Below are 57,671 nucleotides of genomic sequence, written 5' to 3'. Positions count from 1 at the left end.
TTAGTTTAGTAACACTTATTGGTTATGACGTCGAAGATGGTGATGTGACGGCAACCTCAGTTGTTCGTCAAATTAATCCAGAATTTGAAAGTAGTATCGAAATACATTCGGAAACAGCCGAAACTAGTAAAGGAACAAGGGTTAAGACTGATTTAAAATCAGCAAAAAAGCTAATGGCAGGACAACTGCGGGTTACTTTGTTTGGTGATGATTTAGCAAAGGAAGGCATTGAGGAAGCGATTCATACCTTTGCCATGAATTCCGAAATCACTACAAGTATTTATTTAGCGGTTGTAGATGGTAAATCAAAAACTTTATTGGAAGGACAATATCCAAACATTGCAGATGTAGGGCAACATATATTTAATTTAATTGATCATAATATTAATCAACAACAAATGATTTCTTCCACTTTACACGAAGTAGTACGAGATATATATGCTTCATTTCGTGACTTTGCCTTACCAAAAGTAAAAAAATCTGGTGAATATATTGATATTAGTGGAATTGCTTTATTTAAAGATGGGAAGATGGTAGGTTCACTCCCAGCTTCCGATTCCTTTTATGTATTATTAATTCGAGAAAATATTAATGACGGGACCCTTCAACTCGTTTTACCTGGAGAATTAGCAGAAAGTTCTAAAAACCCACCAAATTATCAACCGGAAGAACTCCCAATAGCTATCGATGCAATTAAAACAAAAAGGGACTTAAAAATAATTAATGAAAATGAAATCGATTTAAGTATTTCGTTAGATTGCCGACTATTGGAAATTCACTCCAGTTTGGCGATCAGTGATAAAAAAATTACAGAAAAAATTGAAAAGGAAATTAATAAAAAAATCGAATCAGAAATAGAAAGAATTATTAAATATAGCCAAGAAGTAAATTCAGACATTTTTGGTTTTGGTGAACATTTCTATGCCTTTACAAGAAACTCCAAACTTACAGAAGAAAAATGGAGGGAAATATATCCGAATTTAAAAGTAAATGTAAAAATAGATACAGAAATTATCCGAAGCGGTGTATTTGAGTAATAAAACATCTGATAAATGGCATTATCCATTTATCGGGTGTTTTTTCATTTCATATTCAAAGTTATTTTGGGAACGATAAATAAAGATACATATTTTAAATAATGGTGAGGTTGGGTTTTATCATATGAAAAAACAAAACGTTTGTTTAATCATTCTATTTACACTTTTGTTTTGCTTTAGTGACATGAAAGTATTAAAGGCAAATGAATTCGATTTATTTCAAGATGAATTAACAGATGGAAAGACAATAACGGTTATTGATCCAGATACGAAAATCGAAGTAAAAAAATTTACACCAGATATTTATCAAATCGTAACCAATTTAGAATCCTACCGTAAAGAAATTGAAAGGTGGGTTCATGAATTTGCCCATGGAACTCAAAGTCAAATCGGTTATAATAAGCCGATGATATTAGATCGAATCGATGAAAAAGGGAACATTATAAAAGGCAGACCGCTAACAACCGTTAATGAAAAGGAACTTATTGAAAAAATTTTACACCTTTCATTTTCTGGAGGTATTGTAGAAGTCCCTATCATTTATACAGAGAGTGATTATAGTGAATCGGACGTTCCCCATTTAAATGAGGTAGTACTCGCTTCTTATACGACCTATTTTAAAGCTTATAATTCCGGTCGAAGTAAAAATATCGAGCTCTCTTCAATGGCAATTAATAATGTTATTTTAGGACACGGTGATATTTTTTCTTTTAACTCTGTCGTCGGTCCAAGAGATGTCGCATCAGGCTATCAAATGGCACCAGAAATTATAAGAGGGAAAATGGTCATGGGAATTGGTGGAGGGATATGTCAAACATCTTCTACTTTATTTAATGCCATCGACCAATTGGAAATGAAAATCCTTGAACGCCACCACCATTCTAGAGATGTTGGTTATGTACCGAAGGGAAGGGACGCTACCGTCTCTTTTGGGGGACTGGATTTTCAATTTCAAAATACTACAGGGATTCCACTTATCATTAAAAGTTATTATCAAAAAGGAGCAATTACCGTTCAAATTAAAACTTCAAAGGAATATGAACAAATTTTAAAAAACGAATTTAGCTAAATGAATTTTTATTAATACCATTTATAACTGTGGGCTTCCATCGATGTCATGGAAGAACCCACAGTTTTTTAATTATTCATTATTATTTTTATATTAAAACGAAAATCCTATTGTAAAATAGTAGTTTTTCGTAATAGAATGAATTCAAATAAATAGAGAGAAGGATTAACATGTGGATTGTTGCAGCATTTATTACGATGATCTGTTTTGGTACGAATAACATGATTTTTAAATGGAGTACGACGAACGGCTTATCTAAAGTACATATTCAATTTATTTTTTATTTAATAGCTTTTATCATAACCGCTTCCTATGCGTTCATTACCGGAATCCATCAAATGAATATAATTACAGTTGTATTAGGAGTAATCATTGGAATTTTAAATGCAAATGGTAATATTCAAATGTCGAAAGCATTCGAAAAGGGACCTGCAAGTCTTACTTCTCCTTTAGTTAGTGTTAATACGATTATCCCAATATTAAGCGCGGCCATCATTTTTAACGAACATATTACGATTTTACAATGGGTTGGCATTATCATCATGCTTGGATCCGCAGTATTAATCCAATATTCGCCCCAATCGAATGGAAACAATAGTATACAGTACATGCCGTGGTTATCTCGAATTTTATTAGCCATTTTCTCATTTGGAATTTTAGGAATTTTAATGAAAACCTCTTCTTATTTACATATCGATTCATTAAATACGTTAATTTGCATGTATGGCGGAGGCGCCCTCTATTTGTGCATCAATAGCTTATTCGCGAAGGAAAATTGGCAAAAAGCAGAATTTAAATTCGGAACAATAGTCGGCTTACTTAGTATATTCGGTTATAGTTGTTATTTTTTTGCATTAAATACTGGAACGGCAAGTATTGTTTTTCCGATTGTTAGTTTAAGTTGTTTAGTCGTAGTATTAGGAGGTTGTTGGCTCTTTAAGGAACGATTGCGCTCCTACCAAGTAATCGGCGTATTATCAGCTGTGTTAGGTATCATTTTGACAAAAATTTAAATAATCCCTCTCATAAGTAACATCTTCATATTTTTGAAGGTGTTTTTTTATTGAAATCAAACAGAATAAAATCGAAATTAACTTGAGCATTCCCACATTCAATTGCATAATAAAATTAGAAAGAAAAGGAAAAAACAATAAATGGTTAGAATAGGAGGTCGTGATAAAAATGAAAAAGCTTTGGTATGGTGGTACTATCTATACGATGGAAAGAGAAGGGGAAACCGTTGAAGCAGTACTTGTAGAAGATGACAAAATCGTTGCCGTTGGAACAATGGATGAACTAAAAAATCAGGCAGACGAACAGATTGATTTGCAAGGTGCTGCTATGTATCCGGGATTTGTCGATAGTCACTTACATATTTTATTTCAAGGAGAAAAGCTCCTTCGTTTAGATTTGTCAAAGGCAACATCTGCAGAGGAAATGCTGGAATTAGTGAAAGCGGCTGCACAAACTACCCCTCCTGACAAATGGTTATTTGGGGAAGGTTGGAATGAAAATAATTTCGTAGATAAGCGAATTCCTACGATAGAAGAATTAGATGAAATTCGAAAAGAACCGATTCTTTTAACCCGTGTATGCCACCATGTAGCATTAGGAAATACTGCCGCACTTAGAGCTGGAGGAATCGATCAAACAACACCTTCCCCATCTGGTGGTGAAATTGGTCGAGATGAAAATGGCAATTTGAACGGCCTCCTTTATGATCAAGCAACGAACCTTGTTTCAAATGCTATTCCAAAAGAAGGAGATAGCTATATTCAATATTTAGTCGATGCGTTAAATTTATCCATTGATGATATGTTATCGAAAGGGTTAACGGGTGGTCATAGTGAAGATATGAGCTACTTTGGAAAATTTACGAACCCTTTAACTGCTTATGAAAAAGTAGTGGGTGAGAAACATCATTTTCGTGTAAACCTATTACGACATCATGCGGTTTTTGAAGAAATGATGGAGTCAAATGTACAATTTGATGATCCATTTATTGAACCCGGGGCAATGAAAATTTTTGTAGACGGAGCGTTAGGTGGTTCAACAGCTGCATTAATCGAACCTTATGCAGATAATCCGAATAATAAAGGACTATTTATTCATACCGATGACCAATTAGAAAGTTTAGTGAAACTTGCACGAAAATATAATGAAGCCATTGCGGTTCATATTATAGGAGATGCTGCTGCTCAACAGGTATTGAATGTAATCGAAAAATACCCTGCTCCAAAAGGAAAACGGGACCGATTAATTCATTGTTGTATTTTAAACGAACAATTAATTCATCGTATGACCAAATTGCCTGTAATTTTAGATTTACAGCCCGCATTTGTACCTTCTGATTTCCCATGGGCAATCGACCGACTCGGTGGAGAAAGATTAAAATATGCTTACGCATGGAAGACATTAATGAACCGAGGTTTAATGTGTGCAGCAGGGACAGATGCACCGGTTGAAGATATCGATCCAATCGCTACAATTTATGCTGCGGTCGAACGAAAAAAACCAACTGATGACCATGATGGATACCTTCCTCATGAAAAATTAACACGATTTGAAGCAATACGGGCTTATACAGTTGGCAGCGCACAAGCAATCGGTAAAGAAGAAGTGCGCGGGTTAATTAAAGCAGGATTTGATGCAGACTTTTCTATATTTGACCGGGATTTATTGAAAGGAACTTCGGAAGAGATGTTAAAAGCAAAAGCAGTCCAAACGGTTGTTGCTGGTCGAATTGTATTTAAACTTCCTCTATAACAGGTAAAATCTCCTCTGTGTTTCGCGGCAGAGGAGATTTTTTATGTTTAAAATAAATATTTCACTCCTGTTAAACTTTCAGAAAGTAACCATAAATTTGATGATACATTTTCATCAAATAACTCATCTAATATATTTAGTTCCGTCGGATAACCTTTTATTCCTTTTTTACCATCTGGTCCAATATATTCTCCGCCCCTTACAGAAGGTTCAGTAGCTGCATATAAAATAGGGTAAGCCCCAGCTTCCGCGCTCTGTCCAATTAATTTCAAAGAAGCTCGTGTTAATCTTCTCGTTAATTTACGTGATCCTTTACCAAATAAATACGTTTGGGCAATACCTGGATGACAAGCTATACTTTTTGAGTCTATATTTCGGGATCGGAAACGATATTGAAGTTCTTTTGCAAAAAACATACAAGCAAGTTTACTTTGTCCATAACTTTTAAATTTTTTATATTTCGTTTTCGTTCCGGTAAACTCTTTAAACTCTGGTTTTTGTTTATGGGCTGCTAAACTACCTAATGAAATGACCCTCGAATCCGGAGTAGCGATGATTCGATCTAATAGCAACCCTGTTAAGGCAAAATGACCGAGGTAATTTACCCCAAATTGGGATTCGAATCCATCCTTCGTCACACGATAAGGAGGAACCATAATTCCTGCATTATTAATTAACATAGATAAAGAACGAAATTTTTGTTTAAATTGTTGTGAAAATTCTCGTATACTAGCTAAATCATTTAAATCGAGTTGTAAAACATGTACATCAGCATTAGGGAATTCTCTTTTAATTTTATCGACCGCCTCAAAGCCTTTGTTTACGTTACGAACAGCGAGAACTACCGTGGCATAATTTTCAGCCAAAGCTAAACACGTTTCATAACCAATCCCACTGTTAGCTCCAGTGACAATTGCTACTTTTCCTGATAAGTCACGAATATTTGATTTTGTCCATTCCCTAGTCATTTATCACACACTCCTTACCTGTTTCATATAATTAGATGGAGATAAAATTACTGGTCAAATGTCTAGTAAATTATGTTCTATTATATGTTCTAAATAAAAAAACAGAAGAAATCTCGGCATTGTTTTGTAGGGAAGGTAAGTTTTATGGAAAATTATTAGAAAAGAGGTACGCAAATGGTTAATTATCATTGGGGTGTAGACTCTTCTCAACCAGTTACGAATGAGTTATATAATTCCGTTCTATCAACATTTGGAAAACCGGAATTCTGGGGAAGATACTTAACGAGGGTAGAGGGTTCAGTAGAAGGTTTAACTGAGGAAGAAATTGAACTCCTTCACAATAATGGTACAAAATTGCTTCCGATATATAACGATTTCCGTCAGGCAGTTGGGGAAAGTCATGCGAAAGTTGTAGGGATGAACGTTGCATACCAAGCGAAACGGTTAGGACTTAAAAAAGGAACGATGATATTTGCTAGTATGGAAAATGTTGAAGTAGATAGTCGTTGGATTAAAGGATATATCGACTATTTATATAATACGGATTATAAACCAGGTTTTTATTACAACCCTACAGAAGGAAAATTTGAAGAGGCATATTGTGAAGCTGTTGATCAAGACCCTCGCGTTGCTAATCAAGCAGTATTATGGAGTTCAGAGCCACATATTGGTGTAACAAATGAAAAAGATGCTCCGAAATTTGAGCCAACAACACCAAATTGTGATGCTAATGTTTGGGCTTGGCAATATGGTAGGGATACAGAAGAATTAGCAATAAATACGAATTTAATAGATAGCAGATTATTACCGATGCTTTACTAAAATAAGGGCGACACTCATTCTACATGTGTCGCCCTTACTATTTAACTTTCTAGAAAACCAGGTTGCAAGTAACTTGGATCAGGATATGAGTAAAAACCTTGTTTTGTTTCAGCTCCGAGTTTTCCTTTTTCGATATACTCAGATTTCAAATAATTTGCCAGCTTTTTAAATTCTTCATTTCCAGCCTCACCTTTAGCATTAGCAATATTATATGCTGTATTAATGCCTACTATATCTAAAATAGCAAAGGGACCTTTAGGGGCGCCCGTAGCAATCATCCAAGTTTTATCTATCGTTTCAACATCAGCAATTTTCTTTACTAATAACATTTGGGCTGCCTCTAAAAAAGGTACTAATAATGAATTCAAAATATAACCTGGCTGCTCTCGTTGTAATGGGAGTGCCACCATGCCAATTGCCTTTGCGAAGTCAATAACAAGTTCAAACACCGATTTTTCCGTATTCGGATGTTTCATTATTTCTGCAGTGTTGTTTAACCAAATTTCATTTGCAAAGTGAAGGGCTAAAAATTTGTGAGGTCTGCCCGTAGCTTCTGCGAATTGACTTGGCAACATGGTCGATGAATTGGTTGCGAAAATAGTTTTGTCCGGTGCTACTTGACTCAATTGTTCATAAAATTTCATTTTCACATCGACAATTTCAGGTACAGCTTCAATGACAAGATCAGCATCCTTTACTGCTTCTGCTAAATCCGTATGGAAGGACATACGGTTGTAAGCCAAGTTTACTTCTTCTTCTGTTGCCTTTAAATCTTCTTGATAGCGCACTTTTAAGTTCATCATACGATTTTTCGCCCGATCAATCGCTTCTTCATTTATATCGTATACGGCAACTTGAAATCCTTTAAAAGCTGTCTGAAAGGCAATTTGACTTCCTAAAACGCCACTTCCTGCTACAGTTATATGTTCAAAATTCATACCTTGACCCCCAACTTAATTATTTTTCGAAAACTTTAGTTCATTTTCATGATTGACATGTTACTATTTTTTAAACAGAATTCGAATTGTCTTTTCAAACTATTCCGTTCTATAAAGATTCGAAATTTGAAGTTCTTTCGTTCAGTTTATGGGAATATGATTCTACTAAAGGAGAGAGTGAATGTATGTCTATTGCGGTTATATACGGAAGTACTAGGGAAAAGGGAAATACAGAATGGTTAACGGAGTATGTGATCAGTGGCCTTCCTGTTGAGAAAATTTATTTGAGGGATTATAACATCCTACCAATTAAAGATGAACGACATACAGAAGCGGGATTTCAACCAGTGTTGGATGATTATCAAGTCGTCATTGAACAGGTTTTAAAGCATGAAATTCTTATATTCGCTACCCCAATTTATTGGTACAGTATGAGTGGAACGATGAAGTTATTTATTGATCGTTGGTCTCAATCATTACGGGATAAACATTTACCCAATTTTAGAGAAGGCTTATCGAAAAAGAAAGCGTATGTTATTGCAGTTGGAGGAGATAATCCTTCCATTAAAGCACTTCCTTTACTTCAACAATTTCAATACATTTTTGACTTCTTTGGCACGGCCTTCGAAGGTTATGTAATTGGTAAAGCAAGTAAACCAGGGGATATTCAAAAAGATAATAAAGCAATTGCTAATGCCATCCTTATGCAAAAGGTATTAGCAGAACAATTAAAGTCTTTAGAAAAAGAAAAGAGTTGAGCATTGATTCAACTCTTTTTAATATCACTTTTATCAATGTCTCCATACAACATCAGTTTCCTATTTATCTAATTCGAAAAAATTTTAAGTGTTAATTAAGTTCCTTCAACACTTCACTTTAAGCCATTTGCTTTGAACGATTTCCTAAATTCATTTATCCACTTCTAATTCCATCTCCAAATCTGTTTTTCCTTTGTTTAATGAAAATGAGAAAGCCAAAACTAGCTACTCTTGATAATTAGCTGGCCATGTAACAGATCATTTTTCAGCTCACTTATTAGTATTCAAATCCAATTTTTTCAGCCATGCTTTGCTTTTATATTTTATGGGTAAAGTAATAGTAAAACTTATAAAGAGGTGATCCGATGCCAACAAATAAGAAAGCAAATCGATTAATTCATGAAAAATCACCTTATTTGCTTCAACATGCATATAACCCTGTAGACTGGTTTCCATGGGGTGAGGAAGCATTTGAAAAAGCAAAACGTGAGGATAAACCTATCTTTTTAAGTATTGGCTATAGTACTTGTCATTGGTGTCACGTTATGGAGAAAGAAAGTTTTGAAGACATGGAAGTGGCAGAGTTAATCAACGAACGCTTTATTGCGATTAAAGTTGATCGTGAAGAGCGACCGGATATTGATTCTGTTTATATGACGGTTTGTCAGTTAATGAACGGTCATGGAGGTTGGCCACTAAATTTATTTTTAACTCCTGACAAAGTTCCATTTTATGCAGGTACTTATTTCCCAAAAAAAAGTAGACCGAGAATGCCTGGTATTAAGGAGATAATAACCAAGTTATATACTATTTATAAAAAGGATAAGAAACAAATTCAAGATGTCACCAAACAGGTGCAAACAGCTCTTCAACAGACCATTCAACTAAATACCGATGAAACAGTTTCCGAAATAGCAGTGGAGAATGGTTTTCGTTCATTTTTAAGTACTTTTGATGAAACGTTCGGAGGCTTCGGAACTGCTCCGAAGTTTCCAACACCCCATCAACATATGTTTTTACTTCGTTATTATTACTATACAAAAGATGAAAGAGCATTGAACATGGTTGTGAAAACATTAGATGGGTTAGAACGAGGGGGTATCTATGACCATATCGGTTTTGGTTTCGCAAGATATTCTACCGACGAAGAATTTTTAGTCCCCCATTTTGAGAAAATGTTATATGATAATGCCCTGCTAACAATCGCTTATACTGAATGTTATCAAGTGACTAAATCGGAGGACGCTAAAAAAGTTGCGAAAGATACGATTCGATATGTGCTAAGGGATTTAACCTCTCCAGAAGGTGGCTTTTATTCTGCTGAAGATGCAGATTCAGAAGGAGAAGAAGGTAAATATTATGTGTGGAGTTATGAAGAAATCTTAACTCTATTAGGGGGTCAGCTTGGTACATTATATTGTGCAGCCTATGGTATTACCGAAGATGGCAACTTTGAAGGTAAAAACATTCCAAATTTAATTGAAGTGTCTTTACCCCAGTTAGCTGAACAAAATGGTATGAATATAGAAGAATTGTTAGCACGTTTAGAAAAAGCGCGGACAATCCTATTTGAACATCGAAAAAAACGAATTCCTCCACATAAGGATGATAAAATCATTACTTCTTGGAACGGGCTAATGATCGCTGCATTAGCGAAGGCTTCTCGTGTTTTTCAAGAAAAGGAATATTTAACGAAAGCTATAAAAGCTATTGATTTTATTGAATCAAATTTATTCCTTTCTGGCCGATTAATGATTCGGTACCGGGATGGAGAAGTGAAAGAACTTGGTGTTATTGATGACTATGCTTATTTATTGTGGGCTTATATTGAACTTTACGAGGCAACATTCGATGTAAATTATTTATTGAAAGCTCAAAGGGTAACTAATCAAATGATTGAACTATTTTGGGATGATGAAAAGGGCGGCTTTTTCTTTTATGGAAAGGATGCAGAAGATTTATTAATTCGTCAAAAAGAAGTATATGACTCGGCATTACCTTCCGGAAACAGTGTAGCTGCTTTGCAAATGTTAAAACTTGCGCGGTTTACAGGAAATGCCCATTTGGAAGACAGAGTAAATAAAATATTTTCTGCCTTTTCTTATTCGATTCAGAATTATCCGATGGGTCATACCTATATGTTAATGGCTTTTTTAACAACGCTAATGAAAAGGAAGGAAATCGTTATTTTAGGGGAGATATCCGATGATCAACTACTATTTGTCGACGAATTATTGCAGGAGTTTTATCCGGAAATTACTTATTTAGTAAATAAGAAAACCGATGAATTGGCGTCGATTGCTCCCTTTATTAACAATTATAAAAGGGGAGAGGACAAGGCTTGGATCTATATTTGTGAAAACTATTCTTGTCATAAACCCGTTAAAGACATACAAGAAGCAAGAAACATGTTGCATGAATAATATTTTTTAACCCTTACGAACAATCCGTAAGGGTTTATTTTTTTGAGGACTCTAACGTATCTTTTAGAAAAGATGATAAAATGGAAGGGAAATAGTCAGTAAAATCTTAAAACTAAATTACTTTTTCCGTGAACAAATCGATTTAGAAAGTTTCGAAGGAAGGTGGGCTTATGGAAATCAAATTTCGTATGATTTTTTTGTCGTTTTTTGTTTGATTTCTATTAATTAGCTGTGACAATTCCCGTAGTCCGGAATCGGGGATTAATAGTGAAGAGATTGTACTAAATAGTACTAGTGAAGAAGGAATCATTCTATTTGAAAAAAATTCAGGAAAAAACTTATTAATTCAAGATTCAAATTTTCAATACGAAGATAAAGAATTATCTTTAAATGAATTATTAAATAAATATGATGAAGTATTATTTTTAAGTTTTAAAAATAAATCGATTGTTAAACAGGTTCAGTCCAGCCAAAAAGTAAAAATTTGGTATAGTGAAATTTTAGAATCGAACCCTCCTATCTACAAAGTAGAACAACTAGAAGTTTCTGAAGGGCAATAAAAGACCATGAGTGATTTTTTACCCATGGTCCAAAATTTGTGTACTTATAATCGAATGGCAATTTTCACTTCAAATAACTATATTGTAATTCTTCCAATTCTTTATTGACTTCAACAAATAGGTCATGTTCATTAAAGAACCATAGATCATCCTTTTCGATATAGAAATGAATGCCTTGTACAATCACTTCTGCTCCAATATCATGAGGCTCCTCACGATTCATTCCAATGGAAAAACCTTCGTGGAATGGGGAAGAACCTCCATATCTTGAATAAAAACGAATATAGTCCCCCTCTTTTGCTTCCATTTCTTCTTGAAACCACTGTAATGCATCTTCAGAAATTTTAATATTCATCTTCTTTATCCTTTCAGATAAGGTAAAAAGCTAATTAAATCCATTTTACTTTTGGCTCAGTACCTTCTTTAATCCGTTTAATATTGGCACGATGACGGTAGAAAATAAATGCTGTTAAAATGATGACTAAAATCAGTAAGGATACATCTCCTGTAACAATCACATAAATAATGCTATAAATAAGCGCAATGATTGATACGAGCATTGAAGAGAGGCTAACAATCTTTGTAATTTTTAATGCAATTAAAAAACCTAACACTAAAATGATAAACAACGGCCAAGCATAGCCTAATAAAACACCACCAGATGTTGCAACCGCTTTTCCTCCACGGAATCCTGCAAAGAGTGGGAACATATGTCCTACAACTGCAATAGCTCCTAAAATTAAAGGATGAATCGTCGAATCATTAAAGTAAGGGATAAGTGGAAGTAATGTTGCCGCAGTACCTTTTAATATATCAAGGATTGTTACAACGGTTCCTGCTTTCTTACCTAATACTCGAAAAGAGTTGGTTGCTCCTAAATTTCCACTACCATGTTCTCTTATATCTGTTTTATAAAAAATTTTGCCAATCCATAGGCCAGAAGGAATTGACCCGATTACATAAGCACAAATTAAAATAATTGCATTAATCATAGCTTGTTCCTTTCAAAATTAATAGTTGGTACTAATAGTTGTAATCATAATATTACACCTTTTTTATTATATGCGGAAGATATATTTCCAAGTTATATAAAAGGGATTATACTTAATCATAACAAAATATTTTGAAAGAAAATGGATTTATAAGAAGGAAAAAGAAAATTTATCATGAATAGTTTTACTCTATAGATTTTTCTTTACTCATTTGTCAAAATATCGTTAAAATAATTTCAATTGAAGTTTGTTTGTATAGATTGATAGTAGTTTGATACAATAAATAAGCTTATGACATTTGACATAATTTGCTTTTGTCAGTACGATTGAAAAAAGATAGAGAACGGATGTTTGTATTTTGGAGGGGATTTGATTTGGCAATAAATCAGCCAGGGATCGCATATGATGACGATGCCATTCAAGTATTAGAAGGATTAGAAGCGGTTCGTAAAAGACCAGGGATGTATATTGGATCCACAGATGGTCGAGGCCTTCATCACTTAGTATATGAAATAGTCGATAACGCAGTGGATGAAGCACTCGCTGGATTTGGATCACATATCATCGTAAAAATCCATGAAGATGGATCTATAAGTGTTCGAGATTTCGGTCGAGGAATGCCTACAGGTATGCACAAGATGGGCAAACCTACGCCTGAAGTTATTTTTACGATACTACACGCTGGAGGTAAGTTTGGACAAGGTGGTTACAAAACAAGTGGTGGTTTACACGGAGTAGGTTCTTCCGTTGTAAATGCTCTATCTGCCTATTTAGAAGTAACAATCTACCGTGATGGTCAAATTTATCGTCAACGATTCGAAAATGGAGGGAAACCGGTTACAACCCTTGAAGTAATTGGGAAGACAAAAGAAACAGGAACGAATGTTCATTTCTTACCGGATAAAGAGATTTTCTCTGTTACGAAATATAATTACGATACGTTAGCAGAACGTCTACGTGAGTCAGCCTTTTTATTAAAAGGATTAAAAATTGAACTGATTGACGAACGTGGTGAAGGGAAATCGGACGTTTATTTTTACGAAAACGGGATTGAAGCCTTTGTTTCTTATTTAAATGAAGAAAAGGATGTGCTACATCCTGTTAAATACGTAGAAGGTACACAGGATGATATAGAAGTCGAATTTGCGTTTCAGTTCAATGATGGCTATACAGAAACGATTTTATCCTTTGTAAACAACGTGCGAACTCGTGATGGCGGTACCCATGAAACAGGGGCAAAATCTGCAATGACACGTGTATTTAATGAATACGCACGAAAAGTAGGATTACTAAAGGAAAAGGAAAAAAATCTTGAAGGTACGGATATCCGAGAAGGTCTTTCTGCGGTTGTTTCAGTTCGTATTCCAGAACATCTATTACAATTTGAAGGTCAAACGAAAAGTAAACTCGGTACGATGGAAGCACGTTCCGCTGTTGAAAGTGTTGTATCTGAAAAAATGCTCTACGTGTTAGAAGAAAATGCAGAATTATCCGCTTCCCTTGTTCGTAAAGCTATCCGCGCTCAACAAGCACGCGAAGCTGCTCGTAAAGCTAGAGAAGATGCACGTACAGGTAAAAAGAAAAAGTCCAGTACAATCTTATCTGGAAAGTTAACACCTGCCCAATCACGTAATGCTAAAAGAAATGAATTATACCTTGTGGAAGGTGACTCTGCAGGAGGTTCTGCGAAACAAGGACGTGACCGCTCATTTCAAGCGATATTACCTTTACGAGGAAAAGTTATTAACACTGAAAAAGCAAAACTATCCGATATTATGAAAAACGAAGAAATTTCAACAATAATCCATACAATAGGCGCTGGTGTTGGGGCAGATTTTAATGTAGAAGATGCTGCTTACGACAAAATTATTATTATGACCGATGCCGATACGGATGGAGCACATATCCAAGTACTGCTTTTAACTTTCTTTTATAAATATATGAGACCGTTAATCGATGCTGGAAAAGTGTATATTGCTTTACCACCACTTTATAAAGTATCAAAAGGAACTGGCAAAAAAGAAGTCATTGAATATGCATGGACAGAAAAAGAGTTACAATCTGCCATTGATAAAGTAGGAAAAGGGTACATGCTACAACGATATAAAGGACTAGGGGAAATGAATGCAGACCAATTATGGGATACAACAATGAACCCTGAAACAAGAACATTAATCCGAGTAACAATTGACGATGCAGCAAGGGCTGAACGTCGTGTGACTACATTAATGGGAGATAAAGTTGAACCACGTCGTAAGTGGATTGAAACAAATGTAGATTTTGGTATGGAGGATGATTTGAATATTTTAGATAGTGAATTCATCCAACATGAGGAGGAACTAGAAGTATGACGGCAACCGAACGATTTCAAGAATTACCGCTAGAGGAAGTGATGGGCGATCGGTTCGGTCGTTATAGTAAATATATTATCCAAGACCGCGCATTACCTGATGCTCGGGACGGACTGAAACCGGTACAGCGCCGTATTTTATTTGCGATGTTTAATGAAGGAAATACGAATGATAAACCGTTTAGAAAATCAGCAAAAACGGTCGGTCATGTTATTGGTAATTTCCATCCCCACGGTGATTCTTCCGTATATGATGCCATGGTGCGTTTAAGTCAAGATTGGAAAATGCGCCATATGTTAATTGAAATGCATGGGAATAACGGTTCCGTTGATGGTGACCCACCTGCTGCCATGCGTTATACTGAAGCTCGTTTATCAGCAATAGCTGCAGAAATGCTTCGAGATATTAATAAACAAACGGTTGAATTTATTCCAAATTTTGATGATCAAGATATGGAACCGACCGTTTTACCTGCAAGATTTCCAAACCTTCTTGTAAACGGCTCAACTGGGATTTCCGCCGGTTATGCAACGGATATCCCGCCCCATAACTTAACAGAATCCTTAGATGCTGTTTTGATGCGACTTGATAAGCCTAACTGTACTGTAGATGATCTAATGACTGTTATTAAAGGTCCTGATTTCCCTACAGGAGGTATCATCCAAGGGGTTGAAGGTATTAAAAAGGCCTATGAAACAGGAAAGGGCAAAATTATTGTTCGTGCTAAAGCAACTGTTGAACCTATTAAAGGCGGTAAAGAACAAATCGTCATTACAGAACTGCCTTATGAAGTAAATAAAGCGAATTTAGTGAAAAAAATAGATGAGCAGCGAATCGATAAACGTTTAGAAGGTATTGCAGATATTCGAGATGAGTCTGATCGTACTGGACTTCGTATTGTCATTGAACTGAAAAAGGATGTACAAGGTCAAGGTATATTAAACTATTTATATAAATCGACTGAACTGCAAATAAATTATAATTTTAATATGATTGCAATTCATAATCGTCGTCCAACGATGATGACTTTACCTTTAATGTTAGATTCTTATATCGCGCACCAAAAGGATGTAGTGATCAAGCGTTCCAAATTCGACCTTCAAAAAGCAAAAGATCGTTTACATATTGTTGAAGGTTTAATTAAAGCGATTTCTATTTTGGATGAAGTCATTGCGACAATCCGTTCTTCGAAAGATAAACGGGATGCGAAAACGAATTTAGAAAAACAATTCGGATTTACAGAAGTACAATCAGAGGCTATCGTTAGTTTGCAGCTTTATCGCTTAACAAATACTGACATTACAGACCTTCGTGCCGAACAAGAAACACTGCAAAAATCAATTACAGAATTGAATGATATTTTGAATAACGATAAACAATTAATCAAAGTCATCAAATCGGAGTTAACCGAAATTCGTAAAAAATTTAAGGAACCTCGTCGTTCTAGTATTCAAGCTGAAATCGAAGAAATTAAGCTTACATTGGATGTGTTAGTTCCAAGTGAAGAAGTAGTTGTTACGGTAACGAAAGACGGTTATGTGAAACGTACAAGTACCCGTTCCCACGCCGCTTCCAACGGTCAAGATTTTGCAATGAAAGACTCTGACTACTTATTGTTTGAACAAACTTTAAATACTCAGCATCATCTATTGTTATTCACAAACAAAGGGAATTACATTTATCAGCCTGTTCATGAATTACCAGACATTCGTTGGAAGGATCTAGGACAACATATTTCAAGTATTGTTCCTATTGATAAAGACGAAGAAATTATTGAAGCAATTGGTATTGAGAAGTTTGAACAAGAAAACGCCTTTATTCTTACTGCCACTAAAGAAGGCCAAATTAAACGCTCTGCTTTAGCTGATTATTCCGTTACACGTTATTCTAAACCGATAAAAACGATGAACATTAAAGATAACGATGAAATGATTTTTGCTAGTCTAGTGACAACTGAAACTGAGCTATTACTTACAAGTTATTTAAGTTATAGCTTACGATTTGATATTGAGGAAATCCCAGTTACCGGTGTCAAAACGGGTGGTGTAAAAGGTATTAACTTAAAAGATGAAGATATCCTTATTTCGGTAAATCCATTAGAATCAGAAGATAAACAAGACGTTATCATCGTCACACATCGCGGAGCAGTCAAACGTATGAGCGTTTCAGAAGTAGAGAAAAGTTCAAGAGCAAAACGGGGAGTTGTCGTTTTAAAAGAATTAAAAGCAAATCCTCATCGTATTTATACTGTTAAAGTCGTGAAAAACGACGATTCAATATTATTGGAAACTAACAATAATGTTCAAGAAACGATTGAAGTTAAATCATTAACAAGAGCCGATCGCTATTCAAACGGCTCCTTGAAGATCGACGTTTCAAATGATGGTGAATTAACGCTTGTAAAAGTCATTCCCCATGAAACGAAAGAAAATAATTAATCACTCAAAAGGATATGTGAAAGTTCAATGCTTTCACATATCTTTTTTATTAATAAATAGGAAGATTTCTAAATAAAAAACATAAAAGACATTTCCATTTGCTGACCTTGCTCTTCACGGAAATGCCTTTTATGTTTTTTAAATCCTTTTTCTAACGTTTCTAGTTTTGTTTTAGTCTTTCGTTCATGGGTACTAAAGTACGATTGTCCTCTTAACATCGTCACATCTTTACCATGTTGACGCATCATTTTCAATCGTTTTTTCTTTGCCTTTGATATAGCCAATTAATTCACCTCATATTCATTTTGTTAACTATTATTTTATCTAAAAGAACAATGAAAGGAAAGGGGAGGAAAAGAAAAACCTCGAGTCTTGAAAACTCGAGGTTTAGATTATTAGTGTGATACATCATGAACGGAAATACCAGTTTGAGCTTTTACCTCTACTTCACGGTATTTCGCTTCATCTGTCTCTTTCGATAATAGAGTTCCAATCCATCCACCTAAGAAACCTAGAGGAACAGATACAATCGCTGGGTTCGTTAAGAATATTAATGGATCTCCAACGAAAATTGCTTTTCCTGCTTCAGGACTCCAAACGTTTGGAGATACCGCTACTAGAACTAAGGCTGAAATTAAACCCGTTAACATTGCCGTTACTGCACCAGTTGTATTGAAACGTTTCCAATAAATTGTATAAATAATTACTGGTAAGTTTGCAGATGCGGCAATACAGAACGCTAAAGATACTAAGAATGCTACGTTTAACGTTTGTGCTCCTAGTGCTAAAACAATAGAAACAACAGAAATAATAATAGATCCTACACGAGCAGCAATAACTTGCTCTTTTTCCGTAACTTTACCTTTTTTAATAATTTGACCGTAAATATCATGGGATAGGGCAGAGGCACCTGATAATACTAATCCCGCTACTACGGCTAAAATTGTCGCAAAGGCAACCGCACATACAAAGGAGAATAAAATATCTCCACCTAATGCTTGAGCAAGAAGTGGGGCCGCCATGTTGCCAGCAGCATTTGCTTCTACAATTGTTTCTTTCCCAACGAATGCAGCAGCACCAAATCCTAAGAAAATTGTTAACACATAGAAAATACCTACAATCCAAGTAGCCCAAATAACAGATGAACGGGCAGTTTGAGCATCTTTTACAGTGAAGAAACGCATTAAAATATGCGGTAATCCAGCTGTACCTAATACTAAAGCGACTAACATGGAAATTGTATCAATCCCGTTAGTATATTTTAAACCTGGATTTAAATAAGCTTGTCCAGCATCCGTCGCCGTCGTCATTTCTGAGAACATCGTTAAGATGTTGAAATCAAATTTTGCTAATACTAAGAATGAAATAATAACTGTACCTAACATTAATAAACATGCTTTAATAATCTGTACCCAAGAAGTTGCAGTCATTCCACCAAATAGAACGTAGATTGTCATCATAAATCCTACAAGTAGTACCGCCATCCAATAATCAATACCTAATAATAATTGAATAAGTGCACCTGCACCAACAAGTTGTGCGATCATATAAAATAATACGATAACAATTGAACTTAAAGCAGCAGTTCCACGAACCTTTTTAGCGTCAAAACGAGCAGAAATCATATCTGCCAAAGTAAATTTACCAAGGTTACGTAATGGTTCTGCTACGATGTATAAAACAACTAAGTAAGCTACTAAATAACCTAATGAGAAGAAGAAACCATCAAAACCTGTTAAAGCAATCGATCCAGCAATACCAAGGAAAGAGGCAGCAGATAAATAGTCTCCTGAAATAGCTAGCCCGTTTTGCCATCCTTTTAAGCCTCCACCAGCAGTATAGAAATCGCTAGCAGTACTCGTTCTTCTTGATGCCCACCAAGTAATAGCTAATGTTAACCCGACAATCGCTAAGAACATGATTACAGCAGTTGCACTCATTTATTGACACCTCTTTCGTACTCCTCAATAATTGCTTTCGCTTCTTTATCGTAAGAGTTTGCTTTCGATACATACAAGTGTGCTAGTGCCCACGTCATAACAAATAGACCTGCAGAGTAAATCCATACCCAAGTAATTTCACCAATGGCTTTTTGATGTAAAATTTCAGTGAATGATGTCAAAATTGGCAATAGCAAGTAAATAATTAGGAAAATAGCTGTAAGAGTCCATAAAAATTTATTTTTCCTCTTTGATAATTGCTTAAAAGATTGCAATTCCGCAATTTTGTCATAATCAATTGGTGTCTGATTTTGATTTCCTGCCATACACATCCTCCTTTTTGTCCTTTTTTACTACATCATGTTCGTAAAATTCTATTTTAATAGTTTTTACAAGTTTCATTGTATTTACTCGTTCACAAAATTGCAATACTTTTTGCTCAAAAAAATTTTATATTTTCAAAAAGATTTGAGAATAATAGAGAAATTATAGTGCAAAACGATAAAATTAAGCTACAAAATGCCTAACAAATAGGTTTCCATCGATATGAATTAAAGTAGAATTTTTTTAAATTATTAAGTATTGACAAATGATTAAGAAGTAAAATAACGAGTCAGATATAAGAATATATATAAAATTTAATATTTTAAGATAAATATTAATGTATATATTAAACACCGAACAATAGGAGAAACGTGTCAAAAGGGTGGTAGGAAATTTCTAAATTGATAGCGACATAATTAATTAAAATATACTAATTTTATTGACTACATGAAGATAAAGAATTCCTACGAAATATACGGAAACAATCGATTAGGTTTTGGATTAAATAATACAATTCGAATAATAAATATAATACATGGAAAAACTTATTTATCTAAGAAGATGGTATAAAATTGCATTTTGCAGTACTTTGAATGATTTATTCAACTAATAGCAAACTAATATATTAACCATACTTACGTTTCATTATTTCCAACCATTTGTTAGACCCAAAATAGGAATTACTATAAAAACAATTGAATCTTACGAACAACCAATGGGAAAAATAATTTTGGGAAATTACTATAGGAGTGAACAAATATGGCCAAAAAACAATATGCTGTAATTGGATTAGGGAGATTTGGAACGAGTATTGCTAGAAGGTTATATGAAGCTGGCCAAGAAGTTTTAGGTATTGATCTAAATGAAGAGAGAGTTGAAGATGCTGAAAAATACATTACACATGGTATCATTGCAGATTCTACTGAAGAAAAAGCCCTTAATTCCGTTGGCATATCTAATTTTGATTGTGTGATTGTCGCCATTGGTGATGATATTCAAGCTAGCATATTAACAGCTATGCTTCTTAAAAATCTTGGTGTCAAAAAGGTGATTGCTAAAGCTATAAGTAAACGACACGGTCAAGTTTTAGAGGCGATAGGCACAAACTGGATCATCTATCCTGAACGGGATATGGGTGAGCGCGTAGCAAACCAACTTCTTTCCCCAAATATGCTGAATTATATTGAATTATCAAAGGAATATAATATAGAAGAATTAATGATCCCTAATAAAATGGCTGGTAAAAGTTTGAAGGAGCTTGATTTACGTGCCAAGTTCAATATAAGTGTCATTGCAATTTTACGAAATGGAGAAATCATTATAACACCTTCACCAGAAGAATCGATTCATAGAGGAGATATCCTGGTATCGATAGGGAACCGAAATGATCTAGCAAGATTTTCTAATATCGAGTGAGTTGCACAATAATACGCTTACAATAAAAATTTTGCCCTGTAAATAAAATATAAACGTGCAGGGGCAAAATTAAACCGTATAGAAAAGGATAAATATATTGCGATTTTGATATGAAAATACTGCAGCAGAATTTAAGTAGAGATTTTGTAAAAGAAATAGTAAAATTTTGTACATTTAAGGAATAGTAAATGTTAAAAATGAAAATAGTAATACAAAAATAAAAAGTAAAAAGTAATATTTTAATAGTAAGCTTTAAATTTAGCGATTTATAAATTCATAAAAGTGTTATAAATCGGATATAAAATCTTCTAAGTCAGTTTAAACCGAACTAAGATAAATTTTATTAAAAGCAGCTTAGATAATTTAAAAACTTGAGTTTTGAACAAAATTTTTGATTCAGTCTCACTATTATAAGTATACTTTTGAAATGAAACACAACTTCATATAATTCATATTATGTAAACTAAAATTATTTAAAATAAAAAGAATCCACTTAAGGATCCTCCTCTTACTTGATTTTTTAAGTAATTCAACATACTTTGTTCAACAATATCACTAATGGTCATATTGTTCATTTTAGCCCACTGTTTTATTTGATTGATAAGATCCTCGTTAAATGTTGTTCTAAATTCAACGCGTTCCTTTTTTTGTTTTTATTATCGTATTGACTTTATTCTTCAGGATTTTAATAATTTCAGGTTCTATTAAATCATTTATAAATATTTGTTTTTCTTTAGCTAGCTTTTTAATTTACTTAATATATCCCTATTAATTCTAATTTTAATGCTACGCTTGCTTGAATTGTTAATATGTACAATTTGAGTGCCTGCAATTTCCCAAGCTTTCTTCTGTCTATTATCTTCAATAATAAACGGATTTTTAGAATGTTGTGATAAATATACTCTTTTATAAAAAAATAAAATCATCATGCTGACAAACAAAAGATGTTAATTTAATTATACGAACTTTTGTTCCTGTATTCAATTGTTAACAAAGATAGAAATGTATAAACATTAACTAATCAGCCTATCACATTAGTTTTCCTGTCATGCTGTTTGATGCCGCGCAGCTTGTCAACACCGAATAAAAATCAAATAATTTACTGGATTTTAAAGTTTGTTTGGCCCATACTTATTACCTTACCATAATCTAGGTTTTACTGGCGTGGTGCGAATAACATGACTGAAACACCAACTAAGCATATACCTGCACCAATAAAATCATATAAATCAGGTGTTTTTTTATCGATGCCCCAACCCCATAAAACAGATAATACGATAAATACTCCTCCATAAGCTGCATAAACTCGACCGAACGACGAAAAAGCTTGAAATGTAGCGATAACACCATAAATAACCAAAGCTAATCCTCCAAAGATCCCCCAATAAAATGCTCGACCTTCTCTTAACCATAGCCAGATTAAATATCCACCACCGATTTCTGCTAACCCTGCTAGTACAAACAAAACAATTGAATACATCATTATAAATTAACTCCTTAGATTCTATTAACATAATTTTAATTATCCCTATTTTACAATTTACCTATATTCGTATACTGTAAAAACTCTTTCTAAATTTTATAAAACCAATAACAAGCATCCACCGTTAGGATAATGGCAAAATAAATTAGAAAAGAAGCTTTCCTTATTGAAAAGCCTCGGATATGTGAAGGACATTAATTTTTCGATTTTACAAACGTCATAAGTTACTTCAATCATAAAGTTCCATAAAGATAGGCGCTACCTTGCAAGGCTTTATCTCTATTTTCTGCCACACATTCGCCACAACGTAAGGCTCGACCCTCAACCAATTTTCCAACTCCTCTCTTGATGGAAAATCGACTACCATCATCGATCCTCTCATTTTTCCATTATCATCAAGAATTGCGGCACCATATAAATGCTGACCTTCTTTTACTCTTTCTTCAACTGATTTTAAATGTGCTTCTCTAGCCATTAATCTTCTTTCGATTGCTTTCTCATCCGCGCCATCATAAGCTGTTATTATATACTGCATTTCTTCCCTATCTCCTTTTCTAATTTCCATTTACTACTATACTAAATGAAAACAACAAAATATTAAATCATTGGGAAAAGATCAGTTAAAGAACCCATTCATTCCTTTTGTACATATACTATCTAAGAAAATAACGATTTGGGATGTATTACATGGAAGTAACCAACTCTTAAAAGAACAAACATTCCCCCGCCTTTCATATTAAAAGCAGTAACCTATTCCATCTAGTTGGCTAAAACCAGAATTACTCCCACAATTTTGGAGGTATAAAATGACAAATTTTTATTCATTTCATGGAACGGTTACGGCCATTAGTGATTTTTTTACAGGGCAAAATGGAGAAAATGAAGGTTGTACTAAATTATTTACTGTTCAAAATGAGATGGGTGCAGTAGTAAACTTTGTTGTTACTCCCTCAACTTATTTCGTAGAGCATGAAATGATTGTTGAAGGTGACCGCGTAACAGGCTATTATGATGGAGACTTACCTACTATCCTTATTTATCCTCCCCAATATCACGCACTTGTAATGGTAAAGGATAACCCAAATCAAAATGTGAAAGTAGATTATTTTAATAACCAATTGATCAGTAGCAATGGACAATTACAATTAAATTTATCCAGCTTTACGCAAATGTTATTAACAAATGGACAATTCTTTTCGAAATATCCAGCAAACCGCGATTTAATTGTTATCTATGGACCTTCCACAAGAAGTATCCCAGCTCAAACAACACCTTATCAAATAATCATTTTATGCTAAGTGTATTCGTTTTTTATTTTTCCCAATTGAATGCATCGGAGATTCAATTAGCTTTGTAAGTTCCTATCACTAACATATAAAATCCGGGAGTTCTTGTCCTAAAACTTAGACAAAACTACCGGATAAAATTACGTCCCCAGTTTATTCATTTATTATAAAATATCCACCCATAATTTAATTGCTGTCCCTAAAACTAAAACTGCTAACATTCCTTGTAATGTCTTTGTATTCACCTTTTTGCTGATTTTCGCCCCAAGAGGAGCTGCTAAATTCCAGCGATAATCACTATAGAAGCAATTAAATATTATACTTGTCCTGTTGATATTTTTCCAATGGATCCTGCTATATAAGATATAAAGGTAATGGCTAAGCAGATGCAATTGTCATTCGTGTAGGAATTTTAAGAATTAATAACATAATCGGAACCAACAAAAATCCTCCACCCGCTCCTACTACACCAGAACCAATTCCAACAATAAATGCTAAACTAGCTGCTAACGGCTTACTAAAGCTCACTTCATCTAATGGTATATCATCAATTTGTTTTTTAGGAATAAAAAGTAATGCTAATATCCCGTAAACAATGTTTATTTGAACTTCGCTTAATTGTAATGACCCAAAACTACCAATCAATGTACCAATCGTGACTGATATAGCCATCCTTACACATTTTCTTAATCCATGCAGGAATATGCTAATGCTCATCGATTAACTAACATGAACTTCTATAATGTCAATCGAACATAAAGTATCCACTGCTTTTTTGCAAGGAAAATGGACATTGGAAAAACATAACTTTATTGATAGATTTCATTTTAAACTTTCTTTTTTAACTTCACTTTAATATTTTGTAAAGGAAAAGAAAAACTGTCCTACTTAACGTACTGCATCTCTCCATATAAAAATACCCCTTTAGGTATATGTGATGTTAAAAATAAAAAGTCAATAGTATTTATTGACTTATAACAATTCAATCCACAGCTTTTTCATTACCTTCTGCTTCTTGTAAAAAATCAAACAGTAGAAACTTGAGTGATGACAGATTTGCGTTCTTTACCTTCAACTATCATTTCATTTTCATTATGCCTCTGAGTGATCTTCTAATGGTTTATCTCGATTCCTCAGTTTAGCCTCATAAGATTCAAATGCTACAATTTCATATTTAATGCAGAAAATGTGAAAAAAGTTCGTTTTCCAAGTTTCTCATTTTAATACTAATTCCCCAATATTATGTCAAAACTAAGAGTTAATACTATCGTTTTTAAGGGGATTTATATGGGAAAAATTAGTTTGCTACATGTCGTATTTTTAGTAATGACCTTCATCGGATTAAAAAATCACGTAACAATTTTGCCACCTATTTTAGAAACAGCAAAAAGAGACGGATGGGCTTCCGTAATTTTAGCCGCTTTCATCATTTTCCCATTGTTATTTTTAATTATTTACATTCAAAATAAATCAAATCAGCAACCGATGAAACAATGGTTGAGAGAAAAAATCGGTCCTACTGGATCTACAATACTATTGTATAGCATCGTTATTTTTTTATTAATTTCAGCTGCCTTTACGATGCGTGAAACCATTCTTTGGATATCGGCCACCTTTTTACCACAAACCCCTCCAATCTTTTTATTAACGATTTATATCATCCTTTGTTTTTTACTCGTTTCTAAAAATATTTTAACGATTGTTATTGTGAATGGGTTTGTATTATTTTTTGTTGTCATTTTTGGTTTTTTTGTGGCCATTACGAATTTACAAGTTAAAGACTATAGTTATCTACTTCCTTTATTTGAAAATGGGTTTACACCAATAGCAAAAAGCATTTTTTTCCCTGCATCCGGTTTTATTGAGTTATTTTTACTACTTTTTCTTCATCATTATTTTAAACAAAAAATGAAATGGTATCATCTTGCGATTATGCTATTTATTTTGATGGGTTTAACTTTGGGACCGCTTATGGGGGCGATTACTCTATTTGGACCAGAAGAAGCAGCAAAACAGCGTTATCCGGCCTTTGAAGAATGGGGTCTAGTTTCAATTGGTGCATTCATTACTCACATGGATTTTTTATCGATTTATCAATGGCTAACAGGAACATTTATACGCGTGGGGTTATTATTATTTATTGCTGCGGACATATTAAATATAACTGAAGACAGTAAAAAAATATGGTCTTACATGATGCCACCCTTTTTCATCATCAATTTAATCCTTTACTTATTGGATGATAATTTATTTTTCAAATTAAATACCCATGATTTTTTAATTATTACATTCGTTTATTTCTTACTTTTATCGCTTCTTATAGGTGCTGTTGCCCTTATCTCTAATAGACAAAATAAAAACAAAGTCCGAAGTCCAAAAAACAAAACAGAAAGTAGTGAATCTTAAAATGGACACATCTGGACATTCTTCATTTAAGCACTTTGAATTAAAGCAACTATTCGAGAAATCTGAAGATATTATTTTTAACGAAATGACCTTTCAGCAATCGAAGGTTTTATTGATCAAATGCGATTCAATGGTCGACGAACAGCTGCTATATACTCTTGTTCTTCCGAATATAGAAAAACTTTATAAAAATTCTACAAATCAAATTACAGAAGAACAAATTAAGCAATTACCTATCCCCAATTTAAAGAAATTAACTGATAAGAAGGACGTTATTACATCTGCATTTAGTGGCAATCTCCTAATTTTCTTCGAAGATAATGAGCTTCTTTATTCTTGCAATATTGCACGAAAACCCAATCGTTCAATCGAAGAAACAAATATGGAAGTAATGGTAAAAGGGGCAAGAGATAATTTCATCGAAGACCTTGCTACAAATATTGCCCTTATACGAAAACGTCTGCCCACAAATTCATTATGTGTTGAAAAAATTGAAATAGGTAGAAGAAGTAAAACGAAAATTGCGCTTCTCTATTTTGATGATATTGCAAATAAAGATATTCTAACAGAATTAAAAACACGATTTCTAGAAATCGATACAGATATCATTATAAGCGGTGACTCTTTAATGGAATTTGTCGATAAAAAAAACTGGATTTTTCCTACATCAAACTATACAGGAACTGCAGAGTTTGCGGTCCAGTCATTGCTGAGGGGAAGATACGTAATTTTAGTGGACACTGTAGCATATGCCACTATTACACCGGTCAATTTTTTCTATTTATTAAAAGCGGGAGAGGATTTCGAAGTCGCGGGTATATATAGTGTTTTTGCAAGAGGCCTTCGACTTATTGGTACATTACTCGGAGTAGCACTTCCCGCCTTTTGGCTTGCTTTAACACTTTTTCACCAAAATCAATTGCCATTACAATTACTTGCGACGGTTGTTATGACAAATCAAGGTTTACCATTTCCAGCAGTATTAGAAATGCTATTAATTCTTCTTATGTTTGAAATACTTCGAGAAGCTGGCTTGCGGCTTCCTACTAAAATTGGCGGAATTATTGGCGTCATTGGAGGACTAATTATAGGTGATGCGGCGATTCGATCAGGTATTACAAGCCCTGCAATGGTCGTAGTAATTGCAACTGCAACAATTGCTTCTTACACCGTTGTTAATCGGGAATTAGAATCAATAATAAGTATTTTACGTATTTTCTGCATTCTTTTAACAGCATTTTTTGGTTTGTTTGGATTCTTCATTAGTTTATTTTTTCTGCTTCTATATACAGCAAACATACGTGTTTTCGGCATCCCTTATATAAATATTACAGCAGATTTAAGTTGGGATAATGTGAAACAGACGTTGTTTAGAGTTGCCAAGTATAAGTATAGAAAAAGACCCGATTTCTTAGAAGCCCAAGATAAAACACGTAACAACGAAGGTAATAATCGATGAACAAAAAATATTTTATCATCCTCATACTACCACTTATCTTATTAGCTGGCTGTTGGGATTTAAATGAAAATGAACGCATGTATTATGCTTACGGTGTAGGTGTAGATTATCAAAATGATGAATATGTCATTTGGATTCAACTAATTAATTTTGCAACCATCGCAAAAACTGAGCAATCTACTATCGATGGGATGCAGTCACAAGTATCATCTGCTTCAGGAAAAACATTTGATGAAGCTCTTTTCAAGCTTTATCATGCAATAGATGAAAGGGTTTATTGGGGACATTTATCCCTTTTAATTTTTAGTGAAGAAGCGTTAAACCAAGGACGCGTGAACTCTGTTCTCAATACTCTAACCCGCTATACTGATACTCGTTACAATATTTGGGTATATTGTACTGATCAACCTTTAGATCAATTCTTGATTACTGTTCCAGTTCTCAATAAAGGAATCAGTTTAACTGTTATAGGCGACCCTTTAAATTCATATGAACAGGAATCTTTTATTGACCCAATTGATATCAGAAGATTAATTATAGATTTGGATGAGCCTGGTCACGAAGCGAACATTCCATATATAACATTGAAAAAGGATTGGAAAACACAAAAAGGTACTGAATCTACCATTAAAATTAATGGAGTCGGAGTTGTAACAACAAAAGGATTTAAAGGTTTTATTAAAAACGAAGATGTTAGCGGTCTTCAATGGATGAGTAATGAAACAAAACGAGGAGAAATTACAAATCAATACAAAAATAAATATTTAACTGTAACTCTCCGAAATATTAATGTAAATGTAGTGCCGAATGTTAATGGGAATGATGTAAAGTTCGATATAAATATTGGTTTGAATGGCACTTTGGCAAGCTTTGAAGAAAATTTAACCTCGAACAATATAAAGGAATTAGTCATTCAAGAAATGAAAAAAGAAATTACCCAAACTTATCAAGTTGCTTTGGAGAAGGATATTGATATTTATCACTTTTCAGAAGTATTATATCGAAAAAATGTAAAGGCATGGAAGAAGCTTCAACAAAATGGGAATATAAAATTAGATCATGATACAATCGGCAAAATTAATATTAAAATAGAAAAATTAACCTCAGGAAGAAAAGCCTTTAAAGAAACAATAAATTAAACATATTTACCCTTTAGAAAATATTTTAACTGTCGATAAACCTTCAGAATAATACAATCTGAAGGTTTTTGTTATTCAAGTTTGTTTCCTGGAAAAAAAGAATTTTTTAATTCTCCACTCATAGCGATTCATAACCGTGAAAAAATCCATATCTAAAATGCCCCAATCCCAATCAATAACAGTTATAATATTCCTAGTTTATTTACTAAGGAGTTTTGATTGGTGATTCATTATAGACGTTTAATTAGAATGGAAAATATAGAAATATTCAGGATTGTTAAAAACAGTGTTTCAATGGGATACCTTATCATTGAAGACTTAAGAAGAAATTTAAATGATACCGAAAAACAACTACTCCCCTTTAGAATAATGGAAGAAGAAGAACTGGCAGAGTACAAAAATCTAATTAAGATTTATATTCTTTCAGATGAGGAGTTAGCAGAGGAAGATAGAACGATATTTGAGGAATTTGCTATGGATTTAGTAGATTTAAAAGATGGCTGTTTATATATTCTTGAATCTTATGTACACGAGCAATTATTTATAGAGACTCCTCTAGATTTACGAGTTGAAGATTATCAAAAAATGTTACATTTAGTTCAGTCGAGTTATGATATATCAAAATTAGATTTGAGAAAAACAATGTATTTATCACAAGAATAACCGTGTATCTAAGTTCATGATGCAAAGTATTCCCTCTAGAATCTCTAGCCTATATTTTCCTTCAAAAATGGATATAAGACATCATAACCTGTCTTTGACATTAAGATAGTAGCCTGATACAATCTTTAAACAAGATAGAGTTAACTCGAAGTCTATCAACGTAGAAAGGGAATAGCAAAATGAATACCTATACAATAAGCGAAGTTGCAAAACAATTGAATCTTACCGTATATACATTACGTTATTACGATAAAGAGGGACTTTTGCCTTTTGTGGAACGGACATCTAGCGGCATAAGGATGTTTAAAGAATCCGATATCGAAGCTTTAAAAGTGATAGAATGTCTAAAATCAACAGGTATGCCGATTAAGGAGATTAAAAACTTCATTGATTGGTGTTCTGATGGGGATTCAACATTGCAACAAAGATATGACATGTTTATAGAAAGAAAAGCTAGTGTTGAGGCACAAATGGAAGAATTGAAAAAAACATTAGAACTCATTGACCATAAATGTAACTATTACAAAACTGCATTAGAAGCTGGCACGGAGGATGTTCATAAATCGAATAAAATAGAGATCCCCCATTCATAGACTTGTATTATGGATTTATAATCAAAAATGTCACCTTTCAATTCACTTCAGCACTCAATTTGCTGTACACCATCTACAATAACATTAAAGGTACATATTTTGTCACAGCAACAGCAACAATATTGATTTATACGAAAAAACGGATTTAATTCCATTTGACAAGTTGGAAACGTTCTTTACTGAAAATTTAAAGTAACAATTATTTAAATATATGAATTTAAAAGCTCCCGTTATTACGGGAGCTTTTAATATGTTTAGTTAACTAATTCATAAGTATAATTACTTATTTAGTCTAGAGATATAGATTAACATATCGGTATTGTTGAGAATAACTATTGTTTTACGTGTTCGTATTTCAATATTTCAATAGTAAATCCATGATTACATTTTTGCTTATTTATTTTGTCACTATCACAAGATGGGGAAATTTTAACCTGAACAATATCTTCTTTAAAATCTTCAATTTTATTCGAAGGAATTTCTATTTTTATAGTAACATCATACGAATGATCTTCTTCATAAGAGATATCAACAATTCCCTTCCACTGCCAATCAAAAAGAGAATTCTTACCATATTCCCTTAATACTCTTTTATCAACAGTTGGAAATATTATATCTAAGATAATATCCTCTGTAGTAACATATAGTTTTTCTACTTCATTTGACTTAACAATTTGCGTAGGTGTAAAAACGCTAAAAAGTATACCGAATAAGAATAATAGTTGCTTAATCATTTACATACACACCTTTAAATTATATTTATTCTTATTCTTTACATATTGTATCTATTTATTTCTAGAATAATGTGGATGTAGTATTAACTATTTTACTTTTTTGTAAAATCTAGCTATTCCTTGATTTTCGTTACTTATATTACATTGACAAGAGTAGCAAAATTTTGTATATTAAATTTAATCAATATGAATAGTTCTCCTAAAGGGGAGTAGCTTTAACAGCGAAGTCGTCATTACGGAAGATTTAGTTCTTCTCGGCTTTGTTGGCAACGAACTTGTTGTTAGCAAGACCTTTACCTCTGTAACGGTAAAGGTCTTTTATTTTTTTAAAACCTTTATCTAACGAGATAAAGGTTTTTTGTTTTTTAAAGTAAACATTCTCAAATGAACGGAGTTGGAATGGATGAAGCTTAATGTTAATTGGTAATCACTTATGTTTTTTATAAATAGTTGGATTATAAATTAAGGGGGAATTAAAATTGGATATATCTTTATTATTGGAATACGGTTGGGTATTACTACTTTTAGTTGGACTTGAAGGGTTACTAGCAGCGGATAATGCACTCGTTTTAGCCATTATGGTGAAACATCTTCCAGAAAAGGAAAGGAAAAAGGCCCTATTTTATGGGTTAGCCGGTGCTTTTATTTTCCGCTTTGCTTCATTATTTATCATTTCTTTTCTTGTCGATGTATGGCAAATTCAAGCACTCGGAGCATTATATCTTTTATTCATCGCCATTAACCACATTGTAAGGAAAATTTTCTTTAAAAAGAAAGAAGAAGAAACTGATGAAAAAGAAAAGAAAAAATCTGGTTTTTGGGGAACAGTTATAAAAGTCGAGTTAGCTGATATCGCTTTTGCGATCGACTCCATTTTAGCAGCAGTTGCTCTAGCCATGACGCTTCCAAATACAACTCTACCTCAAATTGGTGGAATGGACGGAGGAAAATTCCTCGTTATCTTTATAGGTGGTTTTATAGGGTTAATCATAATGCGATTCGCTGCAAACCTTTTTGTAAAACTACTCCATTCAAGACCTGGACTTGAAATAGCTGCCTTTGCCATCGTTGGTTGGGTTGGTGTCAAACTTGCAGTATTAACATTAGGCCATCCAGAAATCGGAGTTATATCTCATGATTTTGCCCATTCAACGGAATGGAAACTAATCTTCTACGCTGTATTAATCTCCATTGCAGTAGCCGGTTGGTTTTTATCAAAGGATAAAAAAGAAGAAGTCGCTACAGAAGAAGAACCTACAGCCGAATAATGTCCTTTTACCGGGAAGGGATATACCCCTTCCCTTTTACTTTTCATTTATTTCTTTTACTTAAATTGATGTTCTTAATATTAATTTAGACCTTTAAATTGCATTTGAATCGGTTGATTTTCTTCCATAGTTGCTCGATATAAAATAATTTCATTTGTTGGAAATTTTGAAGAATCGGATTCCACTTTAAAATTTGTATCCAAAGCAATTGTCCAAACAGGTTCATTATTTTTCATTAACACAATAGCCAAAGTGCCAAACTGTACAATATGATCCCAATCATACCGCTCTGTAATACCCTTTTTTTCTATAACCGTTATACCATCCGTATCACTTATCATTTCTAAGTCTCCACCTTGCCATTTCCCTTGAATTTCCGGACCTACATTATAATAAGATAAACCGCTATTTCGATCACCATAAGTAGCAATAAATTGATGAACGGTTTGGTTCTTTGCTTTGTATGTAAAAGCCGCAATATCATTAGCCAACCATTCCACTTTAAATTCTCCATTCATTTCATACGGTAACTTTTCCGTTGGCCGCGCAAAAATAAGAAAAGATGACCGATAATAAATCGACTCCCCTTCTTTTCGATCTTCTTTAATGGATAGTACATGTTTAAAATCCGGTGATATACTGACTATATTTCGAACTTGTTGGTTATTCGAAATACATAATCCGATATTCACAGCAATCAACACAATCCCGATAATGAAAGTAAACCAAAGTGATATTTTATTAAGTCGAAGAAGCAATACAACAGCAAAAAATAAGCATATAACAAAACAAATGTTGATTATGTAAAATAAACGATTATCAATATATTCAATTTGATATTTTTCATGGCCTAAAAAGTAACCTACTTGCAAGCAAAAGAAACCTATTGCCAAAAAGAATAGTACCCATGCTATAACGTCAATGCTTTTCCCTTTGTTATTCACAAGGTACTACCTCCTTTTGAAATGTCCAATTTAGACCATTATCTGTTGAGATAAATTTTCCTTTTACTTTCCCACCTTGATAATCACCATTCGGTCCTTGATTGATAAGTACAGCTAAATGGTCATCTTCTTTAAAAGGAATTTCCGCGGTAACGAAAATTTGTTTGAATTCTGTTGGAATTTGAATGTTCGATTTCGTCCATGACTCGCCACTATTTTGTGTAACATAAAAGTCTGGTTCTTCAGGATTAATCGTTCCAAAGGATAAAAAACCAGTTGTTTCATCGATAAATCCACCATCTGAAATTAAGCGCGTTACACCAGAGTCATTCGTTTCTTTCCACGTTACTCCTCCATCATTCGTTATAAAAACGACGGAATATTCTTGTGACATAGTCCGGTCTCCTGATAAAATGACATAGCCAAATTGATCATTCAAAAAAGCTACTTTCCGAAAACGTAACACTGGAAACTGTTCCGAAACGACTCCATCTTGCCATGTATTTCCCTGATCCATGGAATATTTTAATACAACCCGTTGACTCGCCAAATTTTGTCCATCGGTATATAAAAAAGCAGCCCTTTCTTTGTTAAGAACAAAACTATTTTCGATCAGTTCTTGCTGATTCCCATTATATTCTCCTGAAAATAAATCGCTTATTGCAACAGGAACGGTAGTCCAACTCTTCCCATTATTATAAGTTATGTTTAGTTCGTCACTTTGTAATGAATAACCAATTGAATCCTCAGTCAAAATGGGGTGTAATGGGTCCAACTCCAACTCGGCTGATGGATTTTCTGTTTCCTTTTGTTCTTCAAAAATTTGTTCTGGTGTCGATAAAGTAGTTTGACCGTCTTCTTGAAAAGCAACTATGGCGATACAAATGACCAAAACCATTAATATAGCGACCGTAATGATTAATTTTTTCAAACTCAACAATCCCTCCTCTTTGTTTTCAAATTATGGAAATATCAAATTTTGTACTATGACGTTCAAAAATATAAAAAAGTTCTAGAATAGCGTGTTCATGATAAAAAAGAGGCAAGCTCAATTGCTTCCCTCTTACATACTACTCCTTTTTTCTCTATTTTCGATATATAAAACCGTTTCTTTATCTGAATGAGTAGGTATACGAAATGATTGTTTGTACTGTTCATGTCCTTTTCCAGTAATGATAATCCAATCACCTTGTTCACTATTTTCAATAGCCCACTTGATTGCTTCCGTTCGATCGGGTAATACAATCCCTTTATTGTTCCCATAATCGTTATTTAGTTGATTTAAGATGTCCATCATTTCATTTAAAGGAACTGTATTCAAATCATCTACAGTTAAAATAAATTGGTCACTTAGTTCAGTGGAAACTTTTATAATCCCTTCTCTCTTACTTTCATCCCGATCTCCACGAAAGCCAAAAATATGGATAATCCGTTTTGCACCATATTTTTTGGCAGTCGTTAAACAATGATAGATTGCATCCGCTGTATGAGCATAATCCACTATCACAGTAGCTCGATTATGTAAGGATATAATTTCAAATCTCCCTTTGACTCCTTTAAATTGTTGAATGGCTTGAATAATGAACTCCTTTTTAATTCCTAACAATTTAGCTGTGATATACGCCATTATCGTATTATACATATTGTGGACACCTATCATAGGAGATGAAATTTCAATTATTTCCTTTTCTTCTGCTACATGGACAAGGGTGGCACTTTTAATATTTAAATCGAGTATTTGAAATTGATTGCTTTCAGATTGTCCCAACGTATGCACAAGGATTTTTTTTTCCTTTAATTTGCCAACTAACTTTTTACCCCAATCATTATCAGTATTCACAATGGCATGTCCATTTTCTCTTAAATAGTCGAATAACATTAACTTTGTTTGAAAGTAATCTTCCATCGATTCATGATAATCCAAATGTTCATGGTCAAGATTTGTAAAAAGACAAATATCAAAGGTAATCCCTTCAGTTCGAAATTGGGATAAGCCATGGGATGAAACTTCCATTATGACGATTTCATCATTACTTTCTGATAAAAGCCTTTGCAACACTAAAGAACCAGGAGTGGTATTTCTACTGTCCAACACTTCACCGTTTATCATATTTTGAATCGTACCGAATAAAGAACATGTGTAACCGTTACTTTCTAAAATATGTTTGATCATAAAACTAGTGGTCGTTTTTCCATTTGTGCCTGTTATTCCAATCATTATTTTATTTTTTGATGGGTCTTGATAAAATTGACTTGCAATAATTCCTAACGCCTTCCGACTATTGGCGACTTTTATATAAGGTACCGGTAAAGAATGAAAATCCTTTTCACCTACAATGACAGAAGCCCCCCGCTTAACGGCATCATCAATATAATCATGGCCATTCGATGTAAAACCACTAATAGCGACAAATAGGTAATCCTTTGACACGTCTCCAGAATTATCTGCCACTCCTTTAATTGGGAAATCTGCTATATCAGGTTTTATATCAACTTCAAGAGCATTAATTAAATGTTTTAATTTCATTCATGTTTACTCCTATCAATTGGGTTTGACCATAGGGTGAATTATTGGAGGATAGCAATGATGGTTTAAAATGGTGAATGTCCGAGCTTCGTTTACTTTTTATTAATTTGCTCATTCAGTAAAGAAATATAATAAAAAATAGTACAAACCAATAATTGGACTTGTACTATTTTTACATATTCAATTTGCGAGTTCTAACAGCTCCAATATTAGGATAATCATTAAGAAGCTAAATTCTTCAATAATCAAAGTTCTCTTAAGTTTATTTTATTGCTATAGCTAATCCGTAAAAAAGGTGTTAGAATAAAAAATCAAATTCATCTAGAAGGAGCACAAGTATGCAACAAAAATTATCATTTTCTACATACGCTATTATCGGCACGATGTTGTTCGGTATGTTCTTTGGTGCGGGAAATTTAATTTTTCCGATCCAAATGGGCCAACTAGCTGGCACGAATTTTTGGCCGGCATTAATTGGGTTTCTTATAACCGCAATCGGATTACCTTTTATGGGGATATTAGCAATAGGTTTATCCGGGAGTAACGGGCTACGAGATATAGCTAGTCGGGTACATCCGTTATTTGGAGTCGTATTCGCTGTGGCACTTTACTTAACCATTGGGCCGTTTTTTGCAATCCCACGAACAGCAACAGTCCCATTTGTGGTTGGTTTTGAACCATATATTAATCCAGTACATAGTAGTTTATATCTTGGGTTATTTAGCTTTGTATTTTTTGCAATTGTCTATTACTTTTCGTTAAATCCAGCAAAAATTCTCGATTATATCGGCAAATATTTAACCCCTGCCTTTTTACTATTTTTATTCATGTTAATTGTCATAGCCATTGTCAAACCAATGGGTCACTTCAATAATCCAACTGGTGATTATAGTGACTTGGCATTTATAACAGGCTTTAAGGAAGGGTATAACACGATGGATGCTCTTGCATCACTCGCATTCGGTATTGTTGTTATAAATGCAATAAAGGGACAAGGCATCACCGATTCAAAGGAGATTGCGAAAGCAACTTGGAAATCAGGGATATTCGCCATGTTGCTAATGGTGCTTATTTACGGACTCATTACCTATATGGGGGCATCAAGCGTGTCTGCTATCGGAACATATGATAATGGAGGCTTGATTTTTTCTGCCGTGGCTCAACATTATTTCGGATCACTTGGCTCTATTTTATTAGCTGTCATTATTGTACTCGCTTGTTTGAAAACGAGTATCGGATTAATCACATCTTGCAGCGAGTTTTTTAATCAGATTTGTCCTAAAGTAAGTTATAAACTATTTGTTCTAATCTTATGTCTCATGTCATTTCTAATTGCTAACTTCGGTCTAAACAATATTATTCAATATGCGGTTCCCGTATTAATGTTATTGTATCCATTAGCGATTGTCCTAATCTTATTAACCCTTTGTTCTTCTTTATTCGGCAATAAGCAAAGTGTTTACGCAACCGCCATGTTCTTTACTTTTTGTGTAAGCTTCTTCGATGGTTACACGACGTTAATCGACAATTTACCAAGTGCATCAATCCCTTTATTTGATTCGATTAAATCATTCTACATGGATAACTTACCATTTTACGATATTGGGCTTGGATGGATATTACCAGCCCTAGTCGGTGTCTTTATCGGTTTTTTGTGGCCAAAAAGCGCTAAAAAAGCATCCATTCTATAACGCTAATGGAAGAACCGCTTAGGAGAAATCCTAACTCGGTTCTTTTATCCTTCTTTAAATTTCAAAATAGTTGTATACACATGCAAAAGGAACAGACAGTATTTGTCTGTTCCTTTCTATTTTTCACTTCGCATATTTAGTAAATATTTTAATCTATAGTAATGGTAAACAACAGAATTGATATAATATATATTCTAATTTAAACTGGCGGATTCCTTCTACTTCTATTTACCAACTAATTTCTACTCATTACAAATGCTAAGCCGGATATTTTATATCTTTTTACAAAAACATTTTCAAATCAACGTGCGTGTGAAATTAATCTTTAAAGAAATAGTCCAACAATTGTTCCAGTTAATATAGATCCCATTGTTGCTACTAACAATACTTTTAGTCCAACTTTGGAAAGCTGGCTAGCTTGGTCATGATTTATTGCTTGAACAGTTCCTAAAATAATTCCAATAGAAGAAAAGTTAGCAAATGAAATTAAGTATGCAGAAACAATTCCTACTGCTTTTGTAGACATATCAGGGAAAATTTTCACAAAGTCAAGCATTGCTACAAATTCATTAGCAGCTACTTTAGTACCCATAATTGAACCAGCTTCAACAATTTCAGACGTTGGTATACCCATAATAAAGGCAATCGGTGCGAAAATATAACCTACAATTTCTTGGAAAGTCATACCTACTATTCCATCTAAAACAAAGTTGATCAATGCCAATAATGCCATATACGTAATTAACATTGCACCTACAATAAGAGCTGTTCTACCACCAATAATCGTACCATTACCAATCGCTTCAAATAATGACTTTTCAGGAATCATTTCTTTTACATCAATATCGTAATCTTCTTCTTTTGTAACTGGACATACGATGGAAGATAAAATTAAACCTGAAAAAACATTAATCGGTAGAGCGACCAATACATATACTCAGCAGGTATCATTTGCAAGTAAGCTCCAAGTGTAGAACATGATACCGCTACAAGTGACGAGGTTGCAACGATAAACAAACGATTTGGACTAAGTTTGTGTATTTGTGACTGTACAGAAAGAATGGCTGTTGTATCTCCGAATACCATCGAATTAACCGCTACGAATGATTCAACCTTTGGTAGTCCAGTAATCTTTGCCACAAAACCACCAATATATTTAATAGCTAACGGTAAAATTCTTGTATAAGTTAAAATTGAAAGTAACGCAGAGATAAAAATAATCATCATGAGAACATCAAGGAAAAAATAACCTTTTTGTGACAAGTCACCAAATACAAATGAAATGCCCTCATGTCCAAATGATAGGATTTTGTTAAATACATCTACAATTTTTTGTATAATCGTTTTTCCAATTGTAGTATTCAGCATAAACCAAGCTAAAAAAAGTTGTACAGCTAACATGATGCCAACTGCGCGATAATTGATATTCTTTTTATCATTAGACATCACCCACGAAATACCGATTAAAACAAGGATGCCTAAAATTCCTATAATAATTGTCAAGTTTTTTCCTCCAAATCAAAATAGTGGTCTTATATTGTTCATCAAAATAATTCTTTATTATAAAAAGAATTATGAAACCGCTACCACTTTTGCGAAAATTAATGCTAGAAATCATAATTTCAGCTATTTCCGCAAGTTAATGGTGTTAAACGCTGATTGATAACCAACATAATTTAACTAAACGATCGTTTTAAACTAAACTTCCTTAAAAACTAAATCCGCATGATGATTTAAAAGCATAGAAAACATTCTCTATATTATTATAATTTTATGGACGATGCAACTATTATTTAATTACTTAATATGTTTAACTAATATTCAGATAAGTGAACATTCTAATTACTATTACATCGATTTATTTCCAAAACACCCTATACTTTACAACTAGTAATGATGTTTAAAAATTCAAATTTCAATGACTTTAAAAAGTATTTTGAAATAATAATACCTCTTCCATTCTATGTAATTATTAAGCCATATAAAAACTGTACCTCCAACTGTCTAACAATTGGGATTCAGTTCACAATATACAGGATTTTTAATATTTCATAAACTAGTGACGTATTTATACTAACTAGATTTCCGATTCGTGCAATTTAAAAAAAACCTTTATATTGAATATTTGGTATACTTTCTCCAAATCCAATATAAAGGCATTATTTCCTTTTAGAAATTTAATTATTTACTAAAGTTTTGCCACCTGCAATACCAGGATGGGTCATTTCATAAGGATCTAATATCATATCAAGTTGTTCAGCTGTTAATGCACCAGATTTTAAGCAAAGTTCACGTACAGAAGCACCTGTTGCAATCGCTTCTTTTGCAATTTGAGCAGCAAGTTCATATCCAATATGAGGATTTACTGCCGTAATAATGCCGACACTTTTTTCAACATATTCTTTTAAATGTTCTTCGTTCGCTTTAATACCATCTAAACATTTTTCAGTAAAGACAGTAAAGACGTTACTCATAATTGAAATCGATTGAATTAAATTGAAGAATAGCACTGGTTCCATTACATTTAATTCAAATTGGCCTGCTTCAGATGCCGCTGAGATTGTTAAATCGTTCCCCATAACTTGGAATGCCACTTGGTTAACTACTTCCGCCATTACAGGATTTACTTTACCTGGCATAATCGATGAACCTGGTTGACGAGCTGGTAATTCGATTTCAAATAAACCATCTCTTGGACCAGAAGCCATTAAACGTAAGTCATTTGCAATTTTAGACATATTAATCATGCACACTTTTAATGTAGCGGATACTTCTGTGTAACAATCCGTATTTTGTGTCGCATCGACTAAATGTTCAGCACCTTTTAATGGGAATCCACTTAGTTCACTAAGATTTCGAACGACTGCTTCAATATAAGTTGGATCCGCATTTAACCCTGTTCCAACGGCTGTTGCTCCCATATTCACTTCATATAAATGATGTCTTGAAAGAGACATTCGATCAATGTCACGGGCAATAACACGACTATATGCTTCAAATTCTTGTCCTAATAGAATTGGCACTGCATCTTGTAAATGAGTTCGTCCCATTTTAATGACACCTGCAAATTCCTTCGATTTAGCAACGAATGATTTTTGCATTTTTTTAGTAGCTTCTAATAATTGGTCCATTAAGCTTAATATGGCGATATGTGTTGCAGTTGGGAAAGCATCATTTGTCGATTGAGACATATTAATATGACTATTTGGACTGATTAATTTATAGTTTCCTTTTTCTTCTCCCATTAATTCTAACGCGCGGTTTGCAATTACTTCGTTTGCATTCATATTGATGGACGTACCTGCTCCACCTTGAATTGGATCTACAATAAATTGGCCATTCCATTTCCCTTCAATCACTTCATCACAAGCTTGAATAATGTATTGCCCAATTTCTTTACTTAACATACCCACTTCAATATTAGCTAGTGCAGCAGCTTTTTTTACGATACCTAAAGATTTAATAAGTTCCGGATGAATTCGATAACCCGTAATTGGAAAGTTTTCGACTGCTCTCATCGTTTGAACACCATAATAAGCATCCTTCGGTATTTCCTTTTCACCTAGAAAATCTTTTTCAATACGAAATTCTGTCGTCATCATAATATGATACTCCTTTTAAGACCTCATTAATTAATCTATTTTTTCGATAAAACCTATCTATATATTAGATAATATAATAGTTTTCAAAAGAAAGAAACATATTATTTACCATTAGCAAAATTTTTATTATAAAAAGTGCTAATGAATTGAAACTATTATTCTAAATTTTGTCCATTAAAAAATCAGCAACTGTATTGAACAGTTACTGATTCCTTTTAACCGAATAGGATGTTAATTAATTCATTCGCACCCAAATAGACAAACATTGCAACGCAGGCAACTAAAATGATATTTGGTAATGCTTTATTACGTAATGGTTCATCGATTTTTTTAGAATTTAATAAGATTAATAGAGAAATAGCTAAAAACGGCATAAATAACGAGCCTAGCGCACCGTATATAATAACAAGTTCTACTGGTTTACCAAAGAAGTAAAGAATCATTGGTGGGAATGTTAACCAGAATAAGAAGAAACGATAAGCTTTATCCGTCTCATGTACTTGCTTACGTGGTGCATCTTTCTTTTGACGAATTGTTTGAACAAAATCAGCAAATAAATATGGAACACCATGCCAAACTCCTAATAAGGAAGAAAAGGCTGCAGACCAAAAGGCACCTAGGAATACCCACTTCATCGGTTCTCCAAACTCTTGACCTAACAATCCTGCTAAATCAATAAGCCCTTGATCTCCCCGTAAATTAACATCTGTCCCAAATAAAAATTCAGCACCAATGATTAAGCCAGCAATTGTAAAGATCCCAGTTAAAGTATAAGCAACTTTCGAATCAAGGCGCATTGTTGAAACCCATTTTGGCCCTGTCCATTTCTTTTCAGCTAACCAATAACCATAGGAAGCCATTGTAATTGTACCACCTACACCACCTATTAAGCCCATCATTAACATAAATGATCCATCCGGAACGCGCGGAACGAAACCGCTTATAAAATCTCCGAAACTTGGTAGGAACAACAAAGCAGTACCGATAATTGTAAGGAACATGATACCGATTAATACCGTCATCACTTTTTCGACTACTTGGTACTTACCAAACCAAACGAGTAAAAATCCAGCAACAGCATGAAGTGCTGCCCAAGCCCATAATGGTATGCTTGGGAAAATGGCGTGCATGGCCATTCCAGAAGTCGAGGCAGCAGTTGCTCCGTAAACAAATCCCCAAAAGATAGAATAAATTCCAAAATAACCAGTAGCCCATTTACCAAGTTGATGCCATCCTTGTACCATCGTGCGTTCGGATGCTAGATGCCACCTTCCTACTCCTTCATTTAAGAAGTATTTTAAAATGGAGCCAACTAATATTGCCCATATAAAAGTTGTACCAAATTGAGTGCCGATAACAATTGAAGTAACTAAATCAGCAGTACCCACCCCGGTTGCTGCTACAACAATTCCCGGTCCAACTTGTTTCATTTTTTGTCCTAAAGTTTCTGGTGGCGTTAATAAATTTGGTACTGCTTCTACTGTAGTCGCCGCCACCTTATCCTTTGTATGCGCTTCCATATAAACCCTCCCTTATGTACGTATTGCGTACATAAGTACGAAATACGATTAAAGTAATTTAAAGATAACAAGTATAAGCTTAGAAAACAATATTTTTCTGAAAATTTTTTCATTACTTTTTATTAAAAATTTAAAAATAATTCTAACGTTCTATCTGAAATTGATATTAAGTTATTTATACTTATTGATTATGATATGAATTCATACTGCTGTAGTATTCTTTTTATCGATGTTTTTCCTTTGTAGCTTCCCAACATTTCCTGATACCCAATAACTAAAAAATGGGGTATATTATTTCACACGACTATAATATAATTAACTTTAAAAAACGGAGGGATAAATATGGACATTGTAACAGTATTATCCTTTTTAGGTGCTGCAATTGTTCTTACATTAATGCCTGGCCCAGATAACCTGTTTACTTTGGCACAGAGTATTGCAAAAGGCAAAAATGCAGGAATTTTTACTACACTAGGACTTTGCACAGGATTGTTGGTCCATATTACAGCTGCAACCATTGGAATATCGGCTGTCATTTATCAATCTGCATTTGCTTTTACGGTAGTGAAATATGCAGGCGCAGCATATTTATTATATTTAGCATTTAAGTCATTTCGAGAAAAAAGTTCGAATTTTAATCTTCATAACGAAGATAATTTAAAATACAAATCCTTATATAAAAAAGGAATTATAATGAACGTATTAAACCCAAAAGTTTCATTGTTTTTCCTAGCCTTTTTCCCACAATTTATTCACTATGAAAATGGTAATGTTCCGATTCAAATGCTTATCTTAGGAATCATTTTTTTAATCCAATCTTTAGTAATCTTCTCTTTAATAAGCATCTTTGCAGGTAAAGTCGGAAATTTCCTTCGTAAAAACAATTCTATAGCTAAAAAAATTAACATTATTCAAGGATCTTTATTTACTTTAATCGGTTTAAAAATTGCTTTTAGTCAAAAATAATAGTAATTAAGTAAAACATGAATATTTTCGGTTCTTTACATAAAAAAGAGGCTGGGACAAACCCCTCCTCTAAATAAAAAGCCGGTGAAATTTACGAGTAAAATTTCACCGGCTTTGAATATTTTACAATAAAATAAGGATCCTTATGTTTATAGATTATAACATGAATCAACTCATTTTGCCTTTAGATTTTAGAAGTAAAATTACAAAATAATGATATTGCTTTCCATATCCATCCTCTAGTTGAAAGTATATATATTGTTGATCTAATTTTAACCCAGATTTTTATTATTCTCTTCGTTCAGATTGAAATGAATTTACAGTTAAACTTCCTCATAAACCTAATCATCCTCCGTAAAAGTTTTTACAAAGACAATAGTATCCGATATCAGATGATGGAAATAAAGAAAACCTTCAAATCTAAAAAAATCAAAACATAAATAATAAAATATAAAGATGAAGAAAATATTCTTAAAGCCACTAAGTTATTTTTAACAAAAGGAAAATTATTAGCTGAAATGTCTTCATGTATCACTTTAGGCGCTTTCTTACAAGGTACTATCAAATTGAATCCTAGTGATAAAGTAGTTCTTTTCATTTCGGGCGGTAATATTGGAATGTATCAATTTAGTAAATTTCGGGAGATAGCCATATAAAAGCGCAATTGCTGAAACTTGTAAATTATTAGTTTATGATAAATTCCAAATTCTTTTATTATTAAGTATTCCAAAAATAAAACCTCCAAATGTTAAACAAAAATCTAAACATCTGGAGGTTTTTTTATAGGAAATATTATTTTAAACAAATTAGATACGAATTATCCTTTTGAAAATATTCTAGAAAGTCATACTTCAATTATTATTCAAGAAGGATTTAAAAAGCTGTGGTCATTATAATTCGTTCGCGGTTTTTTAAAAATGTGTCTCTACAAATTTGCTTAATGCTAGAATAATTCTGTGAACAAATAGCGTCATAAATTGACTTATTTAATTGATTTCCTGAATAATGCTTTTGATTAGGTGTCAATTTCCAATTAACCATAGCCATTCGAATCCATTTATCTTTCAACGAATCTATGAATTCTAGCATAATTTTATTGTTTGCAGATAAAATCATACATCGAGTAAAAAGAATAGAGCATTGAACATACTGATAATAGTCATCATTTTTTTCTGCTTCCAGTTGCATGTCTAAATACATTTTCAAATTTTCAAGATCGAAGCAAAGCCCCCTTGCCTCAACTTCATCTACAGTAAACTCTTGTAAAAAAAGGATTACTTGCGTGATGTCTAACAATTCTTTCATAGAGATTTCCTTCACAAAAATCCCACGATTTTTAATAGATGTGACAAATCCCTCAGACTCTAAACGTGAGATCGCACCTCTTATTGGGGTTCGGCTCATATTTAGTTCTTTTGCTAATGCATTTTCTGATAATAGTGTACCTGGCATATAATTTGCAGTAATTAAATTTTCACGAATTTTCGTATAAGCTATGTCAACAAGAGAGTGTTGGGTCATTTTTACAATTCCTTTCAACTGATATACACAATAATTCTTACAGTTTTCGGCAAGGATATGTTCCCTTCCATCAAATTCAAATCGGAAGTAACACAAATAACACAAATCTATTATATAATAATTGATTTATAAAAGTTAGATTGTTTAAACCATAATATGGTTATTTATAAATTATTAATTTGTTGTTTTTGATATCTATAAAGAAAAAAAGAAGTGCTTAACACTTCTTTCACTAATCTTTTAAACTTTTCTATAATGCAACAGTTTCCTCTAAACCTATTAAACGTTTTTTCACTCGACTAATCACAGCCTGTTCCACACCTTTTTCCATTAAAAATTGATCAATACTTTGATAAGTATGTAGAATATACTCATAGGCTCTTAGAATGTAGTCTCGATTAGAATACATGAACTCCCTTGGAATCTTTCCAAATTGATTATCTTTTTGTTGAATGGACTCTAAATTAGAGTAAGTTACTTCATAATTTGAAACGATATCCTTCTTTTCTACTCCTGCTATGCCTAATAGCAACATGGCCAAGATACCTGTTCGATCTTTACCTGCCGCGCAATGAAAGACGATACAGCCCTCTTCTGCCTGATCAATCGTATTAAAAATTTCCTTCAATGAAGTGTTTTTTTGCTCTAATAAATCAACATAAAAATCTCCCATTGAAACCTTCTCTGTAGATATCGTAATATCCGATACCCTTTCAGTAATAAAGGGGATATTATAATAATGGCAAAAGTCTGCATTTGCAAGTGGATTTTTATGCAACTCAACTTCATCTTCCCCACGAAGATCAATGACGGTTTTAACCCCATATTCTTTTAAAAAAGTTATTTCCTCTTGAGTAAGCTTACTCATTTCACTTGATCTAATAAAAGAATGCCATTTTGTTTGTTGCCCAAATTTTGTGCTATAGCCACCTAGCTCTCTACAGTTTTCTAGACTAGCGATGGGCAATCGAACCCAATTTAATTTTGCATTTTTCATCATATTAGTCTCCTTCAACAATCAACTGTTTCCAAATTTTATATTATTTTTTATTTTCGTCATTACTAGTTCTAGTACAACCATGAGTAAACAAATCATTATTACAATAGTAGTTGTTTGCGCATAGTTATATGTATTAATGGCTTGTGTCAATAAAAGTCCAATCCCGCCTACCCCAATAATTCCTAAACCAATTGATTCAGAAACATTGGATTCAAAGCAGACAGTGATCCAAGAAATAAAAGCAGTAATACAAAGCGGAATCAATCCGTGATAAACAATTTTGAACCATGAAGCTCCTGTAGATTTCATAGCTTCAATAATTTCGCTACCCGTCTCTTCAATACTCCCTGTAAAAGTTTTCGTTAAATAGCCGACCGCAGAAATCAAAATTGTAACAAAGCCTGATACATTACCAAAACCTAGACTCGCAATCACCATTAAACCCCATACTAATGAAGGAACAGAACGAACAATCGCAAAAAAGGATTTTATAAATACGGCTACAAATCGGTTCGGTGCAATATTCGATGCCGCTAAAAAACTTAAAAACATGGCTATAAAAACAGCTACAACCAATGTTAACAAAGCCAATGCTAAGCTAGTTACAATATTCAAAAGTGCATCAGGAACAATTGTAAAATCAACCGCCATCATTCTACTTAATACTTCGGGAACATTGTGTAACCGTTCAAAAAACTTTTGAATATCTAAGTTGATAAACATTAAAGCTGCAATAAACACAGCACCCAATATAAGAACAAGAAGAATCGACTTACCAACACTTCCTTTTGAAGTGACTCGAATGTGCTCCATTGTGTTTTCAATCTCCTAACTTTATTTAAACGAATCGTTTACGAATTGAATTAGTTACGAACTCTGTTAATAAAATAATTATGACGATTACAGCAATAATGGTAATTGCTTCGCCGTATTTAAACAAATTAATATTTGTATCAATTAAAACCCCAATACCACCTGCTCCAACAATACCTAAAACTGCAGACGCTCGGACATTAATTTCAAAAGCAAATAACGTCCAATTAATCCAAGAAGGAACAAACTGTGGAATCACACCATGAAACAAGATTTGAAAATAAGATGAACCATTAGCACGTAATGCCTCAAGCTTATCTCCAGAAATTTCATCGATTGATTCAGCATAACTTTTACTTAAAAACCCAATTGTTACTAGAATCAACGCCAAAACCCCAACAATCCCACCTATACCAAAAATATAAACTAATAAAGCTCCCCAAATAATGAAAGGGATATTTCGTAAAATCGAAACAAAACCACGGGTAATTACTCGTAATGATTTAATTTTATTGGTATTCTCCGAGATTAATATTCCAAAAACAAACGCAATAATCGTAGAAATGTATGTTGATATTACCGCATAACCAAGCGTTTCGACCATCGCTGGAATATATTGTTGTAGATTCTCCACACTTGGAGGAAAGAAGTTTTCAAAGAAAAACATTACAAAGCTTGGTAAACCCACAAGCATCTCTATAAATGAAATCTCTAAATATACAAGGGAAAATATCAATAGAGCAAAAAAAACTACTACAAATACAAAGATTTTTTTAGAATCTCTTTGATCGAGAGGGATGTTATGAATTAATTGCTTATTCATTGTTCTGCCCCACCGCCAATTGTTTTGGTTGTCTTTTTTCAACAAAATGGGTTTCGCTTTCTCCCTTTAGCTTCATTTGTGATTCTTTTCCTTCATAGATATCTTTAATGATTGAATCCGTTAATTGGGATGGTGCTCCATCAAATACAACTAATCCTTTTTTTATCCCAATAATTCGTGTGGCATATTTTTTGGCATAGTCTACTTGATGAAGATTCACAATACATGTCAATTTCTTTTCTTGAGAAATTGTATGAAGCTGCTGCATCACTATATTAGCTGAGAGCGGGTCTAATGATGCAATCGGTTCATCAGCAAGTAATAACTTAGGTCTCTGTAAAATCGCTCGACAAATTCCAACCCGCTGCATTTGACCACCGGAAAGCTCATCCGCCCGTTTATAAATTTGGTCTTCTAATCCCACTTTTTTTAAAAGCTCAACTGCTTCTTTCTTATCTTCATGGTGATAAAGCCCTAACAAACTCTTATATAAAGGAATATTACTTAATTGGCCATGAAGAACATTTTTTATTACATTTGTTCTGCCAACTAAATTATAATGTTGAAAAATCATCCCTATTTTAGAACGTTCTTTTCTTAATTTTCGCCCACTCTGCCCATCGAAAATAATTTCCCCTTTGGTAGGATCTACAAGTCGATTGATACTGCGGATAAACGTGGATTTTCCTGCCCCTGACGGACCGATAATAACAATAAATTCACCCGGGAAAAAATCTAAAGTAATTCCATTCAAGGCACGAGTTTCTTTACCATAGACCTTAACTAAATTTTTTATCGATAGTAATGGTTTCATTATTTCTCATCCTCTAACGCATTAATGGCATCAAGCATTACAATTGTAGGAACATAATAAGTTTGTTCAGTCTCTACAAAGCGAGCATTTGGATCATTATGAACTGCTTCAAAATATTGTTCATCTTCAAAAGAAACAAACGCCTCTCTTATAGCCTCTTTAAAATCTTCAGGTAAATCCCCGCGTATAATATAAGAAGCATCTGGAATATTCTGTGTTCGCCCAATAATTTTAAAGTCATCTTCCTTAATTGTACCTGCCTGAATCATACTATCCATTTGACCAATCGCTACTGCCACTGCGTCAAAGTCCCCCATCAGTACACCCATTACGCTATTCGCGTGGGATTCTGAAAAAGTAACATTTTCAAAAAAGTAGCCAGATTGTTCTAATAGATCTGGATCTAAATCAAACTCTTGAACTAGCGTTCCTTTTGGATACAAGTAACCTGACGAAGAAGCCGCATTTACGAATGCAAAGTTCTTTCCTTTTAAATCCTCCATATTGTTAATTTCTTCATTATCCTTCTTTGTAATAAACGCTGTATAATATTCATAACCCTCTACCTGAGGAGTTACTAACAACTCCGCTCCAGCTTTTTGGTTGGCTTGGTAATAACTCATCGGACTAGCTAGCATAATATCTAAATTTCCACTTGCTAGTGCTTCAATTCCAACAGCGTAACTACCACCTTCAAACTCTTTCACTTCAATTCCTAATTCTTCGGAAAGATGATCTCTCAATGCTGTATGCATGGAAGCTGCATTTGGATTGTTTTCATTTGGCATTTGAACTAATGTCAGTTCTTCAGGCCAACCCTTGTTTGCTTTATCATCCAATGCAGATGATGATGATGAACTTCCTCCATTCCCACACGCTGCCAAAGTGGTTACAAGTCCTACTGTTAAAAAGAATTTTGATAAGCTTTTCATCTTTTCGTTTATCTCCTTTTTAGAAATGTTTTAACAATTATTAATGGAATCCTTAGAATTTGTTAGAACTTTAAAAATTTTTAAACTCCACTCATTAAACCTTTAACACCCTACTAAATTCCTTTTAGTCTACTTAAAAGTATGATTAATAATTATTTTCACCCCTTCTTGTATTTAAGTTGTATACAACTAATAATTTACGAATATATTTTTAAGTGTGTTTGTTCTTCGTGTAAAGAACAGATAAATAATTGTAAAGAAGAACTATCGTAGATTCTCCATAATGAAAGAAAAACTCTAAAAGGAAACTCGTTCTATACATTTTTTCATAATCTTTACTAGATACTTTAAGTTATATACAATATAATTTTTGGAGTTATTTTATAATCTGGTTCTTAAACGGAAAAAGACGCATTTCTAAAAGAAATGCGCCAATTGTGGCTAAATAAACCTTAGTAGAAACTATATACACAATCATAAAAATAGTACTAAGTTATTTTAACTGTAATACACGCCCTGTAACAAATTGTAACCATGCATAAACACCGGTCTTAACTGTTTCAGCAACTACTGAATCTTTGCTAGGATCTAAACAAACAAAATCAACATGTTGAACAGAAGGATGTTTTCCGATTTCAAGTAAACTATCAAACAGTTCAACAGATGTCATACCTCCTGGAGTGGAGGCTGGTACACCTGGAGCAACTGATATATCTAGTACGTCCATATCAACTGTTACGTAAATTCGATCTACTTTCACTGATAATTGCTCGAGGGCTTCTTGAAGTATATTGATTAGCCCTCGTTTGCGAGCTTGGTTTAATGTCACCATTTGAATATTGTGTAAGTTTGCATAATCAATCAATGGCTTTGCATTGAAATAGCCATGTAAACCAATGTTAATGATATTTTCTCCTTTAACAACATTTCCATCTATTAATTGCCTAATTGGCGTTCCGTTTGCTGGTCCCAATTCTTTCGGATCCCTTACATCTAAATGGGTATCAAGCTGTAAAATTCCAATTGTTTCATTTAAAAAAGCTTCCTTAAGCCCACGAACCGCACATGCCGTTGTTGAATGATCACCACCAATCATACATGTTGTTGTACTTGAATAATGTTTTGCTAAGTAAGTAGTGGCATCCTGAATCCGTTGATGAGACAAAGGTATATCAGTCATATGCATTGCTACATCTCCAGCATCTGCAATCAGGTAATCAGTTAAATCCACATTTTCGTCCAAATTGTATGTGGCAAATCCTTTCCATGCCCGGCGAAACTCTGACGGGTATAATGAAGCCCCAGATACACTAATGGAAGATCTCGAAATAGGTGCACCGTAGAGAATCATATCGGGTGTTTGTTTTATGTTTTTAAGCTGCTGAACCCAGTGATGTACAAACGTTGGTTGATTTTCCACTGGGTGATTCCATGACCATTCAGGTTCTTGAAGCCAATGCTTGCTCATCTTAAACCACCTTCACACCTTTTTTCCATACAGACTTCACATGGTTTACACCAAATAAATATTGAAGTTCCTGATAACTTTTCGTTTTCCATAACACGATATCTGCTTGCTTTCCAACCTCAAGGGATCCAACTTGTTCTTGCCTGTTGATTGCACAAGCTGCATTATAAGTTGCTGCTGTTAACGCTTCGGCAGGTGTAAGACGCATAGAAATACAAGCCAAATTCATAACAAGTGGCATTGAGGTTGTTGGTGACGACCCTGGATTGCAGTCAGTAGAAATCGCCACTGCCACTCCTTCGTCAATCATTTTTCTTCCTAAAGCTGCCTCTTCACGTAAATACAAAGCTGTCGCTGGAAGTAGACAAGCGATAGTTCCAGACTTCGCCATCGCTTTTATCCCTTCTTCTGATGCTTTTAACAAATGCTCTGCTGAAATAGCCCCTATTTTTGCAGCTAATTCTGCTCCTCCATAAGGCTCGATTTCATCTGCATGGATTTTCGGAATTAAACCATACCGTTTTCCTGCTTCTAAAATCCGCTCTGATTGTTCTGGTGTATAAACACCTTTTTCACAAAACACATCATTAAATTCGGCCAGCTTTTGCTCCGCAACGACAGGCAACATGTCATGGATCAAATAATCGACAAATTCATCTTCCCTCCCTTTATATTCAGGCGGTACCGCATGAGCACCCATAAAAGTAGGAACGATATCAATAACATGCTGCTCCTGAAGCCTTTTCATTACTCGCAATTGTTTAAGCTCTGTTTCTAAATTCATCCCGTAACCGCTTTTCCCTTCAACTGTTGTTACACCATGGGCTAAAAAGGAGTCGAGACGACATGTTGTTTGTTCAATTAGTTCCTCTTCTGACGCTTCTCTTGTCATACGGGTTGTTGCGTGGATTCCTCCACCAGCGTTCATAATATCCATATACGTTGCACCTTGAAGACGCATTTCAAATTCATGTTCACGACTTCCCCCATAAACAACATGGGTATGGGGGTCCACTAATCCAGGAGTGACTAAATGGTTCGTGGCATCAACAATTTCTGCTTCATGAATTCTTTCCGAATAATGTTTTTCAAGTTCTTTCGTTGACCCCACAGCTTGAATGATTCCATCCTCAATCCACAAGCTACCGTCTTCGATTAAACCTAAGTCAGACATCGCTTCTTTCGTGCGCGGTCCCTTTTCATCAGAAGCAAGTGTCACTAATTGTGCTGCATGCTTAATCCAAATAGGTCGTGTCATTACTGATCGTCCCCTTTATCAAGCATCGGCATCTTAATACCATTCTCACGGGCTGTTTTCTTTGCAAGTTCATATCCAGCATCCGCATGACGTACGACACCCATACCCGGGTCTGTTGTTAATACTCGTTCAATGCGTGCCTCTGCTTCTTTCGTTCCATCTGCTACAATTACAACTCCCGCATGTAAAGAGTATCCCATTCCTACACCACCACCGTGATGGACGGAAACCCAAGTAGCTCCGCCAACTGCGTTTAACATTGCATTTAAAATTGGCCAATCTGCTACAACATCCGAACCGTCTTTCATCGCTTCTGTTTCACGATTTGGTGACGCAACAGAGCCAGAATCTAAATGGTCACGACCGATCACAACAGGTGCTTTTAGCTCACCGCTGGCAACCATGTCGTTAATAATTTTTCCAAAACGGGCACGTTCGCCATATCCTAACCAACAAATTCGTGAAGGCAGGCCTTGGAACTGTATTTTTTCTTGTGCCATACGAATCCAGTTACATAAATGCTTGTTATCACTAAACTCACGTAAAATAGCTTCATCTGTTTTATAAATATCTTCCGGATCTCCTGACAATGCTACCCAGCGGAACGGTCCTTTTCCTTCACAAAATTGTGGTCGAATATAGGCTGGAACAAATCCAGGGAAATCAAATGCATTCTCTACCCCTTCATCTTTCGCAACTTGACGAATATTGTTTCCGTAGTCAAAGGTAATTGCTCCCTTTTCCATCATTTCAAGCATCGCTTTTACATGGGTTGCCATCGATGTTTTCGATAGTTTTATATATTGTTCTGGGTTCGAGCTTCGTAAAGCAGCCGCTTCATCAAGGGTCATTCCTGATGGAACATAACCATTTAGCGGATCATGGGCGGAAGTTTGATCTGTTAATGCATCAGGGATAAAGTTTCTCGCAATCATCTCAGGTAAAATTTCTGAAGCGTTACCTAATAAACCGATTGATAATGGTTTCCCCTCTTTTTTTGCTTGTTCAGCCAACTGAATCGCTTCTTCTAAGTTATACGCTTTAACATCTGTGTAGCGAGTTTCAATTCGTCTGTCAATTCTTGTTTCATCTACTTCAATCGCTATACATACACCACCATTCATTGTTACAGCTAGCGGCTGTGCACCCCCCATTCCGCCTAAACCTGCAGTAACTGTAATAGTACCTTTAAGTGTATTATTGAAATGTTGCTTCGCTAGCTCCGCAAATGTTTCATACGTTCCTTGGACGATTCCTTGCGATCCGATATAAATCCAGCTACCTGCCGTCATTTGTCCATACATCATCAATCCTTTTTGATCTAGCTCATGGAACGTTTCCCAATTTGCATAAGCAGGTACAATATTAGAATTTGCCAGGAGAACACGCGGTGCATCCGTATGGGTTTTAAAGATTGCCACTGGTTTGCCAGATTGTATAAGCAACGTTTCATTATTCTCAAGAACTTTGATTGATTTCACAATCGCATCAAAAGACTCCCAATTTCGCGCGGCTTTTCCGATTCCTCCATATACAACTAAATCTTCCGGTCTTTCTGCCACATCTGGATCTAAATTATTCATTAACATACGAAGTACTGCTTCTTGTTGCCAACCTTTCGTATTTAATTTTTCACCTCTAAAACGTGTAATTCTGTTTGTTGTCTCGCTCATAGTATTTCCCTCCTATTAATTGTGATCTTAATAACCCATCCTGAACTTAATCTATCTAAATCAATGCTTTACTTCTCTTAAATTGAAAGGAACCATTTTTTAACCAGTCATTCATTCCTTCAATATCTTTCGAAAATACTCGGTCTGCATTAATATACGGAACAATTTTTCTAGCATTCTCTAACACTTCTCGGGTAGCAGAAGCCATCTGATCTTTCCCACGAATTTCTGCAGCCTGTAAACCGCAAATAGCTTCAATTGCTAACACGCGACGAGTATTTGTAATGACTTGATAGGCATGGCGTGCTCCAATTGTCCCCATACTTACATGATCCTCTTGATTTGCTGATGAAGGAATTGAATCAACACTTGCTGGGTGTGCCAATGTTTTATTTTCAGAGACAAGGGAGGCTGCGACATACTGCATAATCATTGCACCTGATTGTAATCCTGGTTCAGGACTTAAAAACGGCGGTAAATCATTTAATTGAGGATTTACCAGTCGTTCGATTCGGCGTTCTGAAATATTCGCAAGTTCCGCGATGGCAATTGCTAAAAAATCCATCGCAAATGCAATTGGCTGGCCGTGGAAATTACCTCCTGATAACACTTTTTCTCCGTTATCAAAAATTAATGGATTATCCGTTGCAGCATTCATTTCTATTTCTAATTTTTCTTTCACATAGTTTAATGTTTGCCATGTAGCCCCATGTACTTGAGGAATACAACGGATTGAATATGCATCCTGAACACGAAGTTCTCCCTGCTTTGTTATTAAAGAGCTATTTGATAAATAACCACGAATGCGCTCTGCCACCTCTACTTGCTCTCTATAGCCACGTGCTAAATGAATATCTTCATCAAAGGCATCAATAATTCCCCGTAAGCCTTCGATTGTAATGGATGCAATAAGTTCCGATTGATAAGCTAGTTTTTCTGCTTCCAAGTATGCAACAACTCCCATTGCAGTCATTGCTTGAGTACCATTAATAAGTGCTAAACCTTCTTTAGCCGTTAAAGTGATCGGCAAAATAGTTTCTTTCTTTAATGCCTCGATTGCAGATATTCTCTCGCCTTTATAAAAGACTTCTCCTTCACCGATTAACACTAAGGCCAAATGTGAAAGCGGCGCTAAATCACCACTAGCACCTAATGATCCTTGCTGAGGTATTACTGGATGAATTCCAGCGTTTAATAACTCTAGCAATCTTTCAATGACAACAGGTCGTACACCTGAAAAACCTTTTAATAATGCATTTGCTCGAAGGAGAATCATCGCACGCGATACAACCTCTGGAAACGGTTCTCCTACCCCGCAAGCGTGGGAACGAATTAAATTGAGCTGTAGCGCTTCAACATCCTTTTTATCTATCAGTACATCACTGAATTTCCCAAAACCTGTTGTAATACCGTAAACAATCCGCTCTTCAGAAACGATTTTTTCAACCGCTTTACGACTTTCCTGAACCTTTCTCATGCTCTCTTCCGAATAAACCACTTTTTCTCCTTCAAATAAAACCTTTCGTACATCAGAAAAAGTAAGTGTTTGACCATTTAATGTAACCATTTATTTTTCTCCCTTCGATCACTGTTGTAACAATAGAAAAGGGGACTATATCAAAGAAATCGCTAAAAATGATTTCTTGATATAGCCCCCTATTAACTAAATACTATGGGCAAATTATATGTGATTAATGCCTAAACCAATTGTTTCATGTTCGGAGCCTTTAACCGGCGCTCCAATTGTTCCGTATAAAGAAACGGCAACCCATTCTCCCTCTTGCTCATTTTCATATGGGTTTCCACGTAAAACAGCAAATGATAAACCAACTGTTCTAAGGACAGATCCTATCTGTACTTGACCTCTCGTTATCCCATTTAACGCTTCAATTATCGCATGATATAATGCGTGTGATTCCCGATAAAGGTCCGGATTAATCACTCCATTTTTCTTTGCCGCTGTTTCAATTGCAGCAACGACTTTATGCGTATCCATTGCTCCAACTTTTCCCGTACAACTCTTCCAATTCAACTGCTCGAGCATTGCCACATGTTCACTTGAATCTTCAGAGAGCAAAAGTAAGATGGCGTGTTTCCCAATACGGCGATCTTTACTTAGTGCCATATGAACAACTCTTTTCATTTTTCTAAATAACGTCTAATAACTAATTTTCTAATGTCTAATAACTATTTTCATAGTAAGCGCTTCAAAAAAAAATGTCAAATAAATTTTTGAAGATTTAGAAAAAATATTAATCTAATTATTAATAACAACAATACAAATGAATTGGTACTTAAAAATTCGAGTATTCTTGCTTCAAATCGTTATATACTTGCATAGCTAATTCATATATCTCATTATTTGGATCAATTTGATAATTTCCAACACTATCATTTAGGTGAAAAATCCACTTATCATCAATCACTAAAGTTCCTGATATCTGATCATTAAGAACAAATGTGATAGTTATTGCTTTTCTAAAATTAATTTGTTCGTTGGTTTGTCCAATATATTCTATGCTATTGTATGCATCAACTAATGACTGAACAGTTTCATTCTCTACTTTTTTATCTCCACTGTATAAACTCTGCCCCAAACTAATATCGAAAGAATCCACTTTAATTTTATCTACGGAATTATGATTACATCCAGTTAATACTAAAAATACTATGAGAATGATAGAAATAGAGAGACAATTTCTCACATTTCTCCCCCACTCTTCAATTGGAATGGCTACTCAATCGGCTTAAACTTTAACATATATTTCCAAATAATTGTCATCATTATTTGATGTTAAATATTTACAAAAAATTTACTTTTCTATTTCTTAATAATGGTAGAATAAAAAATATTCAAACAAAAATCACTATTTAAAAAGGAGTGTACCAGTGGAATATTATTTAGACTTTGTTTTAGCAATAGTATTGACTTCTTTATCTTACTTAATCGGTAGCTTATTACTTAAGAATAGATTATCAGTTTTTCATGCTTTTATTATTGGTACCTCGGTAGTATCATTAGGTGCAATTACTGAAGCCTTAAAGGCACCTATGTGGCTTATTATCTTAGTACCTTTCCCAGTTGGAATGATATTGCTTTTTGTATTCTTGAGAGAATCTGTGAAAACATGGTTAAAGACATATTTGTTAACGTTAGCTATTTATTCAATATTACATGTTATTATGAGCTTCTTTTTTAATTTCCACTCTTTAATACCCGCATGGAAACTATCTTAATTAAAATAATTTAAGTGAATTCGAATTAAACAACACCCGAATAGGTACTTTTTTAAGTATCTACTATTCGGGTATCACTTTGTAAGAGAAAGCGCCCGTTTGTTTTAATACATTTCTAATGTCTCGTTCTCATTACAACTGTGAGACTACAGTTATGTAGAAAATAATACTTGCTGTTCCTTTTTAAACACTAAAGCAGCGAAAATGATCCCCCCAATGAATCCGCCAAGATGACCTGAAAAACTTACGGATGGTATTAATAAGGTCATCATAAAACCAATGGCTACGAACATAAAGATAAACTGCCTATCCCTCTTATAAAATTGATTTCTAAACTTTAGAGATAAATAAATGTACATACCCAATAAGCCATAACCGAATCCAGAAGAGCCTGCAACATAATCAATATTAGAGAAAAAATGTATGAAGATGGTGGTAAATATACTCGTAAATAGATAACATAGTACGAATTTCACTTTGCCTAAAGTTCGTTCAAGCGGCCATGAAAACAGTATAATAGAAACAATATTAAGAAAAAAATACGGATAACTCATATGACCAACTGAACATGTAAGAAGCCGCCAAAATTGTCCGTTATGGATTAAATCTCTATCGTATGCTCCTAAAAGCACTACATTTTTTTCTGTATAGCCCCCCATCATTGTAATTAGAATAGTTAAAAGAGAACAAACTCCAACTATTAGTACTGTTATGGGATACTTTTTAATAAATGTCCCAAAATCCTCTTTAATGATAAACAAATTATCTCAACACCTTCTTTATACTATATTTTTACATGCTATTTGGATCAAGATATAATATACCGCTTATAAAAGAACCGAATTTCCACAATTTTAACATAAATTTCCAATAAGTTCCAAAAAATCATCCTATTCGGAGAGGATGATTTTTTGGAGCTTATTAAAAGTTATGGTTTAGCATGCAAATCCCAACCGCTAAAAGTTTCTAGTAGTGTATTTCGCAAGTAAAAATTGAGCCATTTATTAATTAAAAACTGATCCACTTAAACCGAACTATTTTCTAGCCAT

Annotated in this window: 49 protein-coding genes and 2 pseudogenes (1 of these 51 running past the window's edge); 21 read left to right on the top strand and 30 right to left on the bottom strand. The window is 34.1% G+C overall.

What is annotated here, in order from left to right; genetic code table 11:
• From ACH0B5_RS04165 to ACH0B5_RS04150, 4 genes are all read left to right on the top strand, one after another.
• On the top strand, positions 1–1,037 hold the 3' portion of the coding sequence (locus ACH0B5_RS04165; RefSeq protein WP_406927431.1) for a Ger(x)C family spore germination protein. 85 nt of this gene lie to the left of the window's left edge; only the last 1,037 of its 1,122 coding nucleotides appear in the window; its start codon lies off the left edge, out of view; the stop codon is at positions 1,035–1,037.
• 124 nt (positions 1,038–1,161) lie between these two features.
• Positions 1,162–2,106, top strand: a complete 945-nt coding sequence (locus ACH0B5_RS04160) for a VanW family protein (protein WP_241559276.1) — start codon at positions 1,162–1,164, stop codon at positions 2,104–2,106.
• A 170-nt stretch (positions 2,107–2,276) separates the two neighbouring features.
• Positions 2,277–3,119, top strand: a complete 843-nt coding sequence (locus ACH0B5_RS04155; protein WP_122971183.1) for a DMT family transporter — start codon at positions 2,277–2,279, stop codon at positions 3,117–3,119.
• Between the two features lie 169 nt (positions 3,120–3,288).
• On the top strand, positions 3,289–4,872 hold the full coding sequence (locus ACH0B5_RS04150; protein WP_122971184.1) for an amidohydrolase: 1,584 nt from the start codon (positions 3,289–3,291) through the stop codon (positions 4,870–4,872).
• Between the two features lie 47 nt (positions 4,873–4,919).
• On the opposite strand, the gene ACH0B5_RS04145 is transcribed toward ACH0B5_RS04150, so the two are convergent.
• A complete protein-coding gene (locus ACH0B5_RS04145) occupies positions 4,920–5,840 on the bottom strand; it encodes an oxidoreductase (protein ID WP_122971185.1) in 921 nt (306 codons plus the stop codon).
• 174 nt (positions 5,841–6,014) lie between these two features.
• On the opposite strand from ACH0B5_RS04145, the gene ACH0B5_RS04140 reads away from it, so the two are divergent.
• The gene (locus ACH0B5_RS04140) at positions 6,015–6,662 is read left to right on the top strand and encodes a glycoside hydrolase domain-containing protein (protein WP_122971186.1); all 648 of its coding nucleotides are present in this window, start codon (positions 6,015–6,017) and stop codon (positions 6,660–6,662) included.
• A 41-nt stretch (positions 6,663–6,703) separates the two neighbouring features.
• On the opposite strand, the gene ACH0B5_RS04135 is transcribed toward ACH0B5_RS04140, so the two are convergent.
• The gene (locus tag ACH0B5_RS04135; RefSeq protein ID WP_122971187.1) at positions 6,704–7,600 is read right to left on the bottom strand and encodes a 3-hydroxyacyl-CoA dehydrogenase; all 897 of its coding nucleotides are present in this window, start codon (positions 7,598–7,600) and stop codon (positions 6,704–6,706) included.
• 185 nt (positions 7,601–7,785) lie between these two features.
• Here ACH0B5_RS04135 and ACH0B5_RS04130 point away from each other — a divergent pair, with 185 nt between their 5' ends.
• From ACH0B5_RS04130 to ACH0B5_RS04120, 3 genes are all read left to right on the top strand, one after another.
• Entirely contained in the window at positions 7,786–8,358 is a 573-nt protein-coding gene (locus tag ACH0B5_RS04130; RefSeq protein WP_406927430.1) for a flavodoxin family protein, read from the top strand.
• 365 nt (positions 8,359–8,723) lie between these two features.
• Positions 8,724–10,781, top strand: a complete 2,058-nt coding sequence (locus tag ACH0B5_RS04125) for a thioredoxin domain-containing protein (protein ID WP_122971189.1) — start codon at positions 8,724–8,726, stop codon at positions 10,779–10,781.
• A 224-nt stretch (positions 10,782–11,005) separates the two neighbouring features.
• Entirely contained in the window at positions 11,006–11,341 is a 336-nt protein-coding gene (locus ACH0B5_RS04120; protein ID WP_406927466.1) for a DUF3221 domain-containing protein, read from the top strand.
• Positions 11,342–11,405: 64 nt separating this feature from the next.
• Here the strand turns inward: ACH0B5_RS04120 and ACH0B5_RS04115 are convergent, their stop codons facing one another.
• Complete coding sequence (locus ACH0B5_RS04115) at positions 11,406–11,696, bottom strand: HesB/YadR/YfhF family protein (protein ID WP_341362105.1); 291 nt, start codon at positions 11,694–11,696, stop codon at positions 11,406–11,408.
• Positions 11,697–11,730: 34 nt separating this feature from the next.
• Positions 11,731–12,333, bottom strand: a complete 603-nt coding sequence (plsY, locus tag ACH0B5_RS04110; RefSeq protein ID WP_122971191.1) for a glycerol-3-phosphate 1-O-acyltransferase PlsY — start codon at positions 12,331–12,333, stop codon at positions 11,731–11,733.
• 374 nt (positions 12,334–12,707) lie between these two features.
• Between plsY and parE the strand changes: the two genes are divergently transcribed.
• Both parE and parC read left to right on the top strand, forming a co-directional pair.
• Positions 12,708–14,684 carry a DNA topoisomerase IV subunit B gene (gene parE, locus ACH0B5_RS04105; RefSeq protein WP_122971192.1) on the top strand — a complete coding sequence of 659 codons (1,977 nt, stop codon included), beginning with the start codon at positions 12,708–12,710 and terminating at the stop codon, positions 14,682–14,684.
• Positions 14,681–17,122: a DNA topoisomerase IV subunit A gene (gene parC / locus ACH0B5_RS04100; RefSeq protein WP_122971193.1), complete on the top strand. Its 2,442-nt coding sequence runs from the start codon at positions 14,681–14,683 to the stop codon at positions 17,120–17,122. The genes parE and parC overlap by 4 nt, the downstream gene beginning before the upstream one ends.
• 68 nt (positions 17,123–17,190) lie before the next feature.
• Here parC and ACH0B5_RS04095 read toward each other — a convergent pair whose 3' ends face one another.
• From ACH0B5_RS04095 to ACH0B5_RS04085, 3 genes are all read right to left on the bottom strand, one after another.
• Positions 17,191–17,406, bottom strand: a complete 216-nt coding sequence (locus ACH0B5_RS04095; RefSeq protein WP_122971194.1) for a hypothetical protein — start codon at positions 17,404–17,406, stop codon at positions 17,191–17,193.
• Positions 17,407–17,517: 111 nt separating this feature from the next.
• Positions 17,518–19,062 (bottom strand): solute symporter family protein, encoded by a 1,545-nt coding sequence (locus ACH0B5_RS04090; protein WP_122971195.1) that lies wholly within the window; start codon positions 19,060–19,062, stop codon positions 17,518–17,520.
• Positions 19,059–19,388: a DUF485 domain-containing protein gene (locus tag ACH0B5_RS04085; RefSeq protein WP_122971196.1), complete on the bottom strand. Its 330-nt coding sequence runs from the start codon at positions 19,386–19,388 to the stop codon at positions 19,059–19,061. The genes ACH0B5_RS04090 and ACH0B5_RS04085 overlap by 4 nt, the downstream gene beginning before the upstream one ends.
• 757 nt (positions 19,389–20,145) lie before the next feature.
• Between ACH0B5_RS04085 and ACH0B5_RS04080 the strand changes: the two genes are divergently transcribed.
• Positions 20,146–20,802, top strand: coding sequence for a potassium channel family protein (locus tag ACH0B5_RS04080; protein WP_341362102.1), 657 nt, complete (start codon positions 20,146–20,148; stop codon positions 20,800–20,802).
• Positions 20,803–21,958: 1,156 nt separating this feature from the next.
• Here the strand turns inward: ACH0B5_RS04080 and ACH0B5_RS04075 are convergent.
• Together ACH0B5_RS04075 and ACH0B5_RS04070 are read right to left on the bottom strand one after the other, a co-directional pair.
• Entirely contained in the window at positions 21,959–22,285 is a 327-nt protein-coding gene (locus tag ACH0B5_RS04075) for a YnfA family protein (RefSeq protein ID WP_122971198.1), read from the bottom strand.
• A 229-nt stretch (positions 22,286–22,514) separates the two neighbouring features.
• On the bottom strand, positions 22,515–22,820 hold the full coding sequence (locus ACH0B5_RS04070; protein ID WP_122971199.1) for a YciI family protein: 306 nt from the start codon (positions 22,818–22,820) through the stop codon (positions 22,515–22,517).
• 271 nt (positions 22,821–23,091) lie between these two features.
• Between ACH0B5_RS04070 and ACH0B5_RS04065 the strand changes: the two genes are divergently transcribed.
• On the top strand, positions 23,092–23,583 hold the full coding sequence (locus ACH0B5_RS04065) for a hypothetical protein (RefSeq protein WP_406927429.1): 492 nt from the start codon (positions 23,092–23,094) through the stop codon (positions 23,581–23,583).
• 152 nt (positions 23,584–23,735) lie between these two features.
• On the opposite strand, the pseudogene ACH0B5_RS04060 reads toward ACH0B5_RS04065, so the two are convergent.
• A pseudogene (locus ACH0B5_RS04060) lies at positions 23,736–24,243 on the bottom strand (sulfite exporter TauE/SafE family protein); the annotation flags it as partial.
• A gap of 615 nt (positions 24,244–24,858) precedes the next feature.
• Here ACH0B5_RS04060 and ACH0B5_RS04055 point away from each other — a divergent pair.
• The 5 genes from ACH0B5_RS04055 (at position 24,859) to ACH0B5_RS04035 (ending at position 29,831) form a co-directional block, all read left to right on the top strand.
• A complete protein-coding gene (locus ACH0B5_RS04055; RefSeq protein WP_122971201.1) occupies positions 24,859–25,977 on the top strand; it encodes a GerAB/ArcD/ProY family transporter in 1,119 nt (372 codons plus the stop codon).
• 1 nt (position 25,978) lies between these two features.
• The gene (locus ACH0B5_RS04050) at positions 25,979–27,436 is read left to right on the top strand and encodes a spore germination protein (protein WP_406927428.1); all 1,458 of its coding nucleotides are present in this window, start codon (positions 25,979–25,981) and stop codon (positions 27,434–27,436) included.
• Complete coding sequence (locus tag ACH0B5_RS04045; RefSeq protein WP_122971203.1) at positions 27,433–28,575, top strand: Ger(x)C family spore germination protein; 1,143 nt, start codon at positions 27,433–27,435, stop codon at positions 28,573–28,575. The genes ACH0B5_RS04050 and ACH0B5_RS04045 overlap by 4 nt, the downstream gene beginning before the upstream one ends.
• 222 nt (positions 28,576–28,797) lie before the next feature.
• Positions 28,798–29,238, top strand: coding sequence for a hypothetical protein (locus ACH0B5_RS04040; protein WP_241559277.1), 441 nt, complete (start codon positions 28,798–28,800; stop codon positions 29,236–29,238).
• 179 nt (positions 29,239–29,417) lie between these two features.
• Complete coding sequence (locus tag ACH0B5_RS04035) at positions 29,418–29,831, top strand: MerR family transcriptional regulator (RefSeq protein WP_122971204.1); 414 nt, start codon at positions 29,418–29,420, stop codon at positions 29,829–29,831.
• Positions 29,832–30,163: 332 nt separating this feature from the next.
• Here ACH0B5_RS04035 and ACH0B5_RS04030 read toward each other — a convergent pair whose 3' ends face one another.
• Positions 30,164–30,565, bottom strand: coding sequence for a hypothetical protein (locus tag ACH0B5_RS04030; RefSeq protein ID WP_406927427.1), 402 nt, complete (start codon positions 30,563–30,565; stop codon positions 30,164–30,166).
• Positions 30,566–31,044: 479 nt separating this feature from the next.
• Here ACH0B5_RS04030 and ACH0B5_RS04025 point away from each other — a divergent pair, with 479 nt between their 5' ends.
• Positions 31,045–31,833: a TerC family protein gene (locus ACH0B5_RS04025; protein ID WP_406927426.1), complete on the top strand. Its 789-nt coding sequence runs from the start codon at positions 31,045–31,047 to the stop codon at positions 31,831–31,833.
• A gap of 80 nt (positions 31,834–31,913) precedes the next feature.
• On the opposite strand, the gene ACH0B5_RS04020 is transcribed toward ACH0B5_RS04025, so the two are convergent.
• The 3 genes from ACH0B5_RS04020 to ACH0B5_RS04010 form a co-directional block, all read right to left on the bottom strand.
• A complete protein-coding gene (locus ACH0B5_RS04020) occupies positions 31,914–32,777 on the bottom strand; it encodes a hypothetical protein (RefSeq protein ID WP_122971207.1) in 864 nt (287 codons plus the stop codon).
• Positions 32,770–33,708 (bottom strand): WD40/YVTN/BNR-like repeat-containing protein, encoded by a 939-nt coding sequence (locus tag ACH0B5_RS04015; protein ID WP_122971208.1) that lies wholly within the window; start codon positions 33,706–33,708, stop codon positions 32,770–32,772. The genes ACH0B5_RS04020 and ACH0B5_RS04015 overlap by 8 nt, the downstream gene beginning before the upstream one ends.
• Before the next feature lie 132 nt (positions 33,709–33,840).
• Positions 33,841–35,304: a UDP-N-acetylmuramoyl-L-alanyl-D-glutamate--2,6-diaminopimelate ligase gene (locus tag ACH0B5_RS04010; RefSeq protein WP_122971209.1), complete on the bottom strand. Its 1,464-nt coding sequence runs from the start codon at positions 35,302–35,304 to the stop codon at positions 33,841–33,843.
• Between the two features lie 338 nt (positions 35,305–35,642).
• Here ACH0B5_RS04010 and brnQ point away from each other — a divergent pair, with 338 nt between their 5' ends.
• A complete protein-coding gene (brnQ, locus tag ACH0B5_RS04005; protein ID WP_406927425.1) occupies positions 35,643–36,995 on the top strand; it encodes a branched-chain amino acid transport system II carrier protein in 1,353 nt (450 codons plus the stop codon).
• Positions 36,996–37,320: 325 nt separating this feature from the next.
• On the opposite strand, the pseudogene ACH0B5_RS04000 reads toward brnQ, so the two are convergent.
• The 3 genes and pseudogenes from ACH0B5_RS04000 to ACH0B5_RS03990 all read right to left on the bottom strand — a co-directional run bounded on the left by ACH0B5_RS04000 (position 37,321) and on the right by ACH0B5_RS03990 (position 42,117).
• A pseudogene (locus tag ACH0B5_RS04000) lies at positions 37,321–38,498 on the bottom strand (NupC/NupG family nucleoside CNT transporter).
• A gap of 674 nt (positions 38,499–39,172) precedes the next feature.
• Positions 39,173–40,597, bottom strand: coding sequence for an aspartate ammonia-lyase (gene aspA, locus ACH0B5_RS03995; protein ID WP_406927424.1), 1,425 nt, complete (start codon positions 40,595–40,597; stop codon positions 39,173–39,175).
• A 215-nt stretch (positions 40,598–40,812) separates the two neighbouring features.
• The gene (locus ACH0B5_RS03990) at positions 40,813–42,117 is read right to left on the bottom strand and encodes an Nramp family divalent metal transporter (RefSeq protein ID WP_341362096.1); all 1,305 of its coding nucleotides are present in this window, start codon (positions 42,115–42,117) and stop codon (positions 40,813–40,815) included.
• 342 nt (positions 42,118–42,459) lie between these two features.
• On the opposite strand from ACH0B5_RS03990, the gene ACH0B5_RS03985 reads away from it, so the two are divergent.
• Positions 42,460–43,083, top strand: a complete 624-nt coding sequence (locus tag ACH0B5_RS03985) for a LysE family translocator (RefSeq protein WP_406927423.1) — start codon at positions 42,460–42,462, stop codon at positions 43,081–43,083.
• An 873-nt stretch (positions 43,084–43,956) separates the two neighbouring features.
• On the opposite strand, the gene ACH0B5_RS03980 is transcribed toward ACH0B5_RS03985, so the two are convergent.
• The 12 genes from ACH0B5_RS03980 to ACH0B5_RS03925 form a co-directional block, all read right to left on the bottom strand.
• Positions 43,957–44,604 carry a GntR family transcriptional regulator gene (locus ACH0B5_RS03980; RefSeq protein ID WP_122971215.1) on the bottom strand — a complete coding sequence of 216 codons (648 nt, stop codon included), beginning with the start codon at positions 44,602–44,604 and terminating at the stop codon, positions 43,957–43,959.
• 250 nt (positions 44,605–44,854) lie between these two features.
• Complete coding sequence (locus ACH0B5_RS03975; RefSeq protein ID WP_341362094.1) at positions 44,855–45,601, bottom strand: tyrosine-protein phosphatase; 747 nt, start codon at positions 45,599–45,601, stop codon at positions 44,855–44,857.
• A gap of 21 nt (positions 45,602–45,622) precedes the next feature.
• The gene (locus tag ACH0B5_RS03970; protein ID WP_406927422.1) at positions 45,623–46,417 is read right to left on the bottom strand and encodes a PhnE/PtxC family ABC transporter permease; all 795 of its coding nucleotides are present in this window, start codon (positions 46,415–46,417) and stop codon (positions 45,623–45,625) included.
• Positions 46,418–46,442: 25 nt separating this feature from the next.
• Entirely contained in the window at positions 46,443–47,240 is a 798-nt protein-coding gene (gene phnE / locus ACH0B5_RS03965; RefSeq protein ID WP_341362092.1) for a phosphonate ABC transporter, permease protein PhnE, read from the bottom strand.
• On the bottom strand, positions 47,233–48,054 hold the full coding sequence (phnC, locus tag ACH0B5_RS03960) for a phosphonate ABC transporter ATP-binding protein (protein WP_341362091.1): 822 nt from the start codon (positions 48,052–48,054) through the stop codon (positions 47,233–47,235). Before phnC ends, phnE begins: the two co-directional genes overlap by 8 nt.
• A complete protein-coding gene (locus ACH0B5_RS03955; protein WP_406927421.1) occupies positions 48,054–48,986 on the bottom strand; it encodes a phosphate/phosphite/phosphonate ABC transporter substrate-binding protein in 933 nt (310 codons plus the stop codon). Before ACH0B5_RS03955 ends, phnC begins: the two co-directional genes overlap by 1 nt.
• 493 nt (positions 48,987–49,479) lie before the next feature.
• The gene (locus ACH0B5_RS03950) at positions 49,480–50,454 is read right to left on the bottom strand and encodes an agmatinase family protein (RefSeq protein WP_341362089.1); all 975 of its coding nucleotides are present in this window, start codon (positions 50,452–50,454) and stop codon (positions 49,480–49,482) included.
• Between the two features lies 1 nt (position 50,455).
• Positions 50,456–51,712, bottom strand: a complete 1,257-nt coding sequence (gene hutI / locus ACH0B5_RS03945; protein WP_406927420.1) for an imidazolonepropionase — start codon at positions 51,710–51,712, stop codon at positions 50,456–50,458.
• The gene (gene hutU / locus ACH0B5_RS03940; RefSeq protein WP_122971223.1) at positions 51,712–53,385 is read right to left on the bottom strand and encodes a urocanate hydratase; all 1,674 of its coding nucleotides are present in this window, start codon (positions 53,383–53,385) and stop codon (positions 51,712–51,714) included. Before hutU ends, hutI begins: the two co-directional genes overlap by 1 nt.
• 55 nt (positions 53,386–53,440) lie before the next feature.
• Complete coding sequence (gene hutH, locus ACH0B5_RS03935; RefSeq protein WP_122971224.1) at positions 53,441–54,952, bottom strand: histidine ammonia-lyase; 1,512 nt, start codon at positions 54,950–54,952, stop codon at positions 53,441–53,443.
• A gap of 114 nt (positions 54,953–55,066) precedes the next feature.
• On the bottom strand, positions 55,067–55,510 hold the full coding sequence (gene hutP, locus ACH0B5_RS03930) for a histidine utilization transcription antiterminator HutP (protein ID WP_122971225.1): 444 nt from the start codon (positions 55,508–55,510) through the stop codon (positions 55,067–55,069).
• A gap of 169 nt (positions 55,511–55,679) precedes the next feature.
• Positions 55,680–56,090 (bottom strand): hypothetical protein, encoded by a 411-nt coding sequence (locus ACH0B5_RS03925; RefSeq protein ID WP_406927419.1) that lies wholly within the window; start codon positions 56,088–56,090, stop codon positions 55,680–55,682.
• Between the two features lie 184 nt (positions 56,091–56,274).
• On the opposite strand from ACH0B5_RS03925, the gene ACH0B5_RS03920 reads away from it, so the two are divergent.
• On the top strand, positions 56,275–56,622 hold the full coding sequence (locus ACH0B5_RS03920; protein ID WP_122971227.1) for a hypothetical protein: 348 nt from the start codon (positions 56,275–56,277) through the stop codon (positions 56,620–56,622).
• 152 nt (positions 56,623–56,774) lie between these two features.
• On the opposite strand, the gene ACH0B5_RS03915 is transcribed toward ACH0B5_RS03920, so the two are convergent.
• The gene (locus ACH0B5_RS03915) at positions 56,775–57,383 is read right to left on the bottom strand and encodes a rhomboid family intramembrane serine protease (RefSeq protein ID WP_406927418.1); all 609 of its coding nucleotides are present in this window, start codon (positions 57,381–57,383) and stop codon (positions 56,775–56,777) included.
• Positions 57,384–57,671: the final 288 nt, after the last annotated feature.

It is taken from the genome of Ureibacillus sp. 179-F W5.1 NHS (assembly GCF_045369345.1).
Classification (GTDB): domain Bacteria; phylum Bacillota; class Bacilli; order Bacillales_A; family Planococcaceae; genus Ureibacillus; species Ureibacillus halotolerans.
This window is presented reverse-complemented; position numbering and strand designations above follow the sequence as displayed.

Bases quoted from the DNA above. Each gene is read 5' to 3' on its own strand.
- ACH0B5_RS04160 (WP_241559276.1), top strand. From the start codon at position 1,162: ATGAAAAAACAAAACGTTTGTTTAATCATTCTATTTACACTTTTGTTT.
- ACH0B5_RS04155 (WP_122971183.1), top strand. From the start codon at position 2,277: ATGTGGATTGTTGCAGCATTTATTACGATGATCTGTTTTGGTACGAAT.
- ACH0B5_RS04150 (WP_122971184.1), top strand. From the start codon at position 3,289: ATGAAAAAGCTTTGGTATGGTGGTACTATCTATACGATGGAAAGAGAA.
- ACH0B5_RS04145 (WP_122971185.1), bottom strand. From the start codon at position 5,840: ATGACTAGGGAATGGACAAAATCAAATATTCGTGACTTATCAGGAAAA.
- ACH0B5_RS04140 (WP_122971186.1), top strand. From the start codon at position 6,015: ATGGTTAATTATCATTGGGGTGTAGACTCTTCTCAACCAGTTACGAAT.
- ACH0B5_RS04135 (WP_122971187.1), bottom strand. From the start codon at position 7,600: ATGAATTTTGAACATATAACTGTAGCAGGAAGTGGCGTTTTAGGAAGT.
- ACH0B5_RS04130 (WP_406927430.1), top strand. From the start codon at position 7,786: ATGTCTATTGCGGTTATATACGGAAGTACTAGGGAAAAGGGAAATACA.
- ACH0B5_RS04125 (WP_122971189.1), top strand. From the start codon at position 8,724: ATGCCAACAAATAAGAAAGCAAATCGATTAATTCATGAAAAATCACCT.
- ACH0B5_RS04115 (WP_341362105.1), bottom strand. From the start codon at position 11,696: ATGAATATTAAAATTTCTGAAGATGCATTACAGTGGTTTCAAGAAGAA.
- plsY (WP_122971191.1), bottom strand. From the start codon at position 12,333: ATGATTAATGCAATTATTTTAATTTGTGCTTATGTAATCGGGTCAATT.
- parC (WP_122971193.1), top strand. From the start codon at position 14,681: ATGACGGCAACCGAACGATTTCAAGAATTACCGCTAGAGGAAGTGATG.
- ACH0B5_RS04090 (WP_122971195.1), bottom strand. From the start codon at position 19,062: ATGAGTGCAACTGCTGTAATCATGTTCTTAGCGATTGTCGGGTTAACA.
- ACH0B5_RS04085 (WP_122971196.1), bottom strand. From the start codon at position 19,388: ATGGCAGGAAATCAAAATCAGACACCAATTGATTATGACAAAATTGCG.
- ACH0B5_RS04080 (WP_341362102.1), top strand. From the start codon at position 20,146: ATGGCCAAAAAACAATATGCTGTAATTGGATTAGGGAGATTTGGAACG.
- ACH0B5_RS04075 (WP_122971198.1), bottom strand. From the start codon at position 22,285: ATGATGTATTCAATTGTTTTGTTTGTACTAGCAGGGTTAGCAGAAATC.
- ACH0B5_RS04070 (WP_122971199.1), bottom strand. From the start codon at position 22,820: ATGCAGTATATAATAACAGCTTATGATGGCGCGGATGAGAAAGCAATC.
- ACH0B5_RS04065 (WP_406927429.1), top strand. From the start codon at position 23,092: ATGACAAATTTTTATTCATTTCATGGAACGGTTACGGCCATTAGTGAT.
- ACH0B5_RS04055 (WP_122971201.1), top strand. From the start codon at position 24,859: ATGGGAAAAATTAGTTTGCTACATGTCGTATTTTTAGTAATGACCTTC.
- ACH0B5_RS04050 (WP_406927428.1), top strand. From the start codon at position 25,979: ATGGACACATCTGGACATTCTTCATTTAAGCACTTTGAATTAAAGCAA.
- ACH0B5_RS04045 (WP_122971203.1), top strand. From the start codon at position 27,433: ATGAACAAAAAATATTTTATCATCCTCATACTACCACTTATCTTATTA.
- ACH0B5_RS04035 (WP_122971204.1), top strand. From the start codon at position 29,418: ATGAATACCTATACAATAAGCGAAGTTGCAAAACAATTGAATCTTACC.
- ACH0B5_RS04030 (WP_406927427.1), bottom strand. From the start codon at position 30,565: ATGATTAAGCAACTATTATTCTTATTCGGTATACTTTTTAGCGTTTTT.
- ACH0B5_RS04010 (WP_122971209.1), bottom strand. From the start codon at position 35,304: ATGAAATTAAAACATTTAATTAATGCTCTTGAAGTTGATATAAAACCT.
- brnQ (WP_406927425.1), top strand. From the start codon at position 35,643: ATGCAACAAAAATTATCATTTTCTACATACGCTATTATCGGCACGATG.
- aspA (WP_406927424.1), bottom strand. From the start codon at position 40,597: ATGATGACGACAGAATTTCGTATTGAAAAAGATTTTCTAGGTGAAAAG.
- ACH0B5_RS03990 (WP_341362096.1), bottom strand. From the start codon at position 42,117: ATGGAAGCGCATACAAAGGATAAGGTGGCGGCGACTACAGTAGAAGCA.
- ACH0B5_RS03985 (WP_406927423.1), top strand. From the start codon at position 42,460: ATGGACATTGTAACAGTATTATCCTTTTTAGGTGCTGCAATTGTTCTT.
- ACH0B5_RS03980 (WP_122971215.1), bottom strand. From the start codon at position 44,604: ATGACCCAACACTCTCTTGTTGACATAGCTTATACGAAAATTCGTGAA.
- ACH0B5_RS03975 (WP_341362094.1), bottom strand. From the start codon at position 45,601: ATGAAAAATGCAAAATTAAATTGGGTTCGATTGCCCATCGCTAGTCTA.
- ACH0B5_RS03970 (WP_406927422.1), bottom strand. From the start codon at position 46,417: ATGGAGCACATTCGAGTCACTTCAAAAGGAAGTGTTGGTAAGTCGATT.
- phnE (WP_341362092.1), bottom strand. From the start codon at position 47,240: ATGAATAAGCAATTAATTCATAACATCCCTCTCGATCAAAGAGATTCT.
- phnC (WP_341362091.1), bottom strand. From the start codon at position 48,054: ATGAAACCATTACTATCGATAAAAAATTTAGTTAAGGTCTATGGTAAA.
- ACH0B5_RS03955 (WP_406927421.1), bottom strand. From the start codon at position 48,986: ATGAAAAGCTTATCAAAATTCTTTTTAACAGTAGGACTTGTAACCACT.
- ACH0B5_RS03950 (WP_341362089.1), bottom strand. From the start codon at position 50,454: ATGAGCAAGCATTGGCTTCAAGAACCTGAATGGTCATGGAATCACCCA.
- hutI (WP_406927420.1), bottom strand. From the start codon at position 51,712: ATGACACGACCTATTTGGATTAAGCATGCAGCACAATTAGTGACACTT.
- hutU (WP_122971223.1), bottom strand. From the start codon at position 53,385: ATGAGCGAGACAACAAACAGAATTACACGTTTTAGAGGTGAAAAATTA.
- hutH (WP_122971224.1), bottom strand. From the start codon at position 54,952: ATGGTTACATTAAATGGTCAAACACTTACTTTTTCTGATGTACGAAAG.
- hutP (WP_122971225.1), bottom strand. From the start codon at position 55,510: ATGGCACTAAGTAAAGATCGCCGTATTGGGAAACACGCCATCTTACTT.